The sequence below is a fragment of the Psychrobacillus sp. FSL K6-2365 genome, assembly GCF_038003165.1.
In the GTDB taxonomy this organism is placed as follows: domain Bacteria; phylum Bacillota; class Bacilli; order Bacillales_A; family Planococcaceae; genus Psychrobacillus; species Psychrobacillus psychrodurans.
The window spans coordinates 1,730,146-1,787,816 of the sequence record NZ_JBBOOO010000001.1 but is presented as its reverse complement, the minus strand read 5'-3'; the positions used below and the strand labels follow the sequence as shown (position 1 = coordinate 1,787,816).

51 protein-coding genes and 1 other RNA gene (2 of these 52 only partly in view) are annotated in these 57,671 nt (G+C 35.3%); 12 read left to right on the top strand and 40 right to left on the bottom strand.

Annotated elements, in window-relative coordinates; genetic code table 11:
- Window positions 1–59: the final stretch of a threonine ammonia-lyase IlvA gene (gene ilvA, locus MKY29_RS08525; RefSeq protein WP_340879520.1), read on the top strand. It extends 1,204 nt beyond the left edge of the window; 59 of the gene's 1,263 nt are visible here — the last part of the coding sequence; its start codon lies off the left edge, out of view; the stop codon is at window positions 57–59.
- 163 nt (window positions 60–222) lie between these two features.
- On the top strand, window positions 223–1,704 hold the full coding sequence (locus tag MKY29_RS08520; protein ID WP_340879519.1) for a catalase: 1,482 nt from the start codon (window positions 223–225) through the stop codon (window positions 1,702–1,704).
- Between the two features lie 432 nt (window positions 1,705–2,136).
- Here the strand turns inward: MKY29_RS08520 and MKY29_RS08515 are convergent.
- From MKY29_RS08515 to MKY29_RS08500, 4 genes are all read right to left on the bottom strand, one after another.
- A protein-coding gene (locus MKY29_RS08515) for an IS3 family transposase (protein WP_340878887.1) occupies window positions 2,137–3,470 on the bottom strand; the annotation gives its coding sequence in 2 pieces (ribosomal slippage) (window positions 2,137–3,083 and window positions 3,083–3,470; 1,335 coding nt in all).
- A 113-nt stretch (window positions 3,471–3,583) separates the two neighbouring features.
- Window positions 3,584–4,381, bottom strand: coding sequence for an ABC transporter ATP-binding protein (locus MKY29_RS08510; protein ID WP_241598868.1), 798 nt, complete (start codon window positions 4,379–4,381; stop codon window positions 3,584–3,586).
- Window positions 4,374–5,405: an ABC transporter permease gene (locus MKY29_RS08505; RefSeq protein WP_340879518.1), complete on the bottom strand. Its 1,032-nt coding sequence runs from the start codon at window positions 5,403–5,405 to the stop codon at window positions 4,374–4,376. Before MKY29_RS08505 ends, MKY29_RS08510 begins: the two co-directional genes overlap by 8 nt.
- 18 nt (window positions 5,406–5,423) lie before the next feature.
- Window positions 5,424–6,416, bottom strand: a complete 993-nt coding sequence (locus tag MKY29_RS08500) for an ABC transporter substrate-binding protein (protein ID WP_340879517.1) — start codon at window positions 6,414–6,416, stop codon at window positions 5,424–5,426.
- A 232-nt stretch (window positions 6,417–6,648) separates the two neighbouring features.
- Between MKY29_RS08500 and MKY29_RS08495 the strand changes: the two genes are divergently transcribed.
- Together MKY29_RS08495 and ytzI are read left to right on the top strand one after the other, a co-directional pair.
- The gene (locus tag MKY29_RS08495) at window positions 6,649–8,397 is read left to right on the top strand and encodes a GGDEF domain-containing protein (protein ID WP_340879516.1); all 1,749 of its coding nucleotides are present in this window, start codon (window positions 6,649–6,651) and stop codon (window positions 8,395–8,397) included.
- Between the two features lie 391 nt (window positions 8,398–8,788).
- Window positions 8,789–8,926, top strand: coding sequence for a YtzI protein (gene ytzI / locus MKY29_RS08490; RefSeq protein ID WP_094030647.1), 138 nt, complete (start codon window positions 8,789–8,791; stop codon window positions 8,924–8,926).
- A gap of 295 nt (window positions 8,927–9,221) precedes the next feature.
- Here ytzI and rlmN read toward each other — a convergent pair whose 3' ends face one another.
- From rlmN to MKY29_RS08475, 3 genes are all read right to left on the bottom strand, one after another.
- Window positions 9,222–10,295, bottom strand: coding sequence for a 23S rRNA (adenine(2503)-C(2))-methyltransferase RlmN (gene rlmN, locus MKY29_RS08485; protein ID WP_090561660.1), 1,074 nt, complete (start codon window positions 10,293–10,295; stop codon window positions 9,222–9,224).
- Between the two features lie 283 nt (window positions 10,296–10,578).
- Window positions 10,579–11,388 carry a sulfurtransferase gene (locus tag MKY29_RS08480; RefSeq protein ID WP_340879515.1) on the bottom strand — a complete coding sequence of 270 codons (810 nt, stop codon included), beginning with the start codon at window positions 11,386–11,388 and terminating at the stop codon, window positions 10,579–10,581.
- 13 nt (window positions 11,389–11,401) lie between these two features.
- Complete coding sequence (locus MKY29_RS08475) at window positions 11,402–14,992, bottom strand: dynamin family protein (RefSeq protein ID WP_340879514.1); 3,591 nt, start codon at window positions 14,990–14,992, stop codon at window positions 11,402–11,404.
- 647 nt (window positions 14,993–15,639) lie between these two features.
- Here MKY29_RS08475 and MKY29_RS08470 point away from each other — a divergent pair.
- The 4 genes from MKY29_RS08470 to MKY29_RS08455 all read left to right on the top strand — a co-directional run bounded on the left by MKY29_RS08470 (window position 15,640) and on the right by MKY29_RS08455 (window position 18,579).
- A complete protein-coding gene (locus tag MKY29_RS08470) occupies window positions 15,640–16,092 on the top strand; it encodes a chemotaxis protein CheX (protein WP_090561667.1) in 453 nt (150 codons plus the stop codon).
- A 198-nt stretch (window positions 16,093–16,290) separates the two neighbouring features.
- Window positions 16,291–16,413: a cytochrome c oxidase subunit 2A gene (locus MKY29_RS08465; RefSeq protein WP_090561669.1), complete on the top strand. Its 123-nt coding sequence runs from the start codon at window positions 16,291–16,293 to the stop codon at window positions 16,411–16,413.
- A 21-nt stretch (window positions 16,414–16,434) separates the two neighbouring features.
- On the top strand, window positions 16,435–16,911 hold the full coding sequence (locus MKY29_RS08460) for a cytochrome B5 (RefSeq protein WP_090561671.1): 477 nt from the start codon (window positions 16,435–16,437) through the stop codon (window positions 16,909–16,911).
- Window positions 16,912–18,579, top strand: a complete 1,668-nt coding sequence (locus MKY29_RS08455) for a b(o/a)3-type cytochrome-c oxidase subunit 1 (protein ID WP_090561672.1) — start codon at window positions 16,912–16,914, stop codon at window positions 18,577–18,579.
- Window positions 18,580–19,680: 1,101 nt separating this feature from the next.
- Here the strand turns inward: MKY29_RS08455 and MKY29_RS08450 are convergent.
- The 10 genes from MKY29_RS08450 to MKY29_RS08405 all read right to left on the bottom strand — a co-directional run bounded on the left by MKY29_RS08450 (window position 19,681) and on the right by MKY29_RS08405 (window position 31,236).
- The gene (locus tag MKY29_RS08450; protein WP_340879513.1) at window positions 19,681–21,180 is read right to left on the bottom strand and encodes a carboxypeptidase M32; all 1,500 of its coding nucleotides are present in this window, start codon (window positions 21,178–21,180) and stop codon (window positions 19,681–19,683) included.
- Window positions 21,181–21,200: 20 nt separating this feature from the next.
- Window positions 21,201–23,099 (bottom strand): ATP-dependent DNA helicase, encoded by a 1,899-nt coding sequence (locus MKY29_RS08445; RefSeq protein WP_340879512.1) that lies wholly within the window; start codon window positions 23,097–23,099, stop codon window positions 21,201–21,203.
- A 58-nt stretch (window positions 23,100–23,157) separates the two neighbouring features.
- Window positions 23,158–24,285, bottom strand: a complete 1,128-nt coding sequence (locus tag MKY29_RS08440; protein ID WP_269920934.1) for a THUMP domain-containing class I SAM-dependent RNA methyltransferase — start codon at window positions 24,283–24,285, stop codon at window positions 23,158–23,160.
- Window positions 24,285–26,006, bottom strand: a complete 1,722-nt coding sequence (locus MKY29_RS08435) for a putative bifunctional diguanylate cyclase/phosphodiesterase (RefSeq protein ID WP_340879511.1) — start codon at window positions 26,004–26,006, stop codon at window positions 24,285–24,287. Before MKY29_RS08435 ends, MKY29_RS08440 begins: the two co-directional genes overlap by 1 nt.
- Window positions 26,007–26,112: 106 nt before the next feature.
- Window positions 26,113–26,496, bottom strand: an RNA gene (gene rnpB / locus MKY29_RS08430) — RNase P RNA component class B.
- A 225-nt stretch (window positions 26,497–26,721) separates the two neighbouring features.
- Window positions 26,722–27,021 carry a cell division regulator GpsB gene (gene gpsB / locus MKY29_RS08425; protein WP_090561685.1) on the bottom strand — a complete coding sequence of 100 codons (300 nt, stop codon included), beginning with the start codon at window positions 27,019–27,021 and terminating at the stop codon, window positions 26,722–26,724.
- Window positions 27,022–27,100: 79 nt separating this feature from the next.
- Window positions 27,101–28,375, bottom strand: a complete 1,275-nt coding sequence (locus MKY29_RS08420; protein WP_340879510.1) for a ribonuclease H-like domain-containing protein — start codon at window positions 28,373–28,375, stop codon at window positions 27,101–27,103.
- Window positions 28,365–30,644, bottom strand: coding sequence for a DEAD/DEAH box helicase (locus MKY29_RS08415; RefSeq protein WP_340880833.1), 2,280 nt, complete (start codon window positions 30,642–30,644; stop codon window positions 28,365–28,367). Before MKY29_RS08415 ends, MKY29_RS08420 begins: the two co-directional genes overlap by 11 nt.
- Window positions 30,637–31,005: a YppE family protein gene (locus MKY29_RS08410; RefSeq protein WP_269920931.1), complete on the bottom strand. Its 369-nt coding sequence runs from the start codon at window positions 31,003–31,005 to the stop codon at window positions 30,637–30,639. The genes MKY29_RS08415 and MKY29_RS08410 overlap by 8 nt, the downstream gene beginning before the upstream one ends.
- A 75-nt stretch (window positions 31,006–31,080) precedes the next feature.
- Window positions 31,081–31,236, bottom strand: coding sequence for a hypothetical protein (locus MKY29_RS08405; protein ID WP_211893974.1), 156 nt, complete (start codon window positions 31,234–31,236; stop codon window positions 31,081–31,083).
- 183 nt (window positions 31,237–31,419) lie between these two features.
- Here MKY29_RS08405 and recU point away from each other — a divergent pair, with 183 nt between their 5' ends.
- Both recU and MKY29_RS08395 read left to right on the top strand, forming a co-directional pair.
- Window positions 31,420–32,019, top strand: a complete 600-nt coding sequence (recU, locus tag MKY29_RS08400) for a Holliday junction resolvase RecU (RefSeq protein WP_090561692.1) — start codon at window positions 31,420–31,422, stop codon at window positions 32,017–32,019.
- A 21-nt stretch (window positions 32,020–32,040) separates the two neighbouring features.
- The gene (locus MKY29_RS08395) at window positions 32,041–34,725 is read left to right on the top strand and encodes a PBP1A family penicillin-binding protein (protein WP_340879509.1); all 2,685 of its coding nucleotides are present in this window, start codon (window positions 32,041–32,043) and stop codon (window positions 34,723–34,725) included.
- A 132-nt stretch (window positions 34,726–34,857) separates the two neighbouring features.
- Here MKY29_RS08395 and MKY29_RS08390 read toward each other — a convergent pair whose 3' ends face one another.
- The 12 genes from MKY29_RS08390 to MKY29_RS08335 all read right to left on the bottom strand — a co-directional run bounded on the left by MKY29_RS08390 (window position 34,858) and on the right by MKY29_RS08335 (window position 46,300).
- Entirely contained in the window at window positions 34,858–35,148 is a 291-nt protein-coding gene (locus tag MKY29_RS08390; RefSeq protein WP_340879508.1) for a YpoC family protein, read from the bottom strand.
- Window positions 35,135–35,791 (bottom strand): endonuclease III, encoded by a 657-nt coding sequence (nth, locus tag MKY29_RS08385; RefSeq protein ID WP_340879507.1) that lies wholly within the window; start codon window positions 35,789–35,791, stop codon window positions 35,135–35,137. The genes MKY29_RS08390 and nth overlap by 14 nt, the downstream gene beginning before the upstream one ends.
- 9 nt (window positions 35,792–35,800) lie before the next feature.
- On the bottom strand, window positions 35,801–36,511 hold the full coding sequence (locus tag MKY29_RS08380; RefSeq protein WP_241598837.1) for a DnaD domain-containing protein: 711 nt from the start codon (window positions 36,509–36,511) through the stop codon (window positions 35,801–35,803).
- A gap of 40 nt (window positions 36,512–36,551) precedes the next feature.
- Window positions 36,552–37,847 (bottom strand): asparagine--tRNA ligase, encoded by a 1,296-nt coding sequence (gene asnS / locus MKY29_RS08375; RefSeq protein WP_340879506.1) that lies wholly within the window; start codon window positions 37,845–37,847, stop codon window positions 36,552–36,554.
- Between the two features lie 21 nt (window positions 37,848–37,868).
- Window positions 37,869–38,357, bottom strand: coding sequence for a cell wall elongation regulator TseB-like domain-containing protein (locus MKY29_RS08370; RefSeq protein WP_340879504.1), 489 nt, complete (start codon window positions 38,355–38,357; stop codon window positions 37,869–37,871).
- Between the two features lie 2 nt (window positions 38,358–38,359).
- A complete protein-coding gene (locus MKY29_RS08365; protein ID WP_090561709.1) occupies window positions 38,360–38,530 on the bottom strand; it encodes a YpmA family protein in 171 nt (56 codons plus the stop codon).
- 21 nt (window positions 38,531–38,551) lie between these two features.
- Window positions 38,552–41,311, bottom strand: a complete 2,760-nt coding sequence (dinG, locus tag MKY29_RS08360) for an ATP-dependent DNA helicase DinG (protein WP_340879500.1) — start codon at window positions 41,309–41,311, stop codon at window positions 38,552–38,554.
- A 537-nt stretch (window positions 41,312–41,848) separates the two neighbouring features.
- On the bottom strand, window positions 41,849–42,841 hold the full coding sequence (locus MKY29_RS08355; RefSeq protein WP_340879498.1) for a S66 family peptidase: 993 nt from the start codon (window positions 42,839–42,841) through the stop codon (window positions 41,849–41,851).
- Window positions 42,842–43,140: 299 nt separating this feature from the next.
- Entirely contained in the window at window positions 43,141–43,503 is a 363-nt protein-coding gene (locus MKY29_RS08350) for an ASCH domain-containing protein (RefSeq protein WP_340879496.1), read from the bottom strand.
- A 140-nt stretch (window positions 43,504–43,643) separates the two neighbouring features.
- A complete protein-coding gene (locus MKY29_RS08345) occupies window positions 43,644–44,873 on the bottom strand; it encodes an MFS transporter (RefSeq protein ID WP_340879495.1) in 1,230 nt (409 codons plus the stop codon).
- A 29-nt stretch (window positions 44,874–44,902) separates the two neighbouring features.
- Window positions 44,903–45,907: an ROK family transcriptional regulator gene (locus tag MKY29_RS08340; protein ID WP_340880831.1), complete on the bottom strand. Its 1,005-nt coding sequence runs from the start codon at window positions 45,905–45,907 to the stop codon at window positions 44,903–44,905.
- 180 nt (window positions 45,908–46,087) lie between these two features.
- On the bottom strand, window positions 46,088–46,300 hold the full coding sequence (locus MKY29_RS08335; RefSeq protein ID WP_340879494.1) for a hypothetical protein: 213 nt from the start codon (window positions 46,298–46,300) through the stop codon (window positions 46,088–46,090).
- A gap of 236 nt (window positions 46,301–46,536) precedes the next feature.
- Between MKY29_RS08335 and MKY29_RS08330 the strand changes: the two genes are divergently transcribed.
- The gene (locus tag MKY29_RS08330) at window positions 46,537–47,541 is read left to right on the top strand and encodes a nucleoid-associated protein (RefSeq protein WP_340879492.1); all 1,005 of its coding nucleotides are present in this window, start codon (window positions 46,537–46,539) and stop codon (window positions 47,539–47,541) included.
- A 244-nt stretch (window positions 47,542–47,785) separates the two neighbouring features.
- On the opposite strand, the gene panD is transcribed toward MKY29_RS08330, so the two are convergent.
- The 9 genes from panD to MKY29_RS08285 all read right to left on the bottom strand — a co-directional run bounded on the left by panD (window position 47,786) and on the right by MKY29_RS08285 (window position 54,944).
- Window positions 47,786–48,169: an aspartate 1-decarboxylase gene (gene panD / locus MKY29_RS08325; RefSeq protein WP_090561723.1), complete on the bottom strand. Its 384-nt coding sequence runs from the start codon at window positions 48,167–48,169 to the stop codon at window positions 47,786–47,788.
- Between the two features lie 56 nt (window positions 48,170–48,225).
- A complete protein-coding gene (gene panC, locus MKY29_RS08320; protein WP_340879491.1) occupies window positions 48,226–49,056 on the bottom strand; it encodes a pantoate--beta-alanine ligase in 831 nt (276 codons plus the stop codon).
- Window positions 49,031–49,888, bottom strand: coding sequence for a 3-methyl-2-oxobutanoate hydroxymethyltransferase (gene panB, locus MKY29_RS08315; RefSeq protein WP_340879490.1), 858 nt, complete (start codon window positions 49,886–49,888; stop codon window positions 49,031–49,033). The genes panC and panB overlap by 26 nt, the downstream gene beginning before the upstream one ends.
- A gap of 218 nt (window positions 49,889–50,106) precedes the next feature.
- Window positions 50,107–51,096 carry a biotin--[acetyl-CoA-carboxylase] ligase gene (locus tag MKY29_RS08310; protein ID WP_340879488.1) on the bottom strand — a complete coding sequence of 330 codons (990 nt, stop codon included), beginning with the start codon at window positions 51,094–51,096 and terminating at the stop codon, window positions 50,107–50,109.
- A complete protein-coding gene (locus tag MKY29_RS08305) occupies window positions 51,080–52,267 on the bottom strand; it encodes a CCA tRNA nucleotidyltransferase (protein WP_272508892.1) in 1,188 nt (395 codons plus the stop codon). Before MKY29_RS08305 ends, MKY29_RS08310 begins: the two co-directional genes overlap by 17 nt.
- 4 nt (window positions 52,268–52,271) lie before the next feature.
- Window positions 52,272–53,402, bottom strand: coding sequence for an N-acetyl-alpha-D-glucosaminyl L-malate synthase BshA (gene bshA, locus MKY29_RS08300; RefSeq protein WP_340879484.1), 1,131 nt, complete (start codon window positions 53,400–53,402; stop codon window positions 52,272–52,274).
- Between the two features lie 12 nt (window positions 53,403–53,414).
- The gene (gene mgsA / locus MKY29_RS08295) at window positions 53,415–53,822 is read right to left on the bottom strand and encodes a methylglyoxal synthase (RefSeq protein ID WP_090561735.1); all 408 of its coding nucleotides are present in this window, start codon (window positions 53,820–53,822) and stop codon (window positions 53,415–53,417) included.
- 10 nt (window positions 53,823–53,832) lie between these two features.
- Window positions 53,833–54,609, bottom strand: coding sequence for a 4-hydroxy-tetrahydrodipicolinate reductase (gene dapB / locus MKY29_RS08290; RefSeq protein ID WP_090561737.1), 777 nt, complete (start codon window positions 54,607–54,609; stop codon window positions 53,833–53,835).
- Between the two features lie 2 nt (window positions 54,610–54,611).
- Window positions 54,612–54,944 carry a nucleotide pyrophosphohydrolase gene (locus MKY29_RS08285; RefSeq protein ID WP_090561739.1) on the bottom strand — a complete coding sequence of 111 codons (333 nt, stop codon included), beginning with the start codon at window positions 54,942–54,944 and terminating at the stop codon, window positions 54,612–54,614.
- 102 nt (window positions 54,945–55,046) lie between these two features.
- Between MKY29_RS08285 and MKY29_RS08280 the strand changes: the two genes are divergently transcribed.
- On the top strand, window positions 55,047–55,916 hold the full coding sequence (locus tag MKY29_RS08280) for a YitT family protein (protein ID WP_090561741.1): 870 nt from the start codon (window positions 55,047–55,049) through the stop codon (window positions 55,914–55,916).
- A 438-nt stretch (window positions 55,917–56,354) separates the two neighbouring features.
- On the opposite strand, the gene MKY29_RS08275 is transcribed toward MKY29_RS08280, so the two are convergent.
- A complete protein-coding gene (locus MKY29_RS08275) occupies window positions 56,355–56,978 on the bottom strand; it encodes a zinc metallopeptidase (RefSeq protein WP_241598888.1) in 624 nt (207 codons plus the stop codon).
- A 115-nt stretch (window positions 56,979–57,093) separates the two neighbouring features.
- Window positions 57,094–57,671: the 3' portion of a DUF1405 domain-containing protein gene (locus MKY29_RS08270; protein WP_340879483.1), read on the bottom strand. Its footprint extends 19 nt past the window's final position; 578 of the gene's 597 nt are visible here — the last part of the coding sequence; its start codon lies beyond the right edge, outside the window; it ends in the stop codon at window positions 57,094–57,096.

The window sequence follows — 57,671 nt, the reverse complement described above, 5'->3', positions numbered from 1 at the left end:
ATGGATTTTCCTTTAAGGAAGTAAATAAGGATAGTACCTTGTTTGAATTGCTAATTTAACGAAAACCTATGTAACATCAACGTTTATAACGATTGATGTTGCATTTTTTATTGTACTAAAATAAAGTTTTTTAAATCTCCACACCTCAATTCTAGCAATATATTCATCCGTTTGATATAATGATTCTTGTATTATAAATATTCTAATCTAGGGGGAAATTGAATGTCAGAAAATCAAAACAACAACAACAAATTGACAACTGCAGCGGGCGCGCCAGTAGTAGATAATCAAAACTCGCAATCAGCCGGACCACGAGGACCACTTTTATTACAAGATGTATGGTTATTAGAAAAACTAGCACATTTTGATAGAGAAGTAATTCCTGAGCGTCGTATGCACGCAAAAGGATCAGGTGCTTATGGTAAATTTACTGTAACTCATGATATTACTCAATATACTTCAGCAGCTCTTTTCTCTGAAATTGGAAAAGAAACAGAAATGTTCGTTCGTTTCTCAACTGTAGCTGGTGAACGTGGGGCAGCAGATGCTGAACGTGATATCCGTGGTTTTTCTATGCGATTCTACACTGAACAAGGTAACTGGGATCTAGTTGGTAACAACACTCCTGTATTCTTCTTCCGTGATCCACTTAATTTCCCAGATTTAAACCATGCTGTTAAACGTGACCCACGTACTAATATGCGTAGTGCTAATAATAACTGGGATTTCTGGACGTCATTACCAGAGGCTCTTCACCAAGTTACTATCGTAATGAGTGACAGAGGAATTCCGAAATCTTACCGTACAATGCATGGCTTCGGTAGTCATACATTCAGTATGATCAATGCTAATAACGAACGCGTTTGGGTAAAATTCCATATGCGCTCGCAGCAAGATATCGAAAACTTAACTGACCAAGAAGCAGTTGAAGTTGTCGGGGTAGACCGTGAAAGTCATCAACGTGATCTTTACGATAATATTGAAGAAGGTAACTTCCCTAAATGGAAAATGTACATTCAAGTAATGACTGAAGAGCAAGCTAATAATATGCCTTACAATCCATTTGACTTAACTAAAGTTTGGTACAAAAAAGACTTCCCACTAATCGAAGTTGGTGAATGGGAACTTAACCGCAATCCTGAAAACTATTTTGCAGAAGTTGAGCAAGCAGCTTTTACACCAGCTAACGTTGTGCCAGGTATTAGCTTCTCACCAGACAAAATGCTTCAAGGTCGTTTATTCTCATACGGGGACGCTCAACGTTACCGTTTAGGTGTAAACCATCACCAAATTCCAGTTAACACACCAAAATGCCCTGTACACTCTTTCCATAGAGATGGAGCGATGCGTGTTGACGGTAATAAAGGAAGCACACTTCACTATGAGCCAAACAGCTATGGTCAATGGAAAACTCAACCAGAATACAAAGAACCTCGTTTAGCACTTCAAGGAGATGCTGGTATTTGGGATTTCCGCGAAGATGATGATAACTATTATGAGCAACCTGGTAAGCTTTTCAGATTGATGAGCTCAGAGCAACAAGAAATTCTGATTGATAACACAGCACGTAATATGAATGGTGTAGAGGAATTTATTAAGATTCGTCATATCATTCACTGCTTCAAAGCTGATCCTGCTTACGGACAAGGACTTGCAGAAGCTATGGAAATTCCATGGGGTAATGTCGAAGCTGCAATGGCTTAAGAAGAAAAACTTAGAGTGGCTAGTCGTAACTAAGGTTACGACTAGCCACTTTTTTAAAAAGCAAGTATATAAAGACGTCTCGTGAACACTGGATTCATTGGAGTTAAAAGATTAAACCCCTGATTTCCGTAACAGGTGGGCGCTTTTCGCGGGGTGAGCGATGAACCATCATCTGTCTCACTAATCCCGCCGGAGTCGCCACCTTCCACTCCTATCAACTGAATGTGTTGCCCTAAACAATGTAGATTTTCTTTTAACATAGTACATTTCATTATTACTAATATTAATAAAAAAACACTTACTTGCGTTAAGAAAATAATTACTTGCGAAACAGAAAATCTATCAAATATCCAGTTACCCAAAATCACAAAAAAATAAAAGAGCAGCACTTTAGCTAAACTGTACCCTTTGTAAAGGACATTTTGAAAAAGGTTAGGCAACTTGTTGAAGCTGCTGTCTGTATTTTGCAGGCGGCAGCTTTTTTAAATTCCATTGGCCTCTATAATAATTGTAATATATCATATAACACTTCACTTCTTGTTTTACTTCTTCTAATGTTTCGCATTCTTTTATATTTGTTTCATCTTTAAAATGCCCAAAGAATGATTCTTGTGGAGCATTGTCCCAACAGTTTCCACGGCGTGACATTGACTGTCCAAGATTCATCTTTTTCACTAATTTTTGATAGGTCGGATTTGTGTAATGAAATCCCTGATCCGAATGAATAAAGGCATCATTTCGAATATGTGAATGACGACGTCTTAATTGGTGAAGTGTATCTAATGCGATGTCTAATGTAATTTTATCTGAGACTTCATACGCTAAAATTTCATTCGTCTCTGCGTCTTTAATCGTGGATAAATAAGCACGCTTTCCGCTTCTGTAGTTTAAATATGTGATATCCGTTAATAACACTTTTCCAGCCAACCCTTGTTTAAAGTTGCGCTGCAATTCGTTCGGGCATGTGCGATGTTCTTTTGTTGCTTTCGCCATGCGGCGATAGGGATTCGCTTTTCGAATTGGACAAACAATCTCAAATTTCTTCATAATGCGGCGAATACGTTTTAAGTTATATGTAATCTGGTACTGGTTTTGGAGTGTCATTTTAATTTGGCGTGCTCCTTTTTTGCGTCCTCGGAAATGATACGCCTTTAAAATGATGTTTTTCACCACCTCGTCCGAACCGCCTCTAATTGCACGTTTTTGAATGGATTTTTCATCAAAGTAATTGTAGAAACCTGATCGAGATACATCCATTACCTCGCAAAGATAACTTACCATACGCTTTAACTCATACTTTTTAATAATCTGGTTAATGAGTTCGAATTTTAATTCTGGCGCAATTTTTATTTCTTCTTCACCATCTGCCTTTCGAGTAAATCGAGCTTTTTTAGGAGTTCGTTCTCTGCCTCAAGTAATCGAGTCTTCGCTTCTAATCGTGCATACTTTTCCTCGAGACTTAGTTCTCGTTCAAGTGGGCGACCAGAACTATATTTCCGAGAATCTTCTAACCCAGTAATTCCTTGGTTTTGGTATGCTGTTTTCCATCGAGCTGCCGCTTTATGAATGCGTGTCATCCCTATCATTTCGATATCAAATCCTGCATCTTCAAAAATTTCACGCGGAAACTTCCCAAATTCATTTTCAGTAATAAATAATCGTTTAAATTCATCTGTGTACGTAATCGCTTTATTGCTTACAGCTTTTACATATGGATTCTTTTTTAGTTCTTTTTGTTGGTTAGGTGTTAAATAATTTTTAGTCATAATTTATCGCTCCGAATACTGTTTTTTTCATTATAAACAAAAAGACCCTATAAGATGACCTTTTTTAAAGTGTCTATCTTATAGGGTACAGTTTAAGCTACTCTTTAACTTTTTTATGACGATAATAGTGTTCGGTCACTCGTAAACTTTTGACCTCTAATTCGTTGGAATTCTTCCATTAGAATTTCGATTGTTAAGTTTTTCTTTTCTACTTCGCCGACCTCTAAAATAATTTGTCCTTTATCCATCATGATTAAGCGATTTCCTAAGTCTAATGCTTGTTGCATATTATGAGTTACCATTAGAGTGGTAAGATTATCTTTTTTGACCAGCTTTTCCGTTAAATTTGTTATTAATTCCGCACGAGAAGGATCAAGTGCTGCTGTATGCTCATCTAGCAATAAAATGGAAGGCTGTGTAAAGGTAGCCATCAATAAGGATAATGCCTGCCTCTCCCCGCCAGAAAGTAATCCAACCTTAGCGTTTAATCGATTTTCCAGATTTAGATGCAATCTTTCTAATGAGTGGAGAAAAAACTCTTTTCTTTGTTTATCCACACCAATTTTTAGACCTCTTTTTCTATTTCTAGAGTATGCTATTGCTAAATTTTCTTCAATTGTCATAGTAGGTGCAGTTCCCGACATCGGATCTTGAAACACTCTTCCGATAAACTGAGAACGTTTAAATTCTGGTAGTTTTGTTACATCGTTATCACCTATTGTAATTTGTCCGAAGTCTGGTGATAATGCTCCAGATACCATATTTAACATGGTAGATTTACCAGCACCATTACTACCAATAACCGTAACAAAATCCCCTACTTTTAATTCGAGATTAATTTGATCTAAAGCAATTTTCTCATCTGCGGTACTTTCATTGAAAATCTTGTTAATATTGCGTAATTTAAGCAAGGTTCTCACCCTCCTTACTTTTTATCAAAGTTTGAGACTCACGAAGTTCATGACGTTTTGCTTTCCTAATTTTTTCACGACGTTTATCAAAATACTGAGGTAAAATTAGGGCAACAATTACTATTATCGCTGTGATAAGTTTCATATCACCAGTGTCCATTATTTCCACTCGAAGTGCTAAAGCTAAAACAATTCGATAAATAATAGCACCTGCTATTACTGCAAGAGTCGTACGAACAATTGTTTTTGTACCGAAAATGGCCTCGCCTATAATTACAGATGCAAGCCCGATCACAATCATACCGATACCCAAACCTATATCCGCTGCTTTAGAATATTGAGCGAACAAAGCTCCCGAAAATGCTACTAATGCATTTGACAGTCCAAGCCCTAATATGACAAGTGTATCTGTATTAACAGAAAAACTGCGAATCATTTTTTTATTATCTCCAGTAGCCCGAATCGCCAATCCAACTTCTGTTTTTAAGAACCAATCAAAAACTAATTTTATAATAACTACTAAAATGGCAACAACAACCACTGTACCCCAAGTCTTTGGAACGAACTGTATACCCATAGAAGTTAAGAATCCATTAATCGATTCATCAATCCCTAAACTTCCCCACCAATTAAAAAACTGACTAAAAAGAGTTTCTGAATTCATTAAAGGAATATTGGGGCGTCCTACCGAGTTCTCAACAGTGAATCCCATTATCCGTAAATTAATCGAATACAAAGCAATCATCATCAATATCCCAGAAAGTAACGGATTAATCTTTCCTTTCGTGTGTAAAAGACCGGTCATACAGCCCGCTAAAAAACCAGCAACAATTGCTACAATTGTTGCAATAGCTGGATGATAACCGAGAACAATCATTGCTGCGGCAGTACCTGCACCAGTCACAAAACTACCATCCACCGTTAAATCGGGAAAATCTAACACTCGGAATGTCAAATACACGCCGAGTGCCATAATTGCATATATAAATCCTTGTTCCACTGAGCCAAAGATTGCTGAAAACATAATATATCAAACTCCTATCTATTCCACAAATTCAGATTTCCACTCATCTTTCACTTCAATCCCAAGAGTATCAACAGTGCCTTTATTCAATACAAATCGCAAGTTTTGTGGATATTGAACTGGTAAATCTGCAGGTGTACTTTCACCTTTCAGAATTTTCACAGCCATCTCTCCTGCTTCGTATCCAATATCAAAGTACTCAAATCCATAAGCCCCTAAACCACCACGTTTTACCGAATCAAACTCACCAACCATCATTGGAAGCTTATGTTCATTTGCAACATCTACTACTGATTCAAGTGCTGATACTACTGTGTTATCCGTAATAATATATAAAGAATCTACTTTTCCAATTAATGATTCTGTTGCTTGTTTTACTTCTGCTGAAGTAGAAACAGAAGCTTCAACAACATTTAATCCAACTTCAGCCATCTGTTCTTTTACTGCATCTACTTGCGCTCTTGAATTTTGCTCACCAGAGTTGAAAACCATTCCAACATTTTTAGCACCAAGTTCATCCTTCAAAAATGCAATTGTGCTAGGAATAGCTTCTGGCTGGGTATCTACAGTACCAGTAACATTTCCACCCGGACTTTCCATTGAATCAACAAGCTCTGCACTCACTGCATCCGTAACGGACGTAAAGACTACTGGAATATCTTCTGTAACAGCAGAAACGGCCTGTGCGCTAGGAGTTGAATTAGCAAATATTAAGTCTACTCCCGAGCTTACTAGATTACTTGCAATTGTTGTATTGGCACTATTATCATTTTGTGCATTTTCAACCTGGTATTCTACCACTAGTCCAGCATCTTCAATCGCTTTTTTGAAACCATCATATGCTGCATTTAATGATGGGTGCTCAACGATTTGAGTAACCCCAATTTTAAATTTATTTGTTTCACCTTTTGTTTCTGATTCGGTAGATGTAGACTTATCTTCACCACATGCAGCTAAAAATAGTATTGCTGCTGATAAAATCACACTTAGCTTCTTCTTGTTCTTATTCATCTTCTAAATACCCCCTATTAGCAATACATCAGCGATTCAACTCGCTAAAGCATTATGATAAAGCAATGTTACACTGGAAATGCATAATAGTCAATAACATTATGAATTATTAAAAAATTTTATAGCGTTATGTGATCGTTACAATTTCTTAACATAGAAATCATGTGTAGGTGACAATTCTTCTTTAAACTATAAATTAGGATATTTTGCTTTATTTTAGGGGGAAATTAAAATGGCAATTTTAGAGAATGATTATTATGATCTTTTTAGTTATATTTTAGAAGAAAAAGCAATAGAAACAGTTTTTCAACCAATTATTTCACTACAAACTGGGCAAATATACGGTTATGAAGCATTAACGAGAGGACCGATTAATACCGTATTATATAATCCCGAGAATTTATTTGATTATGCATTGAAGACCGGAAAGTTATGGGAGCTTGAAAATGTTTGCAGAGCAAATGCATTGAAATGTGCACATGAATTACAAGCTGAAGGGAAACTTTTTTTAAACGTAAATCCCAACGTTATGAATGACCCTAAGTTTAAACAAGGGTTTACGAAAGAATTTTTGTCACTTTTTCAGATGGATCCTGATTCAATAGTATTTGAAATAACTGAACGGGAGGCTATCAATAACTTAAAGGATTTTATAAATACGATTGATCACTATAAAAGACAATATTATCAAATCGCTATTGATGATGTAGGATCCGGATACTCTGGACTAAATATTATTACGGATGTACGTCCGCATTTTATAAAGTTAGACATGAAACTAACTCGTAACATTAACAAAGATAGAACAAAACAATTGCTCGTTAGAAGTTTATGTGAATTTGCTAATTATTCACAAATACATATTATAGCAGAAGGCATTGAAACAATGGAGGAATTACATACACTGATTGCTATGGGAGTGCATTTCGGACAAGGATACTATATTCAAAAACCAAATTCGAAGTTATTTCCAGTTCGCAGCGAGTTAATTAGTATTATCAAAAAAGAAAATAACCGAAAAGATTGTATTATTTCTAATCGCCTAACCGACACATCAATTGAACATATCGCTACTCCCTTACATATGATTTCTAGTGATATGCCTATCTCCAAAGTTAGTAAATTAATGGAATCAAATGACTCGCTTCCTGGTTTTTGTATCAAAGAAAACAAAAAGTTAATTGGAGTAATTACAAGAAACAAACTACATTTGAAATTCAGTGGTCCCTATGGATACAGTTTATATAATAAAAAACCAGTATCAGCAATTATGAGTAGACAATTTATGAAAGTAGATGCTAGCACACCTATAGACGTTGTTGCTAAAATTGCTATGAAACGAGACCCCTTACATTTATATGATTTCATCACTATTACGAAAGAAGATAATTATTTCGGTATTGTCACCGTCAAGGATTTATTGGAGAAAAGTATGCAACTAGAAATTGATTATGCGAAGCATTTAAACCCGCTTACAGAATTACCCGGGAATATTATAATTGAACAACAGCTACAAAAATGTATTGAATCTTCGAACGATCTGATTGTTCTCTATTTAGATATTGATAATTTCAAACCGTACAATGATGTATATGGATTTGAAAAAGGAGATAAGGTAATTATAGACCTTGCCAAAATATTAGAGAAAGTTTGTCCTTCTGAAGGATTCATCGGTCATATTGGTGGAGATGATTTCATTCTAATTACAGATATAGCTAGATGTAAAGATGTTTGTGAAGAGATAATTGAACAATTCAATCAATCCATTGAGCATTATTACTATGCGTATGATTATATAAAAGAATATATTATCTCAAAAAACAGGCACGGAGTAGAAGAACAATTCCCTCTCTTAAGTATTTCAATAGCAGGATTAACAAATCGAGAGAGTCATACTATTTATGAACTTTCAGAGAATGCAACAAAACTAAAAAAACAATGCAAGCAGTTGATAGGAAGTAATTATTTAATTCAGTACTAAATGAGTCAGTTTCATAATTACTTGTTTCATTTAAAAATACGATTGTTTACTTAATATCGCAATATATTATTCGCTTTTTTAAAAGCGACTCAGTTGATTGGAGTGGCAGGCGGCGACTTCAGCGGGAACAGCTCGAGCTAAAAGCCCCAGAGGAAAGACATTAACCGCAGGAGCATATGTTTTCGTAATCACGAGGAGATTGAAGCCTTGCCCGCGGAAAGCGTCCACCTAGAGCGGAAATCAGCGTTGTTCGGATTTAACTATATAATATTCTTTATGAAATTGATTTAAATGAGTAAGTTTAACAAAAGCAAATTGTGGAATCTGAACAACATTTGATATACTCTTATGCTATGATGTAGCTAACAACTCATTATTAGGAGGATCTTGCATGATTACCGTAATAATCATTGGTATATTTATATTCCTAATTGTTTTAGGGCTCACAATTTTCACTATAAATAAAGGATACGCATTTAAGCATACAATTGACGAAATACCTGTAAAAGACGATAAGAAAAACCGGTGAAAAAGCGGTCCGGTTCTTTAAGTTCAAAAACTGTATCCAACACTTTCGAAGTGACTTGGACATACTTGTAGCTATATTATTACCGCTAGATTTTTTGGATAACTAGAGAAATGCCGCTTTCTTATTCATGAAAGAAACCTACAGGAATGCAGTGACGAAGGGATTAAAGCAGTGCACGCAGAAATATAAAACCCCATGAACCCAGTGTTCACGGCACATTTTTACAAATTTTCTTGTCTAAAAAAAAAACGCATAGCCACAATGGCTAATGCGTTTTTTCGTTCATATAAAATTCTTAATTGGAAACTTTTACTTTATCTTTTTTAATTTGTTTACTTCTCAATTGTCCACATGCAGCATCTATATCTGTACCCTGTTCCATCCGAACACCACAATTAATACCTTTGTTTTTCAATGTTTGGAAGAAAGCACTAATAGATTTTTCACTACTGCGTTGATATTGACCGTGCTCATCTACTGGATTGTACGGGATTAAGTTTACATACGAAAGATGACGTTTGTTTTCTAGAAGTTTTGCAAGTTGTTGCGCTTCTTCTACATGATCATTCACATCTTTAAGTAGTATATACTCAAATGTTATACGGCGATTTTTCTTCTCTAAATAATAGTCCACTGCAGCCATTACTTTTTCAATTGGAAACGCTTTGTTGATGACCATAATTTTCGAGCGAAGTTCATCATTTGGTGCATGCAATGAAACGGCAAGATTTACTTGGATATCCTCTTCTGCGAAATCCATGATTTTCTTCGCAAGACCACTTGTCGAAACAGTAATATGACGAGCACCAATAGCAAGTCCTTTTTGATCATTTACTGTTCGCAAGAAATTCATAAGGTTTTTATAGTTATCAAACGGCTCCCCAATACCCATTACAACGATATGGCTAACACGTTCTTCTTTTTGAATTTTGTCTAAATGGAATTGCACCTTCATAATTTGTTCCACAATTTCTCCTGCATCAAGATCACGGCTCTTTTTAAGCAATCCACTTGCACAGAAGCTACATCCGATATTACAACCTACTTGCGTCGTTACACATACTGAAAGACCATACTTAAAGCGCATCAGTACTGTTTCGATTAAATTTCCATCCTGCATTTCAAAAAGGAATTTAATCGTTCCATCCGCTGATTCTTGTTTTACACTTTCTTTTAGCGTCTGTATGACAAAGTTTTCTTCTAATACTTGAAGACAATCCTTATTTACATTTGTCATTTCCGCAAAGCTTTGTACGCGTTTGATGTACAACCAGTCCCAAACTTGTTCAGCCCGGAATTTCTTTTGACCATGTTCCATTAGCCATTCAATTAATTGATCTCTAGTAAGACCATATATAGATTTTTTCATTATTAGCCCTCATTTCATGCGTATACAATTTGCCTATTATACTATAGTTATTTACCCAAGACAACTTATTATACTGGAAATAAGGTTGAAAAGAAATATTTATGCTCGTTTAACTTTATTCAGCATGTTTTTTACGTTCAGATGGAGTCCACAAAGTTAAAGTCTCCGGCGGATGCCATAGATTTTTAAAGGGATTTTTAGAACGAGCTCGAAAAAAATCTTGGCGCACTGTTTTCTGCGACGAGCTTACGCAGGAGCAAATATGCCAAGGCATATTTGATTATTAAGTTTCCACTGCATTCTCTCTTATCCAATCACTATAGCTACCAACATATAGCTGGACATCTTCGTAGCCAGCCTCTTTTAAACATCCATACAATGGCGCCGCTGTAACACCACTACCACAATAAGCTATAACTGGTTTGTCATTTGGAGCCAAGTTACTCAATTTTTCTTGTAACTCTTTCTGCCCTAAAAATTTTCCATCTTTTTTGAGTTGCTCCCAGTCAAAGTTTATCGCAGTTGGAATATGACCAGCAATCGGATCAATGGGCTCATTTTCACCTCTATAGCGGACATTGGATCTAGCATCTATTAATTGACCATCTTTTTCGTTTGCAACAACTTGTCTTACTTCATCTATTGTAAGTAATCTACTGTTGTTCCACTGGGGTATCGTAGTTGAGTGTGTTATGACAGGCTCGATTTTAGATACCAAAAGTTTGGTCTTCAATTCTTCAAATCCAGAACGGGATACATATATATTTTTAAAGCCTGCCCATTCCAACAAAAAATATGCACGTAATGCAAAAGGAACAGCTCCTTGGTCATAAATTACGATAAAATCATTCAGGTTTAAACCAGCTTGTTGAACAAGACTTGTCATTTTTTCTTTAGAAATCATCGGGTGGCGACCATTTTGGCTGAACATATCAGATAAATCACCCTCTAAATCCCAATATATTGCACCATCTATATGTTCCTGATTATACATAAGACGCCCTGCATTTTTATCACTTATGTCAAAGCGAGCATCGATAAAACGGGGATTATTCTCTAAAATCTCTGCTAATTCTATAAATACTTTAGCCATATAACCACTCCTTTTATAGTTGTGCGTATACTGTTTTCCACATTTGAAGTGTTTCTTCTTGCTCTAATAATTTTCGTTCGGCATCGATTTGAGTAATCGACTCTTGTAATAACTTCAAACGTAAAGCCTCCGATTCAATATCAGAGTATTGCTCAATCCAGTTACCTAAACGCTCTTTTTCTTTCGTTAAGTACTCATCTGCCTCCACCTTAGATTCATCAGATAACGCATCACGTAGTTTTTCTTTTTCATTGTTTTCAAAAAAGCTTTTAGGATTTTTATAGTAGGATTTAACGTGTTCATATTTAACAATATTATCAAAAGGCCCTACAAAATCCAGAAGTTCTCTCTCCATAACTTCATGAGGACTAAAGGTAAAACTTAAATTCCAATCTTTGAGTACGCGTATTTCTTCTTTTTCTAATTGAAGGATTTGTTGCTGAATATATTGTAGTATACGGAAATTTGAGACACGCATTTCTTGTTCTAAATCGAAACGTATCATTTTAATAATATCTTTTAATGCAAGATCCAATGCAACAGAAGCAGAGTTATTAGCAAACAACGATGGATTATATGCTTCTTTGAAGAACTCATTAAAACGATAATATACACGTTGCAACACGTAATACAACAGCGTATCTAGCTCCTGCTTTGCTTCTTTTGCAATTTGTGTAGATTTAGAATTTGCGTAACGCTTACGAATATTTTGTTCTTGAGTTCGAAGCTCTATTAATCGTTGTTCTTTTCGTGCAAGATTTGTTTCCGTCTGTTTTATTAAACCAAGTAATTTTGATTGCTGGCGAGTTGCTTCCTCTTCTAGTGCTGAAATGGAAATTTGCTTTAAATCTTTTTCTAGAAAATGATGAAATGATTCTTCAAATTGTTGTATTCCTTCATGCAATGATAATCCAGCGAGTTTCTCTTTTAATCCTTGTAAGCTAGATACTCCATACACTCTTGGGAAACGTATACCAAATCTTTGAAGTTCATCATGGACATATTGTTTTACTAAATTGGCTTCCTCTTCAGAGTCTGCTAAATCGATTGCATTTACTACGAAGAACATTTTATCAAGCTCGAATGCATCCTTAACTCTTCCTAGCTGTATTAGGAACTCACGGTCAGCTTTAGAAAATGCATGGTTAAAGTACGTTACAAACAAGACAGCATCAGCATTCCGAATATAGTCAAAAGCTACACCGGTATGTCTAGCATTAATCGAATCTGCTCCAGGAGTATCTACAAGTGTTACTCCTAGTCTCGTTAATTCACAATCATAATAAAAATCAATGAAGTCTACAAAACAACTTTTGGATTCATCAGCGACAAATTGTCCAAATTCATCCCCAGAAACGTGTAAAACATTCCCTAATTGCTCCTTAAATGTTGGGTATCCTTTATAAAAGGCTGTAACAAACGATTTGTGTACTTCCTCTACTACCTTCTCCTTCATTACAGAACTAGCTTTTTCAAAAGCTTCCTCTAATGTTTGAATAGATATTCCAAGCTGTTCATACGCATAAGCCACATCTTCTAAAATCTGTTCCTTCGATTTTAAAACAACGTCAGCAGTATTATGCAGATGGTGTTCTGTCACAGGATGAATCTTATTAATAGCGGCTGTTGTAGGATTCGGTGAAACTGGTAGTACATTCGCTCCCATTAATGCATTTGAGAAGCTAGATTTGCCAGCACTAAATGCACCAAACAATGCGATGGTAAATTGCTGATTTTCCACTCTTAGTGCTTTTCTTTTAATCGATGCAGCTGCTTCTTCAAAAGCAGGTAATTCTGCTAATACTTCTCCTATTCTTTTGGCACGACTCACTACAGCCTCTGCCGAAAGAAAATCTTCTTCACGCTTTACTTCCACTACCTCTTCTATATTTAAAATCGGTTCCTCAGAAGAATACTCTTGCTCAACATACTCAGTTATAGAACTTTCAAATTGAAGTCGTTCATGTTCCCAGTTTTTTAATAATTCATCGCGATCCTTCCTAATCGATAAAGAAGGAGTATCAACTGTTTTTTCAAATGTTTGTATTCGAGTATCTATTTCTTCCAAAGCATGTATAGCTAATTTTTTTTCGTTAAGATCCTTTGTTTTCGATTCAATTAGGTCTTCATCTTCCATTGGACTCTCTTCTATATAATGTATATTCTCTTCTTTCCATACATCCGTTTGAGTAATATAATACCTATTCACTGCTTCTGTAACTCGATTGGCAAAATTTAAAATTGCATTTCCAGTTGTACTTGCTCCTTCATGTACTGAATTGTCGATCAGGATAGAAGGAATACTAAATTGCATTTCATCGATTTGTTGAATTTTTTCTTCTGTTAATAACGAAAGGTCTTTTAACATACGCTTCATCAATAATTTCATATGAGTAGTTATATTAGTAGAAATAATTTTTTCTAGCATGCTGATAATGTCATTAAGTCTTCTTTGTCTTTCTTCTTCTGTCTTCTTTTTACTACCTAAAAATCCCACTTTAAAGTTTGACTGCTTACTTTCAGCATAAGACTTTAAAGCCTCCCGCATTTCGAACGTCATAATGGAAGCATTTTCTAGTATGTTTTTCCGTCGTTCTTCAAAAGTCTCTTTCCATAGAGTTACATCTTGAAGCTTTACTTGTGTTTGAGCCAGTTCCAATTGTTCTAAAATATCTTCTTTGTTATTCCACTCTTCTTCACTTAGCTGACTCTCAAAGGTTTCAAAACATGCCGCTTTTTCATCCTCTAAAAAATGTAAATGCTCATCTTTTAACTTTTCTAACGTCGCGTTAGCCAGTGTAAGATAATACTCCTCTTTGTTTTCAATAGAACTAGTAACTATTTGCTGAACCTGTGGAAAATCATTATGTATAAAATCATTATTTTTTAAGCTTGTATAAAAAATTCCTTTTGGATCGACAGACCAAGATTTGAATGCATCTGCAACTGATTGCTTATAGGCTGTAAAAGGTAATTCTTCCTCTCTATGTTTATCCACTTGGTTTACGATTAGATATACATTTTCATTATAATGAAGCAATTGTTTCGTAAATTGAAAGTTTAGCTCTGACTGTACATGATTATAATCCATAACGTAAAAAACTATATCAGCCAAATGCAATGCAGACTCAGTGGAAATACGATGTGCATCATCAGTCGAGTCAACCCCAGGGGTATCCATTATGGTAATTCCTTCAGGGAGACTAGAACCAGCATGACCTATTTCAATTTGGGAAACTTTACTTCCATCTTTTGAGTATTTTTTAACTAATTGAATATCATACTCCCCAGAAAACCTAACTGGTGGCTGCTCCACAAAGTGGACTAAAGCATAGTTTTCACCTGTATTTTGGACAGTAACGATATTTGCAGAAGTTGGAATCGGGCTAGTTGGAAGTAATTGTTCATTAACCAAAGCATTAATCATACTAGATTTCCCGGCAGAAAAGTGACCTGCAAACGCAATTGTAAATGTTCCTTTTTCCAATTTGCCAGCAAACAGTTTAGATTTACGATAGCGTTCGTCATCATTATTTTGTTGGAAAACAGTTGCAAGTAATGCATTTTGTTCTTTTATCATTTGTAATTCATTTGAGTTCTGCATATTAAAAGTATATCTCCTTCATAATTCGACAATGTACATCTATCATAGCAAAAATTTAAAGCCTGTAACAATATTCTTTGACTCTTTTATATAAATGAAAACCATTAATTAATCGCAGTTTGAGATGCAAACGCTCTCATTTTATTTTGTGCAATACCTTTCATCTATAGTTACCACCCTTAATGTTAGAAGGATACTCAGTATAGATTTGCTCTTTCTAAAACTTAGGATAAGTACTACTGTGATTTACGTTTCAGATGGTGCTTTACTATTGCGACCATCCTAGAAGGCTCATGTAGCGAGCGTCAAGCACACATCTGTGTAAAAAGCATATATAAGCTTCCCTACCAAAACGATAAAAAGAAAAAAATGACTCTATTTGTATGCACAAATAAAGTCATCTGGGTTATTCATATTATTTTGGTCTTTGGCGCAGTAGACTTTAAAATATATACAGTTAACACACTGTACACTATAAGAGATGCTCCAATTATAATTGCTAACATATAAATCGCCCTCTCAACTGAATTTGATATTCATTCTCATCGACATAATACCATAGTATATTTTAAAATTCTACAATTCCTATTCTTTTTTCCTATATTACATGATAAAATTGATACATCTATACTAGATGGAGGGAAGAAATGAGCGCTTCAAAACATATACAAACAATTTTAAATGGAACCATCCAATCATTAAAATCAGTCATACCAATTGCAATGGATATTAAATCCCCTTCCTTAATGGTTCAACCATTCGAGCAAAAAGAAATGGGTGTACTAATAGGAATTATCGGTGATATTAAAGGACGTATAATTATTGACTCCTCCGCTGAATCCTTTTCTGCAATTGGAGCAACCATGTTCGGCATGCCATTAGAAGGTGAAATGCTCGAATCATTTACAGGCGAACTTGGAAATATGGTCGCAGGAAATATATGTACCTCCGTTGCAGGAAATGGCGTTGAAATCGATATTACACCACCTACTGTTATAGTCGGCACTACTCGGTTATTTGGATTTCAACATGCTTTCAAACTTCCAGTAGAGATTGAGAATGTTGGTGAGATGACAATTATCTTAACAATAGATGAATAAAAAGCAGAGCCTCCTTTTTAAGGATGGTTCTTTTTTTATGTAAAAAATCAATCTAATTAAGTAATTACTCATCTATACTTTCACATTTCACATATAGTTCACAGTTTGCATCCGTTCGTGTGATTTTTATCACATCATCTATTAACCAATCAATTTATTATGGAATTATACAAGTTGAATAGGAGGAGGTGTAAGTAAATGTCGAAAAAGAAAGAAAAAAATCCTGATTTAAAAGGAACTCTTTATTCTGTTGGTTTTGTCGGTTTATTTATATTAGTTTCTTGGTTCATGGCATTTTACTTATTCATTGATAGATTTTAATTTAATGGAGGTTAAAGACTTATGCATATTCATAAGTATGAAAAATGGTGGCTAACTTTTGGGATTAGCTCATTGGTATTATTTTTATTTATAGTAGGTTTTAGTGCATTTCATTATGGCTCACATCCCCCAACTGGAAAAGTTTACATCGATCCTGAGCGAGTTGATGAGATTGTACCTTTTAATAATCCAGGGGTTCATAAAGTAGAAGGTAAAGAATGGGATTATGAGGTAGTGCTAGTTGCATCTGCATTCTACTATAATCCGCCTGAGATTGAAGTTCCATTAGGTTCCACCGTAAAGTTCATAGCAACTACTAAAGATGTTGTCCATGGATTTCAAATTGTAGGAACAAATATTAACATGATATTAGAACCAGGTTATGTTTCAGAATATGTAACAACTGTGGACAAATCTGGCGAGTTTTTAATCTTATGTAATGAATATTGTGGCATAGGACATTCTACTATGACGTCCATGTTAAAGGTGGTGGAGTAAATGACAACGATTAAAGAAAAAGCAAAAGAATTTACAAAGGTGGATCGTCGTGATGGTAAGTTAGCCCTTGCTCATATATATGTAGCATTTATCGCTTTATTCATCGGAGGTCTTTGTGGATTATTACAGGTTTTAGTTCGCTCTGGTAAGTTTACACTCCCTTGGGGAATCGGTTATTATCAAGTTTTAACTGTTCATGGTGTGTTACTCGGCCTTATTTTAACAACATATTTTATACTAGGATTCCAAATTGCTGCTATGAGTAGAACTTCTGGAACTTTTACAAACAAACAACGTTCACTAGGTTGGATTGGTTTCTGGATAATGACTACTGGTACGATTGCAGCTGCAACAATGGTATTACTTAATGAAGCTTCTGTATTATATACATTCTATGCCCCTCTTCAAGCACACTGGATTTTTTATGTGGGAATGGCATTAGTAGTAGTAGGATCATGGATTGTTGGACTAGCAAAAATTATGAAGTATAGAGAATGGCGTAAAGTGCATCCAGGTGAATCTAGTCCCCTCCTATCCTTTATGGTAATTGTCAATATGGCAATGTGGATTATTTGTTCTCTAGGTGTAGCTGTGGAAGTTGTATTCCAATTAATTCCTTGGTCATTGGGCTGGGTTGATAAAGTGGATGTTCTTCTTTCTCGTACATTATTCTGGTATTTCGGTCATCCATTAGTTTATTTCTGGTTGTTACCTGCATATATGGTATGGTATGTCGTGATTCCAAAAATTATTGGAGGAAAAATTTTCTCTGATGCCTTAGCAAGACTTTCATTTATGTTATTTCTATTGTTCTCTATACCTGTCGGATTCCATCATCAGTTAACAGAACCAGGGATTGAATCATTTTGGAAGTTTTTACAAGTAGTTCTAACAATGATGGTAGTAATTCCTTCTTTGTTAACAGCTTTCTCCATGTTTGCTACATTTGAATTACGTGGTAGACAACTTGGTGGAAAAGGGTTATTTGGATGGGTTAAAAAACTGCCTTGGAAAGATGCTAGATTTGCTGTACCATTTATCGGTATGGCCGCATTTATACCTGCCGGCGCTGGGGGTATTATTAACGCATCCCACCAGATGAATCAGTTAATTCATAACACTATTTGGGTAACAGGTCATTTCCATCTAACGGTAGCAACAACTGTAGTTCTAACATTCTTTGGTGCTTCCTACTGGTTATTACCTCATCTAACTGGTAGAGTGTTGACAAAACAAATGAATAAGCTTGCTATTATTCAAGCAATCGTTTGGACTGTTGGTATGTCAATCATGTCAGGTGCTATGCATATAGTTGGATTAATGGGAGCTCCTCGTCGTTCGGATTTTTCTACCTACGGTGGGGCAGAACAAGCAACTGACTGGATACCTTACCAAATAGCACAAGCAGTTGGTGGTACAATTCTATTTGTTGGTATCATTTTAATACTTTATATTGTGGTAAATCTGTTGTTCTTTGCTCCTAAAGGTGAAACAGAGTTTCCTGTTGGAGAGGTTTCGGAGAATGCAGAAAAAACTCCTATGTGGTTGGAAAATTGGAAGATTTGGCTAACAATATGTATCGCTTTAATCTTGTTTGCTTATACCGTTCCAGTTATAGATATGATACAAAATGCTCCGCCAGGCTCAAAAGGATATAAATTCTGGTAATTAGATAATAATAGAATGGTTAGTCGAGACATATGTCAAGACTAACCATTTTTATTTACTTGACTAGAAATAGAAGATTACTCCCTCTTATTCAAAATACCATGTTCACTTAAGAATCATAGGCTGACTTACCTTATCTTTTACGATAGATTTGATCCTATTTTATCTTTACTTGCTCACACCCTTTGTTTACTCGCTTCCACCTGTGACTCACTTGCGGGTCTATAGAATTTACTTGCTTCAAATCTAAATTTACTTGCTCTCTATTACCATTTACTCGCGAAACGGATAATTTTCCCAAAATACTTTATTCATTCATAATAGAATGTCTAGATTTGAATTACGAATAGTTGTTTTCTGCTAAATATGTAGTCTTCGATGGATACTTTATTAAGAAAAACTGGGCAAAAGACATGCCCGGTCCTTTAAGATCAAAACCTGTTTCTATCGTTTTCGAAGGGCTTTGGACAGACGTTTTGTTTTATGATTACCAGCATCCTTTTTTTCAGTAATTTTATGGCGTTTGTCTGTCCGTCGCCCTCCTACAACTTATAAAAACAGGTTAGTACGTTTTTGGATAACTAGAGAAAAGCTACTTTTCTATTGAGAAAGGAAGCTCTCGAAGATGCAATTTCGTTCGCTATTTCACTTCTTTATTCGGTAAACACTTACTATTTCTCTAAACTTCCACTAGTATAAAAGAAAATCTGCTTTCTTCCTCTATCACTACATAATCGCATTTCTAATGTAAAAGCGATTACAAATAATTTGATCACTTTTCAAAATTTGACTATTCCCAACATCTAAGCGATTTGCTATGCTAAATCTTACAGTATAGGACTACACTTATTGATTGTAGTGAAAGGTGGCGACTCCGGCAGGATGAGTGAGACAGATGAGACATCACAAACGACGCGCATGCGACGGTGATGGCTCATCGCTCACCCTGCGGAACGCGTCCACCTGAAACGGAAATCACTAGTATTATTTATTAACTCTAGTACCATGAATCCAGTGTTCACGGGACATTTTTACATATCGTCCTATCTAGATCTCTAAAAAAAGACCCAAGCAACATTCGTCGCTTGGATCACTAATCATTTAAAGCTTATAAATTTTTGTATACTTCTCTTCTAAATAATCTGCCAGATAGTTTCCATTTAGACCTTCTCCTGTTGCTGCTTTTAGAATATCCAATGGTTTTTTAAGAGCCCCATACTGATGTACATGTTTTGTAAGCCATTCCTTGATCGGCACCAAGTCTCCTTGTTCCAACAAACTATCAAACTGTGGAATATCTTTTAGCATTGCTGCTTTAAACTGTGATGCATATATATAGCCAAGTGCATACGAAGGGAAGTAACCGAAACTAGCACCAGCCCAGTGGACATCCTGTAAAATACCTTCTGCATTAGTAGATGGTCTAACACCTAAATATTCTTCATACTTAGAATTCCAAATCTCTGGTAGGTCCTCTACTTTTAAATCTCCATTGAACAGCCCTTTTTCAATTTCATATCGAATCATGATATGTAGAGCATACGTCAACTCATCAGCCTCAATACGGATTAAGGAAGGTTTTACTTCATTGATTGCCCGAAGAAAATCCTCCACTGAAACGTTTCCAAATTGTTCTGGAGAATAGCTTTGTAGCTTTTTATAGTTTTGCTCCCAAAACTTTGGATTACGTCCTACAAAATTCTCATAAAATAATGATTGTGATTCATGAATACCCATGGAAGCGCCACCAGCTAAAGGTGTTCCGGTTAGTTCTTCTGCAACGTTTTGTTCGTATATAGCATGGCCACATTCATGAATTGTACCGAATATAGCAGAACGGAAATCAAATTCATCATATTTAGTCGTTATTCGAACATCGCCTCTATTTAAGCCAGTAGCAAATGGATGTACTGTTTCATCCAATCTTCCAGCATCAAAATCATAACCTAGTTGTTTGAGTATATCTAAACTAAATGCCTCTTGTTTTTGTTTATCAAAAGAGTTAAATAAGAAATCTGTAGTTGGCTGATTGGGTGATTCCGAAATCCGTTTTAATAAAGAAACAATTTTGTCCCTTAACTCACTAAAAACTTGATCTAAAATTTCAGTAGTCATACCAGGCTCGTATTGGTCCAACAATACATTATACGGATTGTTATCCGTAACTCCCCAATACTCCACAAATTTCTTTAAAGTTTCAACCATTTCTGTTAAATATGGTTGGAACATACCCCAGTCGTTTTTGTGCTTCGCTTCTTCCCAAACAGATTCCGATTTAGATTGAAGTACAACAAATTTTTTATATTCATCAGCAGGAATTTTTTTACTGAGATTGTATTCCTTTTTTACTTCTTCAAAAACACGTTTAGTCACTTCATCTACAGAACCCAGCTCCAATTCCATCTGGTCAAGTAACCCTTTTAGTTCGTCTGAAGTCGATAAGTTAAATACATCCGTTGCAAGTACCCCAACAACCTCTGATCGTTGATCGATACCCTTTTTTGGTGCACCAGTTCGCATGTCCCAATAAAGCACCCCCAACGCTTCTTGGTAGGCACCAATTTTTTTCACATAATCTAAAAAGCTTTGTTCTACTGACATTTCTTTTCCCCCTTGTATCATTACGAAATAGTTGTAGGTAAAATTCCTGTAAACCTATTTTCTAGCTTTACTTCTGTTTCATTTAACAATAAATGAATCTCCCCATAATCACTAGATGTACGGATTAAGCGACCAATACCCTGTTGTAATCTTAAAAGCATAAATGGCAATTCTACTTCCTCAAATGGATTATTAGAGAAAGATCGTTTTGCATCAAATAGAGGATCTACTGGTGGAAAAGGTAGATCATAAATAACTACTCTAGTTAGTGCTTCTAGTGGTAAATCTAAACCTTCCCAAAGATGATACGAACATAAAGTAGAATACTCACCATTTTGGAACTCTTTAACAATTGTTGAAAGCTCTCGATCTCCTTCAAAGACGATATCTTTTCTATCTCCTATAGTTGCTCTAAAGGAAGCCATTGCTGCTTTGGATTTGAACAAAATAAGTGTTTGCATCGAATTATTTAACAAGCTTTCTACATAACCGGGTTTATCCTGTTGTTCCATTTCCTTGGTATATATCTTCATTACTTCATCATAATCAAATGGTGATGCGACGGAGAATGATTGGAATTTTTCAATTCCTAAAGAATCTGCTATATACGTAAAGTCCTTTTCTATGGATAATGTAGCGGAAGAAAAAACGATTGGTATTTTAGAGGTAAATAATTTCTCATGTAAAATATCTGTAACTAATCTCGGCATAATGATTAATGTTTCAAAACCATCAATGATTTCTAACCATTCAATCCCATCCCCTTTTTCGGTAAATAAACGAAGTGAGAATGTATATTGCTCTAAAAACTCTTCTACCATACGGAGCTCATATTCCGGGATTGTATATAACTCAGATTCGAATACAAATTCTTCTAGTAAGCTATCCGCTACTCCTATAGCTTGTTTACATAGTTTCATTAACTCAGGAGATTTATCAACCTTCATCCGATCGGTTTCTTCCATATTACTTCCAATGCGTAATAACCCAAATATTTTATCATGTAATTCTTGTAATACTTCCATTAAATTTAAAGTCTTTTCTCTAACACCATCGACCATAACTTTTTCCAATAATCGAATTAGCGTTTCACTTTGGATCTCATAAGTCAAAGCTTTTTGAGCAGCAAATTCAAGTAAATGGCCCTCATCTAGAACAGCCATCGAAACCTCTGGCAATAAAGGCATTTGACCTTCACGGACACGAGATTCCTTCGTCCAAATATGCTCCATTAAAAATTCATGTGAGCATATGATTAAATCTGTAGACTCACGATAATGCTGTCGATGTATTGTTTGACCACAACGATTTCGTAAATCGCATACCATACATTGTTGAGTTGGATGATAGTTTACTTTCTGCCAATCTTCATCACTTACTCCAGCAAATTGGCTGCGTTCGCCATATGGAAAAATCTTTTGCATAGATGAATGAGCATAGACAAAATCTGGAACATTATCTTCAATTTCTTCTAAGAAATATTCGTTATCATCATCTTTTTGTGCTTCTTCTAGTCGCTTTAAACATAAATATTGATCACGTGATTTTGCTAATCGTACATCAATTTTAATATCCAAATAGTTCTGAAGCTTAAAAATATCCCCAGCTTCTTTTACTAGCTGTTCAATTAATGTTTCATCTGCACATGCTATCAATGCCGGTTTTCCGGTATAACGAGCATATGAAATAGCAGGAAGTAAATATGCTATAGTTTTACCAGTACCTACTCCAGCTTCTGCAAATAGTACATTTTTTTCTTTTAACGTTTTTTCAATCTGATAGGCCATGAAAATTTGTTCATCACGACATTCAAACCCTTTTTCGGGTAATTCATCATATAACACATCACCCATCCAATCCCCTAATGATTCGAAGAAAGAACGGTCTTTTGAAAGTTGGAATGGTAAAGCTTGTTTCATCTAAAAACTCCCTTAAATAATAATATAACAGTAAGGGAGAACCTAGTCTCCCTTACTGTTATGAACGTTTACCCCAGAACTGATAGTAATCCGTTCGAATAAATCCATTAAATAATTTACGCTTTTTTGTTGCTCTTCTACCGTATACGTTCTCAAAGTTCTCCATAGACGATAACATATATACGGACCATGAAGGATATTTATCCATTAAATGGCCTAATTCACTTATTACTTGTTCAATTACTTCCACTTCTCCAATACGTTCTCCATATGGTGGATTACTAACCATTACACCGTCTGTAAAATTAGTAGTAAAGTCCTTCGCATGCATTTGCTTAAATGTGATTATATCAGCGAATCCAGATTCAAATGCATTTTGCTCTGCAATTTGGACCATTTTATGATCAATATCTGATCCGATAATTTGAAGTTCTTGATCATAGTTTGCTAAAGATTCTGCTTCATTACGCACTTCTTCCCAAATTGTTTTTGGCATCCATGGCCAAGCTTCACTATGAAAATCTCGATTAAAGCCAGGAGCGATATTTTGACCAATCATTGCTGCTTCTATCGGAATAGTGCCTGATCCGCAAAACGGGTCAACAAATGGTCGGTTGGGACTCCATTTAGAAATTTTTACTAAAGCTGCAGCTAGTGTTTCCTTCAAAGGAGCTTCCCCTTGACCGTGACGATAGCCACGCTTGTGGAGACCTGCCCCACTTGTATCTATCGTAATAGTAGCAATGTCTTTTAATATACTTATTTCCAGTTTAAATGTTGCTCCAGATTCATCAAGAAAGCCAATTCTTTTATGGGCTAATTTTAATCGTTCAACTACTGCTTTTTTTACAATCGCTTGACAATCTGGAACGCTGAATAATGTTGATTTAACCGACTTTCCTTGAACAGGAAAAGCTGCATCCACGGGTAAGAATTTCTCCCATTGCACTGCTTTCGTACGCTCAAAAAGCTCATCAAATGTTTTTACAGGGAACTGAGCAGCTACAATTTTAACTCGGTCTGCAACACGTAACCATATATTTGCTCGTGCTATTGCACGCTCGTCCCCTTCAAAATAAATTTTACCGTTTTCTGTTGTTGTTTCATATCCTAGTGCTTTTACTTCATCCGCAACGATGGATTCTAATCCCATAGCCGATGTAGCTACTAATTTAAATGTTGTCATTATATATTCCTTTCCTGTCTATAAATTTCCCATATCTCGATAAAATCCAAAAGATCATTGGGTGCTAGTGGTTTACTATAATAATAACCTTGAATGATATCGCATCCCATTTCTTTTAAAAGCTTAGCCTGATCTTTCGTTTCTACACCCTCTGCAATAACTTTAATACGTAGGCGATGAGCCATAAGAATGATAGCTTCCACTATAGCTTGTTTGTCTTTTAAGCTAGTAATTTGCTGGATAAAGCTTCTATCTATTTTCAAATAATTAAGGGGAAATCTATTTAAATAACTAAGGGATGAGTATCCTGTTCCAAAATCATCTATTGATATTTTGAACCCCATAGCTTTTAGTTTTATTAGTTTAACTACAATATCTTCTGAATCCTTCATAACTGTGCGTTCCGTTAACTCTAACTCTAGAAGCTGCGGACTACAATTATACTTCATTATGATCGAATTTATGCGCTCGATGAAGTCATCCTGTTGAAAATGAAGAGAAGCAATATTAACGGATACCGGTAATACACTAATATTCCCTTGTGATCTTGACTCCAGTATATCCATACAAACTATTTCTAAAATAACCTCGCTTAAAGGGATAATAAGACCAGTGTCCTCAGCAAGAGGTATAAATTCAACCGGTGAAACAAGCCCTAATTTTTCATTGTTCCATCTAACTAGAGCTTCTACTCCAATAATCTCCTGTGTCGCTAACCCTATTTTGGGTTGATAATGGATATAAAAATCTTTATTTTGTATAGCTTTTCTAAGCTCTGCTTCTAGGACAATCAATCTTTTGGAATCTTTTTTCAAGTCATCAAAATAAAAAGCATATTGATTTCTCCCATTTTGTTTGGCAAAATACATTGCCTTGTCAGCTTTATATATTAATTTCTCTATTTGTTTACCATCCTGTGGAAAAATACTGATTCCTATACTTGCAGTAACATAAACTTCAGTTTCACCCACATAGAATGGTTTATTGAAAAGCTTAGTTATTTCCTTAGCAAGATGTACAGCTTCTTTTTGATTTTCTATATTCGATCTGGAGTATAGAAATTCATCTGCACCATATCGCGCAAAAATATCGGATGGACCTACAATTGAGTTAATCCGGTCTGCAACCTCTATTAAAATATGGTCACCAATTTCATTACCCAAGGTGTCGTTTATCTGCTTAAAACGATCTAAGTTAATAAATAAAATAGAATGGCTATCATTCGAATTATTTACTTTATCAAATAATAATTCATTGAACGCGTTTCGATTTGAAATATTTGTTAAAAGATCAGTTTGCGTTAGTTCCTCTAGTTCTTTTTCCGTTTCTTTTGCTTGAGAGATATCAGAAAAAATCCCATAATAATTTGTTAGTTTACCTGTATCATCATATACACTATGTATCTCAAGGATTTCTGGAAATATTTCACCATTTTTACGTCTATTCCAGATTTCCCCTTTCCAATAACCTTTTGAATGAATTTCTGACCACATTACCGTATAAAAGTTAGAATCTTGTTTACCTGATTGTAAAATACTTGGAAATTCCCCGAGTACTTCGTATGACTTATATCCAGTAAGCGTTTCAAAGGCATTATTGACCAGTAAAATCTGCATTTTTTCATTTGTTATCATAATACCTTCTACAGTAGAATGAAAAATTTGTTCAACTAATTTGTTTGAATATGTCTGTAATCGTTCGGGTGGTTGTTGTTTTTCCACAATCCAGTACCTCCCTTGTTACGAAATTTCTTTAAATCATATATATAATAGAAAAGCTCTCCGAAAATGGAGAGCTTCTTAGTTATTAAATATAGCCACTCATACACTCAATAAGCCATGTTTTGTTTCCACGGTACTCAAACGGTGCATTACCTCGTACGTTTGTGGATGGCAATCATCTATCTACAGATTAAATCTGTTCTTCTATCCGTTCAATTCCTTCAAGAAAATGCCCCTACCATAATTTGGGTTTCTCACTCGTGGGGTTTACCTCGTTCCACCTGTATAGTTTCCTATACAGCTCCGTCACTGTGGCACTTTCAGAGATTGTCAGCCATATCCTAAGACTTAGGCCTTCATCCCGCCGTCAGCTATAAATAGCTGCCTTAGTTTATTTTTTCACTAAGCACGAACACTACATTCATCTCAGAATTGTGTGAGCATGGACTTTCCTCTACAATGTCAAGCATTGCAGCGATTGCCCGAATATATAAGTGGTATAACTATTATATACGAAATACTTGTTAGTTTCAATACAAGATTACATTAAATTCGCTTTGTTGTATTGCTTCACTTTGTTCAGATGCTAGAAAAAAGTGTATCCTGGTTTTACACCAACTTACATGTTAAATAACACAAAAAAATTGTGGTTTATGAAAGAGGCTTTATGTTCTCTCAGTAGGCGTTTTCCATTCAATTGAAAGAACTTAAGTAATTATTCGTACAGTTTACTGCCGAAGACATGTTTTTCAAGATGTGAAAGACGCTTTAAAATATCAAAATTAGTTGCTCCGGTTTGTGGAGGTGCAGCAGCCTGTGTTCTCTTTGGTAATTCTTCTAGTTGCTCTGTCAATTTTTTGTTTTCTAATTGAAGTTGAGCTAGTCTTTTTTCAAAAGCCTCGTAATCTTGAATGATATCGTCTAAAAAAACATCAACTTCTTCTTGGTTATAACCTCTTAAGCCCGTTTTAAATTCTTTTTCTAATATATCAGAAGCCTTTAGTTTAAATTCCATATGGTATCTTCCTTCCATCTACAATTAGCTACTCGTATTATAGCATATCATTGTCGAATAATGGAGTTTTTTCAGCCAATTATATGCGCTTTTTGTTGTGTTCTGCGCTTTCCCGGGAAATATTTAATTTCCGGATTATTCTTGTTTCCCTTTTAATAAGTTCTTTTTTCAAGCGTGAATGCATGTCTGTATTCAGTTTTGCTTCATAATCTATACATTGCTGCGTCATTTCTAGAGCTTTTGGGAAATTTTTAAGTTGATGTTCGAATAGCTTGGCCAACTCGATAAATACCTCAATGCGATATTTCCCAGAAATCTCTTTTAAAGCATGGGTGAAAGCTAAATGACTATCCTCGTATAAACCAACTCTTTTTAGATGGAGTCCAACAAAATAATAAGCAATACTTGACTCTTCGTCTGAAAAATTATTTACTACAAAAGTAAACCAATCCAAACTTCTATCCATCGTTTTTAAATCACGAAACCATTTTCCTATATTCGTATAGGTTGTTGCTGTTTCAACTACTTCCTTCTCTTGAAGTAACTCCACTGAGAGAATATACAAAGTAACTAGCGATAGAATATCCCATTCATTATGTTTTAACACTTTCATCAAATTGATAGGATTCCCACTTTTCACTGCATCAAAATATATTATTGGTGCAAGATGACCAGGAACATCATTTTCTCTTCTAAAACCAAGCTTCATTTCCTCAATTTGTTTTAACTTAAAACGATCTAACTCTCCCTTCCAAATTCTTTTAGAGGAATGCATTAAGTCAATTTGGTGATGTTGCATTAGCCGCGGCAGATTATTTCTATTCATCGTCCATCTTGTAACTAATTGAGGTAGGTCAAAACTCTTTCCGTTATAAGTAATCATAGTTTGTTCGTTTTTCCAAAAACCAGTCGCTTTTAAAAAGCTTACCTCTTGCCCTGGATCTGCCAGTACATATTGTGTCAGCAGAAACCCATTGTCTACTACTTTCAAAATTCCGTTTAAGAAAATTAGCACTCCAGCGCCTTTTAACCCAGTAGTTTCGGTATCATAAAAACTAAAAGGACTTTCTTTTTCAATTGTTAAAGGGTGAGTAGGATATACTTCTTGCATAAATTTTATTGCCTGTTGTAGCTTATTAAGCCCAATATTTCCATGTATATGCTCCGAATGATAAAAAGTTTCCTTTACAAAGTAAAACCCATTTTCATCCTTTATAAACTTCAGACCCGCATTTTGCCATTGTTCAACATAAAAGGGAAGCGCCATATCCGACACTTCCTTTTTTTCTATTTGTTCTACGGGTTTCTTTTTTATTAAACCTTTCATTTCCATTAGTTTTTTTTCATACGACATGACGGCCCACCTGTAATAAATGAAGCAACTTAATAACTTCTTTTTTTAAATTTAGTTCAGCGTCCTGAGCACCGATACATGCCGGACATCCATTAATACAAGAACAATTCTCTACCTGCTCCGTTACTTTTGGTATCAACTCATTCCAAAGGTCGTACATTCTTTCGGACAAACCAATACCACCCGGATAACTATCATACATATAAAAAGTAGGTTTTTCTTCGTGAATAGATTTTACCTGTGGTACAACATGAATATCCTTTGCGTCACAATGAATAAATAGAGGGATAAACGCATGTAATGCATACGAAACTCCAGTCATTGCATCTGACAGTAATGTGTCTTTCCAGTCTTCAGGCTTATCAAAACTAAACCATGTAGAAGAGGTGTGTAATTCTAATGGAGGTAAATGGATTTGACCGGAACCGATGTTATCATGCGTATCGAATTTAATTTTTTTAAATATAGTTGGTTGTGCTAAAACAATGATGTCACCGAACCTGAGCATACCAATTTCCGCTTCTTTTATTTTGTCTTCACTAAGCACTTTTAGCTCTATCGCAATATTGGCATCTGTAAAGTAATCGACATCGACCTCTCTTACAAATGCTTTCTTTTCTTCCCAATCTAAAATTTCTACTTGAAATTGAGTACCTTGATGCAAGTAAATAGCTTCTTCATGAAGTAAGGTCATCGCACTATATTGATCCATTTCACCAATAACCCTCGTTTTAGTTGGAATTGACTGATCAATAATAATGACGTTCTCTTGAGAAGCAGAACGTAGACTTATATTGCTTGCAGGAAAACTATCAGACATCCAATGCCATTTTTCAGACGTTTTTAAAAGGACCCCTTCGCTTTCTAAAAATGCGAGTAATTCCTGTATAGAAAATTCCGCATACGAATCTACAGGTGAAAAAGGCAGTTCAAATGAAGCACATTTCAAATGGTCCATTAAAATAATCATATTATCTGGATGAATCCTAACTTCCTCAGGAGACTGTCCAAGAAAATATTCAGGATGTTTAACCACATATTGGTCAAGAGCAGTCGACCCAGCCACATAAATAATAAGTGCTTCATCCTGTCTTCTGCCTGCTCGACCAGCCTGTTGCCATGCACTTGCGATGTTCCCAGGATAACCCGTCATAATACATGCCTGTAGCTGACCAATGTCTACACCTAACTCTAGCGCATTTGTACTTACAACTGTTCTAATTACCCCTTCTCGTAAACCCTTTTCAATCGTCCTTCTTTCTGAAGGTAAATAACCACCGCGGTATCCTCGTATAGTTTGATCATTAATCTTTTTACTTACTAAAGACTGTAAATACGTCACAAGCATTTCTACTCGAACCCGACTCTTCGCAAAAACAATAGTTTGAATACCATTTACGTATAATTCCCCCGCTAAATCTCTCACTTCTAAAACAGCACTTCTTCGTACATTAAATACAGGATGAACTATTGGGGGATTGTAAAATACAAAGTGCTTTCTTCCTGCTGGCGCACCGTTCTGATTGATCAATTCATGAGTTGTATTTGTTAAATTATCTGCTAATTCTTTTGGATTTTTTATCGTCGCAGAAGTACAGATAAACTGTGGATAGCTACCATAATATGCACATATTCTTTTCAGACGTCTAATAACATGCGCAACATGACTTCCAAATACTCCCTTATATGTATGAATTTCATCTATTACAATATACTTTAAATTTTCAAATAGCGTTACCCATTTTGTATGATGCGGTAAAATTCCCGAATGTAGCATATCGGGATTTGTTAATACAATATGACCTGATTTTCTAATTTTTTGTCTTATACCTGGAGCTGTATCTCCGTCATATGTATAACTAAGTATTTCTTCCCCAGTTGCTTCAATCAAATTATTTAGATCACTTTTCTGATCTTGTGCTAATGCCTTAGTTGGAAATAAATATATTGCCCGTGAAGTTGGATCTTCCATAATCGATTGTAATACTGGGAGATGATAACAAAGTGACTTACCAGAGGCTGTTGGAGTGATAGTAGTATAAGACTTACCAGTTGAAGCAGCATCGAAAGCGAGTCGCTGATGTATATATAACTGATTTACACCACGACTTTTTAACGCCTTTTGAATAGACGGATGCATAGTCTCTGGAAAAGGGGCAAAAATCGCTTCTTTTTCTTCTGTTGTATGAATATGTTCAATTTGTGGAAAGCGATTTCCATCCACTTTCCACTCATCTAATAATTGTTGGATACTCTTTTTTTCAAGCATGCTCATCCCCTACCTCCTTAATAGCTTGGGCAATTGTTTCTAGCGTATATTTGGATGAATGGACAGCTGAAAGAAACCTCTTTTTGCTTGTGCCCTTGTAGTAAGATTGGACGATAAACTGTTTCATGGAGTCAAGTAATGAGTCAATTTGGCTCGGGTGGACATATTTTGGACGTTTTACTTGTATCCATTTCCGAACCAGTTGTTCCCATTCAAAACATATCTCATCTATTTTATATGCATGTGGCTTCACATCTGTAAAAAAATCTGGTTCTTTATCTAGTTCTCTATATAAGTGAAAACGCGAAATACAATCGTCGCATTCTTTCATCAACTGGTTACTAAGCTTTAATAATGACAAAGTGATCCCTCGCATTCTAGTTATAGTTTAGCAAATTCTCACCTATATTACTAGTTTTAAGCGAACGTACATTCTTTATAATTTATTTTCGATTTTTTCGAGCTTTCCAAGAAGTCGAAACGAGTTTTTACTAAAATCCTCTTCAAACTTGTCCTGTTCGTCATTTAATCTATTTTCTAATAAAAACTCCAGAAGTTCTAACTGATCTATAAGTCTTTCAATTTTATTCATCATATACTCCTCCTTTTTAGAGGTATATTCGCTAGTTTTACATTCTCTCCTTCCTGTTTGACAAAGCATCTTCTTTAAAGACAAAACAAGTGTTTACTCGACATCAAGAGAAATGAAACCTTATATATTAGCTGTTCGTCTAATGTACTTGTGATAAACTAATAGCATAAAGAGGTGATTATTTTGGCTATTCATTATCCAAATGGAAAAGCGTATATCCCGGTTACCAAAACAACAAAAGAAAAGAAAAAAGATTACTCTTTCAGTAATAGGGGTAAGACGTTAGAAGACGAAATAAATGATGCAAATGAATTTTATATTGCACAGGATATTGCTGTAATTCATAAAAAGCCAATACCTATACAAGTCGTCAAAGTAGATTACCCATCTAGGAGTAGTGCAGTTATCAAAGAAGCATATTATCGGACACCTTCTACAACTGACTTTAATGGAGTATATAAAGGTAAATATATTGACTTTGAAGCAAAAGAAACGGAAAATAGAACAGCATTTCCTTTAAAAAATGTTCATCTTCATCAGGTTGAACATATGAGAAAAGTTTCTAAACAATCGGGAATTACCTTCCTACTCGTCCGTTTTTCTGCATTAGAGCGTTATTTTTATTTACCTTTTGAACAATTATCGTTATTTTGGGATAGAATGCTAACAGGGGGAAGAAAATCTATTGCTTTATCCGAAATGGAAACAAGCGCTATAGAGATTACTCCAAAATATGCACCAAGAATTGATTATATAAAAATAGTTAATGACTTGAACGTATAAAGTGAAAGTGAGGAGACGTTTATGAGTGAGCAAAAAATGACTCGTGAACAACGCAGAAAACAACAAGAAAAAAAGAAACAACCTAAGACACCAGCTAAATTATGGATGAAAAGAATATTGTTAACTATCGTAATTATAGGAGTTGTAGGACTAATAGCTGGAGGATCCCTGTTTGCCTTCTATGCAAGCAGCGCGCCTGAACTGGATGAAACAGCTTTAAAAGATCCTATTAGTCCAAAACTATTAGACGCTAATGGAGACCTATTCGCAACAGTCGGAGCAGAAAGTAGGGAATATATTCCTTACGATGAAATTCCAAAACAAATGGAAGATGCAATCATCGCTACTGAAGATGCTCGTTTCTATGATCATTTTGGAGTAGATGTATTACGTTTAGGAAAAGCAGTACTTGCTAACGTCACAAATGGTTTCGGCGATCAAGGAGCGAGTACAATTACACAACAGGTAGTAAAAAATTCATTCCTTACAAATGAAAAAACATTAAAAAGAAAAGCACAAGAAGCTTACCTTTCAATTCAACTAGAAAGGGAATATGAGAAAGAAGAAATATTTGAAATGTACTTTAACAAAGTTCTAATGTCAGGAAGAATATACGGATATGGAACAGCAGCTCAGTATTTTTATGGTAAAGATTTAAAAGATCTTACATTAGATCAATACGCTGTACTTGCAGGTATGTCGCAACGTCCAAATGCGTTTAATCCGTTTAAGGATCCAGAGCTTACAGAGAAAAGAAGAAATGTCGTTTTACACTTGATGAACCTACATGGCAAGATTACAGAGGAAGAAATGAAAACAGCTCAAGCAGTTCCAATAGAGGATACTCTCCTACCTGAGGATCAGCGAGTTGCCAACCAAGATTCCAAATATGATGCTTTCATAGATATCGTATTAAATGAACTAGAAGCCAATGGTGATGGAAACGCAATTTCTGAGGGAATTACTATCCACACTACACTGCAACCAAATGCACAACAGCAAGTAGAAAAAACATTAAATTCCGATATGTTCCCTACCGATGATATTCAGTCGGCTGTAGCAGTAATTGATACGAAAACAGGAGCTATCGCTGCTGTTGGTGGTGGCAGAAATTATGGAGCTGATAGAGGTTTTAACTATGCTCAAGACATGACTACACGTTCACCCGGCTCGACGATTAAACCATTAATCGACTATGCCCCAGCAGTAGAATTTTTAGACTGGTCGACAGGACATACACTTGTTGATGAAAAGATAACTTATACTGGATCAGAACAAGTAGTACGCAACTTCGATGGAAAATATAAAGGTAAGATGACATTTAGAGAAGCGTTATATAATTCCCGAAACGTTCCTGCAGTAAAAACACTGCAAGAAGTAGGAACAGATAATGCACAAGAGTTTGTTAACCGATTTGGAATTGACCTAGGTAATGTAACAGAAAGTAGTGCAATCGGTGGTACATCGAAAGCAATGTCCCCTATTCAAATGGCTGGAGCTTACGCGGCATTTGGAAATAGTGGAATCCATACAGAACCATATGCAATTAACAAAATTGTTTATCGAGATGGAAAAACAGAAAAAAATTATAAACCAAAAGCAAAAGAAGTTATGAAAGATTCTACTGCTTATATGGTTACCGATGTGTTACGTGATGTAATGACAAAAGGAACTGGTAAGCGAGCTGCTATCAGCGGTTTAGATATTGCAGGCAAAACAGGAACATCTAACTATAGTAGAGATGATATGAAGAAATGGGACCTACCAAGCAGCGCCTTTCCTGACGTTTGGTTTGCTGGTTATTCCACAGACTATTCAATTGCTATTTGGTCTGGATATCCAGAGATGAAAACACCGATGACTACTAATGAGGAGCGGAACCTACCTCAAAATATTTTTAAAGAAGTCATGGCTAACATTTCTGCTGACTCAGCAAATGAAAAATTTAGTAAGCCCAATTCTGTTGTAGAGGCTACGATTGAAAAAGGCTCAAGTCCACTTAAACTGGCAAGCGAATATACACCAGATGAACTAAAATTAACGGAACTATTTGTGAGAGGCACGGAACCTACAGCAGTTTCTGAGGAATATAAACAACTCGAATTAAACAGTCCATCCAATCTTTCAGTGGAATATGATGAACTAACATCAACTGCAACTTTAGCGTGGGATTTTGAACAGGAAGATCTTGAATCTGAAGTTCAATTTGAAGTGGCTGTTACGATAGATAATGGACCACCTGAAGTAATTGAAACAACTAAGCAAAATGGGTTAATCGTCCAAAGCCTTATTCCAGGAAGTACCTATGTATTCAGTGTAACAGCAGTTTCTGATGATATTCGCAGCGAAAGTGTCCCTGTAACGTTAACACTAGAAGCTATCGTTGAAGAGGATTTAGATGATTTAGATCCAGATGGAGAAGACGTAGAAAATCCAGATGGTTCGAATAATGGAAATGGAAACGGAAACAGTAATGGAAACAACAATGGAAATAATAATGGTAGTAGTAACGGTAATAATAACGGTAATAACAGCGGGAATGGGAATGGAAATGGCAATGAAAACGGGAATGGGAACAGTGGTGGAAATGAAAATGGATCCGATTCAGGTGATGAAACTGAAAATCCAGATGGCGGTTCAACGGAAACTCCACCTACTGGGACTGGAGAAACCGGCGGAAATGGTGAATCTGGAACTAATCCTTAATAAGATATAATAAAAGTAGCAGGTCATGACATTAGTCAAGACCTGCTACTTTTTGTTAAATATTGGACATGAGAGAAGAACATTGATAGTACTGGAAAATGAGAGTTATCTCTAACTTCAAATCCGATCAATCTAATGATTCATTTGTGCTCGTATGCGCGCAATTTTTTTCTTAGTTTCCTTAAAGAGCTCCTCAAGTTGAACAAATGCAACATATTTTACCATATTCGATTCGATAAATATTACGCGTTCTATATAGTTTAGTGGAGCAGCTTCTGCTACCTCATTAAGAATAGCCATAAGAAGATCGATGCCCTTTCGCATTAGTTCAATCTTTTTATTATCATTTGTTTTAATTAATACTATTAGTTCTTCGCGAATAAATTCCCATTCATCCAAATAACGTAGACTACAGAGCGACAATTTTATTCATCCTCTTCTTTCCTTCTCTACAAACCGAAAGTAGGGGGCATTCTGGGCAATTTGGATTTTGCGCTTTACAATGATAACGACCAAAAAAGATTAATTGGTGATGAGTTTTGGACCATAATTCCATGGGCGTCTTTTTCATCAACGTTTCTTCGACTTGTAGAACGGAATCCTTCCACCTGCAAAGTCCCAAACGTTTAGAGACTCTCTCTACATGCGTGTCTACTGCAATCGCTGGGATATCAAATGCGACAGAAACTACTACATTTGCTGTTTTACGACCTACTCCTGGGAAAGTAGTAAGTAAATCACGATTAGGTGGTACTTCCCCATCATATAATTCGATTAGCTGTTTACTAAGCGCTTGAATATTTTTAGCTTTATTTCGATACAAACCAATCGAACGTATATCAGTCTGTAATTCTTCGATGGATACAGCTAAATAATCCTCTGGTTTTTTGTATTTTTGAAATAAGTTTTTTGTTACTTTATTCACTAACACATCTGTACATTGTGCTGAAAGCAAAGTAGCGACTAATAATTCGAATGGATTATCGTGAACCAACTCACAATGAGCATCTGGGAACATTCGCTCCATTTCATCCAAGCAATATAACCACTGTACTTTTGTAAGCAAAATTTACACCTACTCTCTTTCTTCTAACCAGTTGTAAAAAGGCACTTTCAAACTGGAAGATGGTTGTTCTGATGTTTTTTGTACTGGAACATGCTGTCTAAATTGTGCCGACTGATTTTCAGCAGCTTCTACAGTTTTAATATTTTTCTTTTTCCAATCAAATAATATTCGATCTATATAGCGAAGACTCAATTTTTGTGAAAGTACTGCTTCCTTTAAGGCTAATCGGATGAGTGACGCAGAATGCTTGTCTTGATCAAACCACATACCTATAGTCTCATATTCCATCGGGGATAATAATCGACCAAATTCTTGCTCGAATAATTTATATATATCCCCTTCCTCTTCCTTGCTACGAAGATCCTTTACATCATTTTGTTGCTGCTCCATATAATCTACTAGCAGCTCCCATAATTGATGGAATGCATAATATTCATAATGTATACCATTTTGATCTAAATGCTGCTCTATTTGAATTAACCCTTTTTGCATTAGGCGTTGTAAAATAGTTACTACTTTATCTTCACTAAAATAAGTACGTTCTACTAAATTTTGTGGGGTAGGAAAATGAATTCCTGCTTCTCCATAAGCGATTAAATGTAATAATAGAATAGCTTCTTCATCTCTTATATTAATCGCTTTATAATGACTAAAAAAAAGCTGGGAAATAGTTACATTCCCCTGCTCAGTCCAGATACGGAGTCGATCTCGCTTTTGCATTTTCGTACTCCTTTCTCTCTATATAATTTCTATTTACTTATTATGGATACAAACGATTTAATAAACGTGGAAATGGAATAGACTCACGAACATGTTCTGCTCCACTAAACCACGCTACTGTACGCTCTAGTCCTAGTCCGAAACCAGAATGAGGTACAGAACCTTGTTTACGTAGCTCTAAATACCAAGCATACGCTGATTCATCTAGATTATGCTCTGCAATACGTTGCTTCATAAGGTCATAATCATGAATACGCTCAGAGCCACCAATAACCTCACCGTAACCTTCAGGAGCGATTAAATCTGCACATAAAACTACATCATCACGTTCAGGGTGTGGTTGCATGTAAAAAGGCTTAATGCCTACTGGATAGTGTGTAATAAACACCGGTTTATCATAACTTTCTGCGATGGCAGTTTCATGAGGCGAACCAAAATCATCTCCCCACTCTATATCATCGAAGCCTTTTTCATGTAAAAACTTAATAGCATCATCATATGAAATACGTGGAAATGGCGCTTGAATATTTTCTAATTTCGAAGTATCACGACCAAGACGTTCTAATTCTAATGTACAGTTTTTCAATACTGATTGAGCAATAAATGAAACATACTGTTCTTGTACTTCTAAGCTTTCTTCAAATTCAACAAAAGCCATCTCAGGTTCAATCATCCAGAATTCAATTAAGTGACGACGTGTTTTAGATTTTTCTGCACGGAATGTAGGTCCGAAAGAAAATACCTTCCCTAGTGCCATAGCTGCTGCTTCCATATATAATTGACCTGATTGAGAAAGAAATGCATCCTCGTCAAAATATTTAGTATGGAACAATTCAGAAGTTCCTTCTGGTGATGAACCAGTTAAAATAGGTGGGTCCATTTTTACAAAGCCATTCTCATTAAAGAATTCATATGTAGAACGTATAATTTCATTACGAATTTTCATAATCGCATGCTGCTTTCTAGAGCGTAACCATAAATGACGGTTATCCATTAAAAACTCTGTACCATGTTCCTTAGGGGTAATAGGGAAATCTACCGCTGCATGAATTACTTCTATTTCTTTTACCTGAAGCTCATAACCGAAAGAAGAACGTTCATCTTTGATCACTTCACCAATTACATACATGGAAGTTTCTTGAGTTAGCCCTTTTGCAGTTTGAAAAATTTCTTCTCCAACTTCTTCTTTTACTACTACACCTTGTACAAATCCAGAACCATCACGTAATTGTAAAAATGCAATTTTACCACTTGAACGTTTATTCGCAAGCCAAGCACCCATTTTTACTGTTTCACCAGCGTGGTTGGACATATCTTTAATCATGATTTTTTTCATAATACCCTCCAAAAGTTTTGACTATAAGTTCGAAATTCGCTTCCACCATTCCCCATTATCGAATAACAAGTATACATAATTGAGGTTATCTTCTGCATTAACATAGGTTATTTCCCACACCGGCCCTATTTCTTCTACACCAAGTTTAGCATGTAATAGCTTACCGTCTTTAACATCCTTCATAGCTAGGTCCACAGCTTGCTGCTCCGATATACCTTCGTCTAAGCTCACTTCCATTATCTTTTCATCCGACTGCTTGTCTGGCAAAAAATACGCTTTTTCTTTCCCTTTAGCTGTCGTTCCAATTACCGTATGAAAAGTAGAAGTATTGTTATATACATAGGTCTTATCCACCTGAGCTAACAAATTATTGTCCAACGCATATGATTCTGCTTTTTCAGCTGAATCCGAGAATGGACTTTTTGCTTGAAAGTAAATTAATAAGCTTAATATTATAGTTAAACTTAATGCAAAAACTACAATAAATAATAACCATTTTTTAAGTGTCATCTTTATGTCCTATAAATGGTGAAAACAGCTTTATTTTCATCCTGCTTATCTAACGCTAGCCCAAACATTAAATCTTTCTCTTTTAAAGTTCGATTTAATGCATCAACTATTTTATATAAGTCTGATTGGTAGTCGACTACAACAGTCGATAGCGTTTCAATTTTGTTTTCCATATTCCTACCTGCTTTCTAAAATCATCCTTCATTAGTATACCAATTTTCTAGCTCCAAGACCATATTTTCTAGCGATACTTTCTTAACAGGAATATTAGGAATTGCCTGTAAAAAGTCTTTCCCATATGATTTCGTCTCAATTCTTCTGTCTAAAACAATGAAAACTCCTTTATCTGCAGATGATCGTATTAAACGTCCGAATCCTTGTCTAAACCGTAACACTGCTTCCGGTAAAGAGTAAGCAGAAAATGGGTTATGACCATCTTTTGTTATTAAATCTGCCCTTTTTTTGAATAGAGGGTCATCTGGAGACGAGAACGGTAAACGGACCATAATGATCACTGATAATGCGTCACCAGGTACATCGACTCCCTCCCAAAAACTATTCGTCCCAAATAGAACTGATTTGGAGAAACGTTGGAATGATTTTAACAACCTCATCCTGCTACCAGAAGTCATTCCTTGTGCAAATAGCATATAGTCATCCAATAAATGAGTATCTTGTATTAATTCCACTGTTTTTCTAAGCATATCTTGGGAGGTAAATAAAACAAAGCATCGACCTTCCGAAACAAGGACTGTTTGTACTACTGCTTCTGCAACAGCTTCAATATAATCACTTTGCGATACCTGTTTAATATCGGGCATATTTTCTACTATCAGTAGCTCCGCTCCATTATAATAGTCGCTAGAGGCTTTATACTGAAAGATAGGTATTTCTGAATTTAATCCAAGCTGAGAAGTGATAAAATGCCTATTAGAAGGCACTGTTAACGTACCAGATGTCCAAATAACAGCTCCTACTTCACGGTGAGTCTTAATTGCATTTTTAATATCATCTTTATAGTTAAGTGGTCGCTTAATAACAGTGAGGCTACCAGGAATACTTCTTGTATCAATCTCTAGCCATCTCGCCTCTGTTACTCTATTCTGTAAGAAAATCTCATCCCATTCACTAACTTTAATAGTCAATTCTCTTATCCAATACTGCCATTCATTGATGAATGACTGTATTGTTTCTTCTTCAATATGTTTACTGTACGATTCGATCATAGATTTAGTTGAGAAGATAAAAACCTGAATAGAATTAGCAACAGCACGGAAGATAGATTGATCTAGCTCAAGGTCTTCTAATGCAATCATTTTTTTAGTGCTCTTCCCGTTTCTTTTGCTTTTTTGAAGAAAGGCATCAATAACATACGATACAGCGTGATCAAATTTTTCTATGGTTTCTACATATTGCTTTTCTAAACGAACTTGAACAGACAAAGGAACATTCAGAATTTCCAATTTTTGAAGTAACTGTTCGGTATCAAGGGTTCCAAATTGTCCTAACACGTATTTCCAATTAGTATATGAAAAAATACGTTCACCACGGGACATACTAGCATGAATCATTTGATGTGCCTCATCTATAATCATTGCACAACCAGAAGTAAGTATTGGTTGTTCCCTTTCTTGATCGGCCATAATCATCGCGTGATTGGTCACCAAAATATGGCAATCCTTACTTTTGCGAAGAGCTCTTTCATAAAAGTCATATTCCCCTACTTCTTTTAAATTCGATAGACTTCCTCGTCTAATTTTATCTATAAAAAGTTGGCCACCTCCAGAAACATTTAGTTCTGTAAGATCCCCATCTTCTGTTAAAGTCAACCACACTAATATTTGCATAATCGTAAACGTTTCATCGTATGACTCATCATCGAGTTGGACTTGCTGCCAAAAGCTATATAAATCAATATAATGATGCATTCCTTTTAGTGTTGCAACCTTTACATTCATGTTTAAAATCGTATTTATCTTTGGTATTTCCTCACTAACCAACTGATCTATCAGATGAGTTGTATATGTACTAATGATAACAGGTCTTTTCGTTTTGATAGAATAGAGAACAGCAGGTAATAAGTATCCTAATGTTTTACCTATTCCCGTTTCGGCTTCACACACTATTTCTGATTCATTAATAAGAGCTGTTTGAATTTGATCCATCAATTCAAATTGTCCCGCACGTTCTTCAAAGCTAGGAAAACCCTTACTAAATAACTCTACCTTCTCATCCTTTGTTTTAGGATATAAAAGTAATTCGGATACTTCCTCTATCTCCCACGATATTTGCTTTATCGGTATTCCTCGGTAAATTAGATAGTTTTCTGATGTTAACTGTTTTCTTTTACTCACAAGTACATCAAAAAATAATATAGATAAATTAGATTTTAATTGAAAGGACCTCTTATGTAACAGCTCAATAGTTTTAAGTGGTAACTTCATTAATTGATCAATACACTTTATCAATAAATGAGCAGTTGCTTGAGCATCATCATCCGCTCTATGAGCAGATTCCAAATCTATTTCTAACTCAACTGCGATATCCTGAAGCTTATAACTATAAAGGTTTGGAAACATTAATTTTGTGAATTCTACCGTATCCATTGTTTTACATACTAACTTCGGAAGTCCAACTCGTTTCAATTCTTTTTGAAGGAAGGGTAGGTCGAAGTTAATATTGTGCGCAACAAAGATATGATCCTGCAGCATTTCTAATACTTCCGCTCCAATGTCCTCAAATAATGGTGCATTTTGAACATCGCTATTAGCTATGTTAGTCAAATCCTGGATAAATAGAGGAATTGGCTTTTCCGGATTAATAAAAGACGTATATGTGTTTATTAATTTGTTATTTTCAATAAATACAATTGCAAGCTGAATAATACGGTCACCATTCGTCGATGAGTGCCCTGTTGTTTCAATATCGACAACTGCATATTTATGATTTTTCATCATTCCCCAACTCACAGTCCTTTTGTTCTAAAAAAATTGTACCACATTCACTTTCCAGTGACGAAACTTTTACTTTCGAATATACATCTCGAGCGTCTTTTTTGGCTTTGTTTTAAAGTAAGAACTTGGTAGAAAAGACAAGATTGTTAAATCGTTATGACTCTGGTGTTCGGGTTTTCAAATGTTGCGCTGGTTATTTGTATTAAGATTTTGAAAGTCGTCACTTAAATCTATCGGATTTTTTGTCGAATAAGGGATAATTTGATGGTTGTGGAAGTGGGTATTATATGGAGAATATCCTTAATTGAACTAACAAAGTAGCTTCAATATTAACAAAATTGATACTTAGAAAGACGCTTTCTACTACAATCCTATAGTGAAAAAGCGTCTCCATGTTTTTAAAATCGCACTGCGCTGTATAAATTTGAGATATAATGAGAGGCATCTTCCGAATTATAATGTTCTCTGTTAGTTTCACAAACTTCCAACTACATACAAAAAGAAAAAAGCAGGAATTGCAATAACGTTTATTCCAATTTATATCCATTTTTCTATGCATATTACCTTTTTAGCATCTGCATCTAATTTCACCTTTTTACCGATAGCTAATGGATGCATTGGATGAGTGTGGCAAGTATCGAATTCTGCTAAAATTGGAATATCTATTGTATCTAATTGTTCTTTCAACAAATCTAATGGCTGTTTTCCTGTTCCTAGATCATCATATTGTTCATGTTTACCTAAAATAATGCCCGCGACTTTATCAAAAACACCATGTAACTTAAGCATAGCTAAGTTTTTCTCAACAACAGCAGCATTTTTCATACAGTCCTCAATTAATAATATGTCACCATACTCAATTGTTGGAAAATAAGGAGAGCCAATAAATCCATACATCGCATTTACATTTCCTCCTATTAATCTACCTTCTGCTATTCCACTTTGCCCAGTTATCCACTCATTACGATAAAGAGTTTTTTCAGTCGTTTTTTCAAGCCAATTTACCGGCTCATCGGACCAATATGAAGGCATTGGCACTTCGTAAGGAAGTATATTTTCTTCCATGAAATATTGTTCAAAATAACGATATGTATCTTTTACAAGAGGATCAAATTCACCAAAAGAAGGAATAAGAGCAGGACCATAATATGTTGTTATACTTGTTTTTGCATAAAGAGCAAGCAATACAGCAGTCGCATCAGAGTACCCGACGATTAACTTTGGATTATCCTTAAATGCTTCATAATCAATATATGGTAACAAACTATTTGAATTTGTACCCCCAATAGTAGACATAATCATTTTAATATCGGAATCCCTTAATAATTTATTTAATTCTTCTGCTCGTGCTTTTGGAGAACCAGAACGATAAGTATCTGATACTCCTGTCAGATTCCCTTCTACAATAACAAAACCTTTTTCTTCTATAAAAGCCTTAGCACGTTGAAAACGCCGATAGGCTGTAACAGTTGCAGGAGAAGATGGGGTAAATATTCCTATTTTATCTCCCTTTTTTAGCCTTTGGACCATTTTTCACCCTACTTTCTATATGCTATTTTTAATTAGCAAGCATCAAATAATAATATTTTGCTTCTTGCAACAATCTACTTAAATCAACTGATGCTTTGAATGCGATATATATTGCAATACTCGCTCATATAGTTATAATTACTCCGCTATCTTTAAGCATTTTTCTATTTTCTTATAAATTGCCAGCGATGTTATAATCTTTATAATAAGAAAATCTACTTTTTCTAATTGATAAAATATGAGTTAGTTTAAGCCCCTAAATAATGTAATCAATGTGTGCAGCAGAAACACTGTTTAGTTTAGTATTTTATAGTGATAGCCAATGTACCCCATTCTTCTTCTTTTTCTGGTGTATATATGTCATATGTTCCTTCTAACATTTCCTTCATAGACCAACCCCCACAATCAAAGTCTTCAAACGAAATATTTCTATACATTTCTTCAAAAGTATCAAATATCCTTAAATTTGTAACTCGGACTTTTAATACTTCACTTTGTTCGGGCAACCTTATAAATTCGATTGTATCACCTATTTTAATTTCCCTTCTCTTCTTATCGTTTAAGCGTACCTCAACAATCTTCTTACCTTCTCTAATTGGTGTAAAATAATTTCCATATAGACCCATTTGATGTACCATTTCACTCACTACTAATTCACCCATCTTCCCTAATTTATTTCTCCATTCTCTTCAGTTTCCTTCCTAACATGCCTATTTACTTTACTTCAATAAAAAATGCCATTCTACCTCTTGAAGAATAGCACCTGTTATATGTTCACGTATCATTAAATAAATCTCGCTACTTAAAGTGTTGTTGAACTTGTATCATTCCTTTTATAAACATCCTTCTTCGTCATTATTATATTTAACTTTTCTGAACTCAGAAGCATTGCTACAACAAATATTACAATAGCAATTGGGAAAATTCCTATTGTTGACTGAGAGGCCATGAAACCAAGAAGTGGTGGCATGAAAGTTGTACCGGTATACGCAAGCGCCATTTGATAGCCCATAATTGTCTGTGAGTTTTTTTTCCCAAAACGTGTTGGTGTCTCATGCAACATACATGGAAATATTGGAGCCAAACCTAATCCAATAGTTATAAACCCAATAAGTGAGAAAACAGACGGCAATGGTAAAACTAAAATAATAGTACCAATCAAAGCTATTATTTGTCCCCACCGTATAAGCGTACGGTTAGTGATTTTATAAGTAATAAACCCAGTTATTAATCTACCAATAGTTATCCCTGCATAATAAAAAGAAATCCACCCAGCAGCAGTTACTACGCTCAACCCTTTGACATTTACTAAGAAACTGCTTCCCCAAAGACCAACTGTTGCTTCAACCCCACAATAAAAAAAGAAGGAAGAAAGTGCCAATTTAACTCCTTTAGTTTCTAGGGGTTTTATATTATTATCGCCTTCTTCAAGTTCAACTTTTAAGTCTTCACGCTCATCCTGTATTGTAATATCGCTCTTTCTGCTAACCTTTTTCCATATAGGCAAAGTGAAGAGAAGGATAATAACCAATGCAAACTGAACACCAGAAATAACCAAATACCCATTTCTCCAGGAATTGTCTTCTGAAATAAACTGTGCCATAGTAATTGGTCCCAGAGTAGCACCGACTCCCCAAAAACAATGTAACCAACTCATATGACGTGCCTTATAATTAGTAGCTACATAATCGTTTAAACCTGTATCAACAGCCCCTGCTCCTAGTCCAAGTGGAACAGCACATACAATTAACCAAACGATTGATGGAGCAAAATGAAATCCAAGCAAAGCTACAGCAGTCATTAGTACGCTAACAAATGTGACTTTTCCAGTCCCATAACGTTTAAGTACCCTTCCGCTAATCAGACTCGAGATAATTGTACCACCTGCTATTGTCATAAAAAGAACTCCTGCAGTTTCGAGTGGAGCTCCAAAGTCTGGCTGCATTACGGGCCATGCAGACCCCAACAAGGAATCTGGTAAACCTAAGCTGATAAAAGCCAAATAAATGATTATCAAAAGAAATGTTGCCATAATTCACCTCATCTACATTCTAAATATTTTTACTGAATTGTTTCATTTATAAGAAGATTAATTCCAAGACTTTGTAGTCCATATAAATAATCCTGCCTCCAATCACTTATAGTAAGGTTCGGAAGATGTTCTGGTGGTATATATTTAGAGCTTGCTATGGCAATTTTATCTATAAATTCTTCATCCACTTCATTATTGCAAAAAATGATGGTATGTGGATTAATGATGGCTGTTAATGATGCTACTAAACTGCTGATCGGTACGATCTGATAATCCTTGCAAAAGGCAATATCATCATATTTAGGTCCATTTTCCAACGCTTGCTGGAAATTTTGATTATTATTTTGAGGGACAAAAGAAACCTCTCCTGCAAAAAATGTATTTCCTCGCACTACATTTCCATTTATCAACAATCCCGCACCGGGACCATTTTGACCGGAATACAAATATACGAGCGATTGATTGTCCTTAACTCCTCTATTTTGGTGATATCCAAGAACTGCAGCATTCATATCGTTTTCTACAACCACGGGTATAGAAAAATGATCCTCATAGAATCCTTTTACATCCAAATTTTGAAACTGCTCATATCCAGGTATATAAACAATCCTCCCATTATCAACTGAACCAGGAACCCCTATTGCGATTGAATTAATTTTTGGATTATCACTCACTAATCTTTCAATGCATATAGTTAATAAATGCAGATCATTCTCCTCTAATACACTGGGAACTTCTCCGCGTTCCTTTATTTCTCCCAAACAATTAAAAATGACATAATTGGTCTCGGTCTTTTCTAAGTAAATAGCAAGGCCGAGCATATACTCCGGATTGTACTTATATCTCTTTGCCCGTCTCCCACCACTAGATTCATCTAAACCGACTGAAATAATTTCACCATTCATCTCCATCTGTGCAATGAACTTACTTATTGTTGGAAAACTAATTTCTAATCTTTCGCTGAGTTCTACTTTTGTTGCGCTCTCAGATTCTAAAAGATAAGTTCGAATATGAGAAAGAATTTCCTTCTTCATAGATTTTGGAGTAGTATTCACATACGTCACCTCCTACGAAATATACTTAGTAAAATACTTTAATAAGTACGGATAAATAACTTATTAAAAGCCTTTAATAAGTATTTCTCATAACATACCATATGAAAATATCAAAAACAATTAATTTATTTAATATTTCTGATTAATAAAATAATATTATTATTTTTTACATTCAAATGAATATGCACTTGTGATATTATTATGGATTTTTAATATGACTTCTCCATCCACTTCATAACAGCGTGTACTAGCTATATTTATTTCTGAAGTATTGAGATAACTAAATGCAATTGTTAATGAAGTTATTACAAATAAAGTACTAACTAGTATCCAAAAAAATGCAGTAAAAAGTCTATTTTTATATATAATCATTGTTAGAAAACCTCCTATTTGAATAGAACCTATCTATCCTAACCTTTAATACGTTTAAATGTAATAGATGTTCCACTTTCTTTAGTCAATAATCCCTCTATAAATATTACTGATTAGTTACTAGATTAACATTATTTTCCAACATTCCTCTATTAAATAAAAAACCTATGAAAATATCATAAGAAGTATGATATGGTAAACTATCTACAACTAAAGATTAGAAGGTGAAGAAGTCCATGCTAGAAGTAAGTGAAAGTAAATTAACACAGTATGTAGTCCATTATGTAGGAGATACGCTTGTTTTGGGAGATGGGGTATTCTCTCAACCAGAGACTATGCTGGAAGCAGCTTTTACTCAATTAGCTTTTAACAAAATTGATTTAGAGCAGCAATACGAGTTTTTTCACGAATCAAATATAGGATTAAACGAAGTCTATACATTTGTAAATTCAATTTTTGATCAAGATAGCAGCTTTTATGAACAATCCAAGCATATTGCCAATCATTTAAAAAGTGTATCTCAGCACCCTAATATTAAAAACGGTGAATTGTTTATAGGATTATTCGATAACTGCTTATGGCATACAGAAGTGAAAAAGGTGATAGCCATCGTAAAAATCGATGAAAAAGAGATGTTTTTAGATGTAAAAAATGAACAAAACAAAATGATAGTGAACGGGATCGACGGTATTAATGTAAAAAAAATCAATAATATGGCTGTCATCATGGACATGGGACCAGACGTAGCACCTGCTGTTTTTATGAAAACGAAGAAAAAAGAAGATGTCGTATATTGGCAAGAGCGTTTTCTTAAGATTAAAGTAGCTGATGAACATTATCATAAAACAAATCTAGCATTAACAGAGTGTAAAAAATATATCATTAAAGAAGAAAACTACACAAACACGGAAAAATTGGGTTATTTGAATAAAACACTCGATTACTTTAGAAATGAAGAAGAATTCCAAGTAGATAGCTATATTGAAACAGTATTTGAAAAAACCGATTCAGTCCAAAAGGATATTATCGTCAATTCAGTAAAAGCTTATGAAACAGTTATTTCTGAGAGTGCTATTGCAAAGGTAGAAAAAACGTATAAACGTAAAATAAAACTAGATTCCAACATCGAGATTCAAGTAAATGTACGGGATATAGAACAAATCGATGAGCTGATAGAAGTTGGCTATGATGAATCAACCAATCGGAAGTTTTATAAAATCTATTTCCAAGAAGAAATATAAACTTTAAAACTCACTAATATCTAATGAGAACAAGAAAGACTAGAAGAAAAGCCAGATCGAGGATATTACCTCAATCTGGCTCATTTAATTATACTTTCCACTCTCTTTGTTTGACTCGCATGCTAGACACACCTAGTAATTGAAATGGTACTAGCTTGGTTGTGAGACACCAAAAATTATATAAAAAGCGCCTACCCATAAAGCTATTTCATTTTTTTCATGAGTAGATCGATTCTTTTTCAAATTACATTACTGTAGCTTCAGGTTCGTAATGGATGATTTGATCGATAGAGTTATCTTGATTCATAATCGCAACTGTTGGCTTATGGGATTGTGCCTCTTCATTCATCACATATGCATACGATAAAATAATCACTATATCTCCACGTTGAACTAGACGTGCTGCTGCACCATTTACACAAATCACTCCACTTCCACGTTTACCTGAAATAATATATGTTTCAAAACGAGCTCCGTTATTGTTGTTAACGATATGCACTTTTTCGTTTGGTAACATACCAACAGCATCTAGTATATTTTGGTCGATTGTAATACTTCCAACATAATTTAAATCCGCTTCCGTCACAACTGCGCGGTGAATTTTACCATTTAACATCATACGTAGCATTTGTTACACATCCTTTTTCTTATATAAATTTCTTAAAAGCAAATGAGATCGACTATTTAAGTTAAAATATTATCTATCAAACGAGCTTTCTCAAAAAATACTGCTGTCGCAAATAAAATTTCCTTCGTTTCGTCAGTAACATTCTGCAAATCTGGATATGACAATGCCTCTAAATAATCAACTTTACCTGACGTATTACTTTCAATATGTTCTTTCCCTTTTGCAATTGCCAAAGTTAAATCATTTGTTTTTTCCCATGTTATTTTGGCTAACTGTAATGCTTGGTATAATTGAACTGCCTCATCACGTTCTTGAGCACTTAAAAATACATTACGGGAGCTTTTAGCAAGTCCGTCTGGTTCTCTCACTGTTGGTATACGTACTATTTGTACTGGAAAGTTGTACGCATTCACAAATGTCTCAATTATAGCTAGTTGCTGCGCATCCTTTTGTCCAAAATAGGCATTCGTAGCTTGAACAAGATTAAATAGCTTAGTAATTACCTTAAGTACTCCATCAAAATGACCTGGTCTGCTCTCCCCACATAGCTTTGTCGAAAGAACCCCCACATTTATGGTAATGCCGCTTTCAAAAGGATACATTTCACTAGCACCTGGAAGGAATAATATATCCACTCCTGCATCAGTCGCTAACTGTGTATCTCTTTCAATATCTCTTGGGTATCGGTCTAAGTCTTCATTTGGTCCAAATTGAGCAGGATTTACGAAAATACTTGCCACAACAATGTCATTATCGATTCTTGCCTTATTTAATAATGCGAGATGTCCTTCGTGCAAATAACCCATCGTTGGAACGAAGCCAATTGTTTTTTCTTTATTTAAAGTGATTATATTTTTAAGCTCATTTATCGTTTGTACTATTTGCATGATTGCCTCCATAAAGTGCGGAAAGTTGTTCTTCCTTCATCGTAAAGGAATGCTCTAGTGTAGGAAAAATACCACTTTTAACTTCCTCTACATATTGCTTTATTCCTTCTAAAATTGGTTCACCAACATTTGCATATTCCTTCACAAATTTAGGAATATGATGTGTACCGTATTTCACCATATCATGGAAAACTAACACTTGACCGTCAGCTGCTGGACCTGCTCCAATACCAATAGTCGGGATTGTTAAAGTTTTAGAAATTTGTTCTGTCAGTTGATGTGGAATACATTCTAAAACGACCGCACATGCTCCTGCTTTCTCACATAATTTTGCATCCTCTATTAGCTTTTCTGCAGCCGCTGCAGTTTTTCCTTGTACTTTATATCCACCTAGGACGCCCGCAGATTGAGGCAGCAAACCAAGATGAGCAATAACTGGAATACCTGCAAACGTCAGCTTTTCGATGACTGGTAATACATCATCCGCACCTTCTAGTTTCACAGCCTGTGCCCCTGTTTGTTGCACTAATTGTATTGCATTCGTTAGCGCTTGGTCTAATGTAGTATGAAACGTTCCAAAAGGCATATCTACAACTAGGAAAGTATCCTTCGCTCCACGTCTAACAGCTTTCCCATGATGAACCATGTCATTTATCGTTACGAAAACAGTAGTATCATAGCCAAGTACTACCATACCTAGTGAATCTCCCACAAGAATCATATCCATTCCTGCTTCTTCTGCAAATTTTGCAGTCGGAAAATCATAAGCTGTCATCATCGTAATTTTCTCATTGTTATTTTTCATACTTATAAAATTACTCGTCGTTTTCATACTATTATCCCTCCATTTGTTGTGAAGAGAAAACCATATAAAAACCCTTCTATTCCATTTGGACAGAAGGGCAGAAAAATTATGTTCATAGGTTTTCTCCGTCCCTGTCATGTAGATCAAGGCAGACTATTTAGTTAATAAGATTTTTCTAAAGGTGCAGTTCAATAAGATACTGCCCAACACATACAGAATAACAAAAAAATATGAATCCGTCCAAATTAATTTTTCCCTAGTAAATGGATATCTGCAGAATACACACCACGTATTTCACCACTATCCAACTTTATTTCTAAAACGCCATCATTTGTAATACCTAGGGCAACTCCCTCGAGGGTTTCTTGTAACGTAGTGGCACGTATGCGTTTCCCAATCGTACAGTTATGACTTTCCCAAAGAATTTTAATAGGTTTAAAGCCATTTTCTACATATAGCTCCCCATACTTTTCAAGATAGTAAAGTATTTTAGCTACTAATAATGAACGATCTATCTCTTCACCATTCTCTATTTTCAATGATGTAGCGGTTTTTTGAATGGATTCTTCAAATGCACTCAGTTCCTGATTTACATTAACTCCAATTCCTATAATTATGGAATGGACTATATCCATATCAGCCTGTAACTCGGTCAAAATACCTGTAACTTTTTTTCCGTTAATAAGAATATCGTTTGGCCATTTAATCTCCGGAGTAAGATTTGTCACCTCTTGAATTGCTTGTGTAATTGCTACGGCAGAAACAAGTGTGAATTGAGCAGCGAACTGGGGACTAATTGCTGGACGAATAATAACACTCATCCATATACCTTTATTTGCAGTTGAGTTCCAGCTTCGATCTAATCTTCCTCTTCCATCAGTTTGTTCCTCTGCAATGACAACTGTACCATGTGGGGCAGCTTCACGTGCTTTGTCAGCCGCAATAATTTGAGTAGATTCGCAAGTTGTATAATAGTCTATTGTTCTTCCTAATTGCTTCGTATTCAGATTAGGAATGATTTGCTCTGGAGTAACTAAATCAGGTATAGACTGTAGTACATAGCCTTTCTTTTTGATGGCTTCAATAACATAGCCATCCTCTTCAATACTTTTCAAATGCTTCCAGATCATGGTCCGTGAGATATGTAATTCATCAGCAAGCTTCTGACCAGAGACCGGTTCACCCTTTGCATTTATTAGTTGAGATAGAATTTTTTCTTTAATGGAGATATTCACGAGAAAACCATTCCTTTATATCATGTCTGTCATTTTTTATTTGACCATTGACTATCATGCTTGTTAATATGTCTAATACTTCTTTTATCCATGGACCTCTTTTTTTGTTTGCCCATTGCATAAAGTCATTTCCGTTTACAACTATATCTTTTTTGGAGTTAATCGGAATAGCACGTTTTTGAAGCAAAAATTCCTCAAGCGGAAGAGCTATACAGTTTGAAAGAATGGATTTTCCATAGTGATACGCTACCCTTAAAACTTCATCACTATATTGAAATAATTCATCAACCGTCCAAGCGCCATTTAACAAATTATGAACTGCTTGAATAACATTTTTCACCTGCTTTTTCTCATCATTTGAACATTTATAATGATTTAATAGCTCATTAATATCATTTTCCTCTATCGACTGAATGAGTACAAAGAATGCCCACCCATTTGCTTTAAGATTAAAACTAGAGAAGTTGACCCAACTCTGTAAATTTCTTTCCCAATCTCCCGGAAAAATGCTCGATAATCCACTGTCTACAAAAAGTTTCATGCCTTTGTATGGAAACTCACTTAGCCATATTTTTTCCAGCTCGACTTTCACTCTTTCAATGGAAACATGCCCAATAAGTGCATGCAAGGAACGGATTGCATTAAACGTCTCAGAATCAAGTGTAAAATTTAACTGTGCCGAGAACCTAACTGCTCTAAGCATTCGCAATGCATCTTCTGAAAATCTTAACTGAGGATTACCAACTGCTTGAATTATTCCTGCCTCGATAGCTTGTCTTCCTCCAAAATAATCGACTAACTCATCTTCTTTTGTTAATGCCATCGCATTTATCGTAAAGTCTCGTCTTTGAAGATCCTCTGTTAACGTATGAACAAATTTAACTCCATCTGGTCTTCTAAAATCTGAGTATGTCGATTCAGATCTATAAGTAGTTACTTCAATTGGCTCGTCCAATACAACTAATACAGTACCATGTTCAATTCCAACATCAATCGTATGAGTAAATATCTTTTTGACTTCATCCGGTGTGGCGTTTGTGGTAATATCCACGTCGTTTACTGGAGCGTTACGTATAAAGTCTCGGACAGCACCTCCCACTACAAATGCTTCGAAACCTGCTTGTTCCAGTTCATCAATTATTTTATAAGCTGCTGGCCACCGATTTTTCATAACGCTATTTTCTCGCCACTCTTTCATACATCTCTTCATACTGCGCCACAATACTTTGGGAACTGAATCGATCTTGTATAATCTCAAATGATCTATCTACTATTTGTTTATGTAATGTTGGGTTTTGTAAAATTTCCACACCATATTCCGCTACCTTTTTCCAATCTCCTAATTCAACGATATATCCATTTTCCCCATTTGTAATAACCTCAGGAATCCCACCGACATTTGTTCCAATACATGGTACACCGCATGCCATTGCTTCTAATAGCACTAAACCAAATGACTCTTTTTCAGAAAGTAATAGCATAAGATCTGAAATTGCATATAGTTCAGATAAACTTTCCTGTTTTCCTAAAAACAGTACATCCTTTTCGACGGAGGTGCCTTTAATGGACTCCATAATAGGATGTTTTTCAGGACCATCTCCTACCAACAAAAGTTTAGCTGGAACATCCTGGTGAATAAGTTTAAAGCTTTCCACAATATCGGGTATATGCTTCACTTTTCTAAAGTTAGAAACATGAATAACTACTTTTTCATCAGGTTTGATACCTAATAATTCTTTTAGATTACCAGGATCTTTTTTAGTATATTCTCGTTCATCTATAAAATTATATATCGTAACAATTTCTTTATTCGGGGCTATTAAATCCATTGTTTCTTGAGCAAGGGAGTTAGATACCGCAGTAACAACATCCGATTTTTCTATACCATATTTAATCGCACCTTTTAGCGACGAATCATATCCTAGCACTGTTATATCTGTTCCATGTAAAGTTGTAACAATCCCAATGTCTGAATTTGCCATATTTTTTGCCAAAATAGCACACACTGCATGAGGAATAGCATAATGGACATGTAAGACATCTAATTGTTGATCAACAATTACCTCTGCCATTTTATTGGCTAATGCAATATCATATGGAGCATATTGAAAAACAGAATAGCTATTCACTTCCACTTGATGGAATGTTATTGTTGGATATATTTTATTTAATCTGAAAGGGATCCCTGAAGTGATGAAATGTATTTCATGCCCTTTTGCAGCAAGCATCTTCCCTAGTTCTGTTGCAATTACACCTGATCCACCTACTGTTGGATAGCAAGTAATACCTATTTTCAATTTACGCACTTAACCACTTCCTTAACGTGAACGTCTCTCTTCCAATAAACGCCAATCTAAAAAACCTTGTTCTATTCCTTTTAATAGTATTTCAGCTGTTCCCATGTTTGTTGCAAGAGGAATCTGATATACATCACAAAGTCGAATGAGCGCAGTTACATCTGGCTCATGAGGTTGAGCTGTAAGCGGATCCCGGAAAAATATGACCATATCCATTTCGTTATTTGCAATTGCAGAACCTATTTGTTGATCTCCACCTAGCGGTCCTGATTTATATCTAAATATTTTTAAGCCAACTTCATCCATAATTCTAGTACCTGTTGTTCCGGTAGCATATAAGTCATGCTCCTCTAATATCGATTTAAAGGCAGTTACAAACTGTATTAAATCTTCTTTTTTCTGATCATGTGCTACTAATGCAATTCTCATTTTATACCTCCTATAAAATAATATCCTCTAAACCGTAAGTCAGTATATTACGTTTCATAACTTCTTCGATAGACAGTACAATTCCAGACATAAAGGAAGCACGGTCAAAAGAATCATGACGTAGAGTTAGCAATTGACCTTCTCCCCCAAGTAGTACTTGTTGATGTGCAACTAAACCAGGTAATCGGACACTATGTATATGCATGCCATCCATATTTGCTCCTCTTGCGCCCTGAATTGTCTCTTCCTCCTCAGGATGACCTTGTTCCATTGAAGTACGTGTTTGTTGAATCATTTGAGCCGTCTTAATAGCTGTTCCTGAAGGGGCATCTACCTTTTGATCGTGATGCATCTCGATAATCTCTACATTAGGTAAATATTTTGCAGCTGTTTGTGCAAACTTCATCATAAGGACAGCACCAATAGAAAAGTTAGGGGCGATAATACACCCTACCTGTCTTTCTTCTACTTTGTTACGTAATGTATCTAATTGTAAATCAGTAAAGCCAGTTGTACCAATAACTGGTCTTACACCATACTCAAGTGCTGTCATAGCATGTTCAAAAACAGCTGAAGGTACCGTCAAATCGACTAATACATCAGGTTCTGTCTGCTCGATTAATAAATTTAAAGATGTGAAAATGGGAATATTATCTCCTAAGCACTCCATATCTTTTTTAGAATCTAAAACCGATACTAATAAAAAATTCTCGTTCTTTATAACCGTTGCTACTGCTTCTTTTCCCATTTTACCCCTAGGGCCAGCTATCGCTACTTTAATGACCATTATTAGTCCTCCTTGATCGTCCATCTATCTTTGTCTCTTGTATTGTATTTGTTTAAGACTTGCTCTAGTGACTGCTGCAGATCTATACCTTCCGCATTTGCCAAACACATTAGTACAAAAAAGAAATCTCCCATTTCATCAGCAATTTCTTTTTCCACTTCTGTAGGTTTCTTTTTCTTTGTCCCATACTTATGTTGAACCTCCCTAGAGAGCTCCCCTAATTCTTCAGTAAGTCTTGCTAATAGCTCCATAGGTGGAAAGTAACCTTCTTTAAATTGATTTATATATGTATCTACCTCTAGTTGTAATTCGGACAACGTTTTTTTCTCTTCCATTGTTTATCCCTCCTATATCCTAATAAAAATAGCAGCTAGTTGTCAAAAGCATCGAAATAATCGATAATAACTTTAGTATGAACTAATAAGTGAGGTGGAACAATGGGACTTGGACTTAAATTTAAAAATATTGTGATGATTATTTTGGGAGCAGCTATATATAGTTTTGGCTTTGTTCATTTTAATATGCAAAACGAACTTGGAGAAGGTGGATTTTCTGGTATTACTCTCGTTTTATACTTTGCATTCAACTGGGATGTAGCCTTGATGAACCTTTTATTAAATATACCAATGTTCATCATAGGTTGGAAGCTGCTCGGCCGGAAAATGTTTGCTTATACATTAATAGGGACCATTTCAGTATCTATATTTTTAAAAATATTTAATATTTATGAATTTCAGTTAGGGTTAGAAGATGACCTTTTTCTCGTATCACTATTTGCTGGTGTTTTTGTAGGATTAGGTTTAGGAATTATTTTCAAATATGGAGGTACAACTGGAGGCGTAGATATTATTGCCCGTCTTGTATTTAAATACAAGGGATGGAGCATGGGTAAAACTATGTTTATCTTCGATGCATTTGTCATTTTGTTATCTTGGGCAACTTTCTTAAATGAGCGTTCTATGATGTATACCCTAGTAGCCGTATATGTAGGTGCAAGAGTCATTGATTTTGTTCAAGAAGGAGCTTATTCTGCTAGAGGTGCATTTATCATTTCAGAAAGACAAAATGAGATTGCAGATCTGATTACCAATAAGTTATCTCGCGGAGTAACTATTTTAAATGGTCATGGACATTTTACAAAAAGTAGTCGTGAAGTAATATATTGTGTTGTAGCTAAAAACCAGATAAGTGTGTTGAAATCAGTTATTAGCTCTGTTGATCCACATGCATTTGTTTCTATTACAGAAGTAAAAGATGTAATGGGTGAAGGTTTCACATTAGATGATGAGAAAAATCCGATAGAATAGTTATAAGGGATTGTTCAAGTATTTTACTTGGGTGATCCTTTTTCTAACTATTCGTTCCAGTGCAATTAAAAGAGATTAAAAATTACTACAGGATAAGATTTTACCTACATAGCGGTTGCTTAATACACCATTAACTTGCTTCTAATGGAGACTTATTTGCTTCCCTTATCAGTTACTTTCACATATTCTTCAAATACTTGCTCCATAGAATGATTTACTTTTGGAACGGCAAATTCTTCCTAGATATAAATAAACCGGGTGAAAAGACGCATGAACCTCTTCAACAGAAATCTAGATATGCAGTTGATTTCCTCAGCGAAGCGAAGGATTGAGACAATGCCCTCGGTAAGCGGCGAGAACCCAATGTTTACGGAACACTAAAAATAAAAAAATGAAGAGGATGACTACTGTCATCGCCCTTCATTCTTTTAAATAATCTTAATCATTCCGAGTCATTCCAGTATAGATCAATACTAAACGTAACAACTCTAAAACAGCGACTGCTGCAGCAGCAACATAGGTTAATGCGGCTGCATTTAATACTTTTTTCGCATGAGGTTCTTCCTCATTGCGAATAATGCCGTGAGACACCATTTGGTTCATAGCCCGGTTAGAAGCGTTAAATTCCACTGGTAACGTAACGATTTGGAATACAACACCCGCAGCTAACAACACAATCCCTATTAATAAAAGATTAGAGAAGCTAGCAAGCATACCTATCATAATGAATATCCAGGAAGCATTAGAAGAAATATTAGCAACTGGTACTAATTTGTGTCGTAAACTTAAAAATGAATATGATTCTTTGTGCTGAATAGCATGACCAACCTCATGTGCTGCAATCGCAGAACCTGCAACAGATGCTTCATGAAAGTTGTGAGAAGATAATGCAACTATTTTTGTCATTGGATTGTAGTGATCACTTAAAAATCCTCTGCTTTCAACAACTTGAACATCATTCAAACCATTTGCATCAAGAATTGTTCTTGCCACTTGAGCACCTGTCATTCCTGAAGTAGAACGAACTTTTGAATATTTTTTATATGTTCTTTTAACTTTCATTTGTGCATACAAAGGCAATAATAAAATTATCGCAAAGTATATGAGATAAGAAACCAAGTTTCTTTTCCCCCTCTCTAATCTATACTATTTATTTTAATAGGAATAATAGAGACATTCAACTAATAAGCTTTGACCTTTTTTGATATATGAAAGAAGCTAAAGAAATACAAGCAATGGATAGCCAGAATGTAAAGTAACCAATCTGATTAGCATATTTGTATAAACTGCTATAAACTGGCATTTGATCAAATACATAATCTATCACATCATTATGTAATGTCCAAATAGCAGCAATAAAGATATGTATCCAAGTAAAGCGATAAAAAGGAATGTATAATATAGCTTGGATTGCCATTGCAAAATGTGATGCAACAAGCATCCATCCCATCCAACCGAGATAATCATTTTCCACATACGTCCAAATATTCATCACTACTGCCCATAATCCATATTTTACAAGCGTGATTAATGCTAAAGCTTCGATTAACTTCCAATTTTTCTTAAACAGCCACGCCAACAAGGCAATTGTAAAAAATAAACTTGCTGTAGGACTGTCGGGCACGAATAGGAGAAACTTAGCTTCAGTTTGGGACAACTGCCCTTCATACCAATAGTAACCATAGATGGTACCAAATAGGTTTACTATGAACAATAGCCACATAAATGTTTTGTTAAAGAGAACCATCTTTGTAT

What these genes read in the sequence shown, in the direction of transcription:
- MKY29_RS08520 (WP_340879519.1), top strand. Translation starts at nt 223, where the DNA reads ATGTCAGAAAATCAAAACAACAACAACAAATTGACAACTGCAGCGGGC.
- dinG (WP_340879500.1), bottom strand. Translation starts at nt 41,311, where the DNA reads ATGAAAAATCATAAATATGCAGTTGTCGATATTGAAACAACAGGGCAC.
- rlmN (WP_090561660.1), bottom strand. Translation starts at nt 10,295, where the DNA reads ATGAAAAAATCTATATATGGTCTTACTAGAGATCAATTAATTGAATGG.
- MKY29_RS08470 (WP_090561667.1), top strand. Translation starts at nt 15,640, where the DNA reads ATGAGCGCTTCAAAACATATACAAACAATTTTAAATGGAACCATCCAA.
- MKY29_RS08475 (WP_340879514.1), bottom strand. Translation starts at nt 14,992, where the DNA reads ATGCAGAACTCAAATGAATTACAAATGATAAAAGAACAAAATGCATTA.
- MKY29_RS08480 (WP_340879515.1), bottom strand. Translation starts at nt 11,388, where the DNA reads ATGGCTAAAGTATTTATAGAATTAGCAGAGATTTTAGAGAATAATCCC.
- MKY29_RS08395 (WP_340879509.1), top strand. Translation starts at nt 32,041, where the DNA reads ATGAGTGAGCAAAAAATGACTCGTGAACAACGCAGAAAACAACAAGAA.
- MKY29_RS08500 (WP_340879517.1), bottom strand. Translation starts at nt 6,416, where the DNA reads ATGAATAAGAACAAGAAGAAGCTAAGTGTGATTTTATCAGCAGCAATA.
- MKY29_RS08335 (WP_340879494.1), bottom strand. Translation starts at nt 46,300, where the DNA reads ATGATTATATATAAAAATAGACTTTTTACTGCATTTTTTTGGATACTA.
- gpsB (WP_090561685.1), bottom strand. Translation starts at nt 27,021, where the DNA reads ATGGAATTTAAACTAAAGGCTTCTGATATATTAGAAAAAGAATTTAAA.
- ytzI (WP_094030647.1), top strand. Translation starts at nt 8,789, where the DNA reads ATGATTACCGTAATAATCATTGGTATATTTATATTCCTAATTGTTTTA.
- MKY29_RS08465 (WP_090561669.1), top strand. Translation starts at nt 16,291, where the DNA reads ATGTCGAAAAAGAAAGAAAAAAATCCTGATTTAAAAGGAACTCTTTAT.
- MKY29_RS08420 (WP_340879510.1), bottom strand. Translation starts at nt 28,375, where the DNA reads ATGTCGTATGAAAAAAAACTAATGGAAATGAAAGGTTTAATAAAAAAG.
- panD (WP_090561723.1), bottom strand. Translation starts at nt 48,169, where the DNA reads ATGCTACGTATGATGTTAAATGGTAAAATTCACCGCGCAGTTGTGACG.
- panC (WP_340879491.1), bottom strand. Translation starts at nt 49,056, where the DNA reads ATGCAAATAGTACAAACGATAAATGAGCTTAAAAATATAATCACTTTA.
- mgsA (WP_090561735.1), bottom strand. Translation starts at nt 53,822, where the DNA reads ATGAGAATTGCATTAGTAGCACATGATCAGAAAAAAGAAGATTTAATA.
- MKY29_RS08365 (WP_090561709.1), bottom strand. Translation starts at nt 38,530, where the DNA reads ATGGAAAACAAAATTGAAACGCTATCGACTGTTGTAGTCGACTACCAA.
- MKY29_RS08280 (WP_090561741.1), top strand. Translation starts at nt 55,047, where the DNA reads ATGGGACTTGGACTTAAATTTAAAAATATTGTGATGATTATTTTGGGA.
- MKY29_RS08305 (WP_272508892.1), bottom strand. Translation starts at nt 52,267, where the DNA reads ATGAAAAATCGGTGGCCAGCAGCTTATAAAATAATTGATGAACTGGAA.
- MKY29_RS08350 (WP_340879496.1), bottom strand. Translation starts at nt 43,503, where the DNA reads ATGGGTGAATTAGTAGTGAGTGAAATGGTACATCAAATGGGTCTATAT.
- MKY29_RS08355 (WP_340879498.1), bottom strand. Translation starts at nt 42,841, where the DNA reads ATGGTCCAAAGGCTAAAAAAGGGAGATAAAATAGGAATATTTACCCCA.
- MKY29_RS08445 (WP_340879512.1), bottom strand. Translation starts at nt 23,099, where the DNA reads ATGAAACAAGCTTTACCATTCCAACTTTCAAAAGACCGTTCTTTCTTC.
- MKY29_RS08330 (WP_340879492.1), top strand. Translation starts at nt 46,537, where the DNA reads ATGCTAGAAGTAAGTGAAAGTAAATTAACACAGTATGTAGTCCATTAT.
- MKY29_RS08495 (WP_340879516.1), top strand. Translation starts at nt 6,649, where the DNA reads ATGGCAATTTTAGAGAATGATTATTATGATCTTTTTAGTTATATTTTA.
- MKY29_RS08275 (WP_241598888.1), bottom strand. Translation starts at nt 56,978, where the DNA reads ATGAAAGTTAAAAGAACATATAAAAAATATTCAAAAGTTCGTTCTACT.
- MKY29_RS08455 (WP_090561672.1), top strand. Translation starts at nt 16,912, where the DNA reads ATGACAACGATTAAAGAAAAAGCAAAAGAATTTACAAAGGTGGATCGT.
- MKY29_RS08380 (WP_241598837.1), bottom strand. Translation starts at nt 36,511, where the DNA reads ATGCAAAAGCGAGATCGACTCCGTATCTGGACTGAGCAGGGGAATGTA.
- dapB (WP_090561737.1), bottom strand. Translation starts at nt 54,609, where the DNA reads ATGGTCATTAAAGTAGCGATAGCTGGCCCTAGGGGTAAAATGGGAAAA.
- MKY29_RS08345 (WP_340879495.1), bottom strand. Translation starts at nt 44,873, where the DNA reads ATGGCAACATTTCTTTTGATAATCATTTATTTGGCTTTTATCAGCTTA.
- MKY29_RS08440 (WP_269920934.1), bottom strand. Translation starts at nt 24,285, where the DNA reads ATGACAACATTTAAATTAGTAGCTACATCGGCTATGGGATTAGAATCC.
- MKY29_RS08285 (WP_090561739.1), bottom strand. Translation starts at nt 54,944, where the DNA reads ATGGAAGAGAAAAAAACGTTGTCCGAATTACAACTAGAGGTAGATACA.
- MKY29_RS08450 (WP_340879513.1), bottom strand. Translation starts at nt 21,180, where the DNA reads ATGTCAGTAGAACAAAGCTTTTTAGATTATGTGAAAAAAATTGGTGCC.
- MKY29_RS08505 (WP_340879518.1), bottom strand. Translation starts at nt 5,405, where the DNA reads ATGTTTTCAGCAATCTTTGGCTCAGTGGAACAAGGATTTATATATGCA.
- MKY29_RS08340 (WP_340880831.1), bottom strand. Translation starts at nt 45,907, where the DNA reads ATGAAGAAGGAAATTCTTTCTCATATTCGAACTTATCTTTTAGAATCT.
- MKY29_RS08405 (WP_211893974.1), bottom strand. Translation starts at nt 31,236, where the DNA reads ATGAATAAAATTGAAAGACTTATAGATCAGTTAGAACTTCTGGAGTTT.
- MKY29_RS08460 (WP_090561671.1), top strand. Translation starts at nt 16,435, where the DNA reads ATGCATATTCATAAGTATGAAAAATGGTGGCTAACTTTTGGGATTAGC.
- MKY29_RS08415 (WP_340880833.1), bottom strand. Translation starts at nt 30,644, where the DNA reads ATGCTTGAAAAAAAGAGTATCCAACAATTATTAGATGAGTGGAAAGTG.
- MKY29_RS08370 (WP_340879504.1), bottom strand. Translation starts at nt 38,357, where the DNA reads ATGACACTTAAAAAATGGTTATTATTTATTGTAGTTTTTGCATTAAGT.
- asnS (WP_340879506.1), bottom strand. Translation starts at nt 37,847, where the DNA reads ATGAAAAAAATCATGATTAAAGATATGTCCAACCACGCTGGTGAAACA.
- panB (WP_340879490.1), bottom strand. Translation starts at nt 49,888, where the DNA reads ATGAAAACGACGAGTAATTTTATAAGTATGAAAAATAACAATGAGAAA.